Annotated in this window: 49 protein-coding genes and 2 pseudogenes (1 of these 51 running past the window's edge); 14 read left to right on the forward strand and 37 right to left on the reverse strand. The window is 60.7% G+C overall.

The window, feature by feature from the left end; translation table 11 throughout:
- Together AC3ZU9_RS22970 and AC3ZU9_RS22975 are read right to left on the reverse strand one after the other, a co-directional pair.
- Positions 1-570 (reverse strand): annotated as a pseudogene (locus tag AC3ZU9_RS22970) (RND family transporter); the annotation flags it as partial.
- A 16-nt stretch (positions 571-586) separates the two neighbouring features.
- Positions 587-1627: a WD40/YVTN/BNR-like repeat-containing protein gene (locus AC3ZU9_RS22975; protein ID WP_122810981.1), complete on the reverse strand. Its 1041-nt coding sequence runs from the start codon at positions 1625-1627 to the stop codon at positions 587-589.
- 306 nt (positions 1628-1933) lie between these two features.
- On the opposite strand from AC3ZU9_RS22975, the gene AC3ZU9_RS22980 reads away from it, so the two are divergent.
- Together AC3ZU9_RS22980 and AC3ZU9_RS22985 are read left to right on the forward strand one after the other, a co-directional pair.
- Complete coding sequence (locus AC3ZU9_RS22980) at positions 1934-3049, forward strand: Gfo/Idh/MocA family protein (RefSeq protein WP_122810982.1); 1116 nt, start codon at positions 1934-1936, stop codon at positions 3047-3049.
- Positions 3050-3270: 221 nt separating this feature from the next.
- Positions 3271-3456: pseudogene (locus AC3ZU9_RS22985) on the forward strand (gfo/Idh/MocA family oxidoreductase); the annotation flags it as partial.
- A 130-nt stretch (positions 3457-3586) separates the two neighbouring features.
- Here AC3ZU9_RS22985 and AC3ZU9_RS22990 read toward each other — a convergent pair.
- From AC3ZU9_RS22990 to AC3ZU9_RS23045, 12 genes are all read right to left on the reverse strand, one after another.
- Entirely contained in the window at positions 3587-5290 is a 1704-nt protein-coding gene (locus AC3ZU9_RS22990; RefSeq protein ID WP_046034772.1) for an AMP-binding protein, read from the reverse strand.
- 31 nt (positions 5291-5321) lie between these two features.
- The gene (locus AC3ZU9_RS22995; protein WP_093541792.1) at positions 5322-6620 is read right to left on the reverse strand and encodes an acetyl-CoA C-acetyltransferase; all 1299 of its coding nucleotides are present in this window, start codon (positions 6618-6620) and stop codon (positions 5322-5324) included.
- The gene (locus tag AC3ZU9_RS23000) at positions 6617-7507 is read right to left on the reverse strand and encodes a MaoC/PaaZ C-terminal domain-containing protein (RefSeq protein WP_490091393.1); all 891 of its coding nucleotides are present in this window, start codon (positions 7505-7507) and stop codon (positions 6617-6619) included. Before AC3ZU9_RS23000 ends, AC3ZU9_RS22995 begins: the two co-directional genes overlap by 4 nt.
- Before the next feature lie 3 nt (positions 7508-7510).
- The gene (locus AC3ZU9_RS23005; protein WP_490091394.1) at positions 7511-8854 is read right to left on the reverse strand and encodes a 3-oxoacyl-ACP reductase; all 1344 of its coding nucleotides are present in this window, start codon (positions 8852-8854) and stop codon (positions 7511-7513) included.
- Positions 8855-8963: 109 nt separating this feature from the next.
- Positions 8964-11489 (reverse strand): acyl-CoA dehydrogenase, encoded by a 2526-nt coding sequence (locus AC3ZU9_RS23010; RefSeq protein ID WP_102060690.1) that lies wholly within the window; start codon positions 11487-11489, stop codon positions 8964-8966.
- Between the two features lie 194 nt (positions 11490-11683).
- On the reverse strand, positions 11684-13138 hold the full coding sequence (locus tag AC3ZU9_RS23015; protein WP_490091395.1) for an outer membrane protein transport protein: 1455 nt from the start codon (positions 13136-13138) through the stop codon (positions 11684-11686).
- 122 nt (positions 13139-13260) lie between these two features.
- Positions 13261-13755 (reverse strand): alkane oxidation protein activator PraB, encoded by a 495-nt coding sequence (praB, locus tag AC3ZU9_RS23020; RefSeq protein ID WP_012724679.1) that lies wholly within the window; start codon positions 13753-13755, stop codon positions 13261-13263.
- Between the two features lie 411 nt (positions 13756-14166).
- The gene (locus AC3ZU9_RS23025) at positions 14167-15621 is read right to left on the reverse strand and encodes an outer membrane protein transport protein (protein ID WP_012724680.1); all 1455 of its coding nucleotides are present in this window, start codon (positions 15619-15621) and stop codon (positions 14167-14169) included.
- A 134-nt stretch (positions 15622-15755) separates the two neighbouring features.
- Positions 15756-16250 (reverse strand): alkane oxidation protein activator PraB, encoded by a 495-nt coding sequence (gene praB / locus AC3ZU9_RS23030; protein ID WP_012724681.1) that lies wholly within the window; start codon positions 16248-16250, stop codon positions 15756-15758.
- Between the two features lie 132 nt (positions 16251-16382).
- The gene (gene praA / locus AC3ZU9_RS23035) at positions 16383-16877 is read right to left on the reverse strand and encodes an alkane oxidation protein activator PraA (RefSeq protein WP_093541782.1); all 495 of its coding nucleotides are present in this window, start codon (positions 16875-16877) and stop codon (positions 16383-16385) included.
- A 132-nt stretch (positions 16878-17009) separates the two neighbouring features.
- Positions 17010-18290 carry an alkane 1-monooxygenase gene (locus AC3ZU9_RS23040; protein WP_490091396.1) on the reverse strand — a complete coding sequence of 427 codons (1281 nt, stop codon included), beginning with the start codon at positions 18288-18290 and terminating at the stop codon, positions 17010-17012.
- Between the two features lie 294 nt (positions 18291-18584).
- Positions 18585-19583, reverse strand: coding sequence for an alpha/beta fold hydrolase (locus AC3ZU9_RS23045; RefSeq protein WP_046036950.1), 999 nt, complete (start codon positions 19581-19583; stop codon positions 18585-18587).
- Between the two features lie 266 nt (positions 19584-19849).
- Here AC3ZU9_RS23045 and AC3ZU9_RS23050 point away from each other — a divergent pair, with 266 nt between their 5' ends.
- From AC3ZU9_RS23050 to AC3ZU9_RS23060, 3 genes are read left to right on the forward strand one after another with little or no spacing between them, the layout of a single operon-like run.
- Positions 19850-21388: a flavin-containing monooxygenase gene (locus AC3ZU9_RS23050; protein ID WP_093541776.1), complete on the forward strand. Its 1539-nt coding sequence runs from the start codon at positions 19850-19852 to the stop codon at positions 21386-21388.
- Positions 21385-22275, forward strand: coding sequence for an SDR family NAD(P)-dependent oxidoreductase (locus tag AC3ZU9_RS23055; RefSeq protein WP_046034770.1), 891 nt, complete (start codon positions 21385-21387; stop codon positions 22273-22275). The genes AC3ZU9_RS23050 and AC3ZU9_RS23055 overlap by 4 nt, the downstream gene beginning before the upstream one ends.
- 15 nt (positions 22276-22290) lie before the next feature.
- The gene (locus AC3ZU9_RS23060; RefSeq protein WP_046034769.1) at positions 22291-23124 is read left to right on the forward strand and encodes a metal-dependent hydrolase; all 834 of its coding nucleotides are present in this window, start codon (positions 22291-22293) and stop codon (positions 23122-23124) included.
- Here the strand turns inward: AC3ZU9_RS23060 and AC3ZU9_RS23065 are convergent.
- Positions 23121-25196 (reverse strand): PTS sugar transporter subunit IIC/EAL domain-containing protein, encoded by a 2076-nt coding sequence (locus AC3ZU9_RS23065; RefSeq protein ID WP_046034768.1) that lies wholly within the window; start codon positions 25194-25196, stop codon positions 23121-23123. The two genes, AC3ZU9_RS23060 and AC3ZU9_RS23065, sit on opposite strands and share 4 nt — an antisense overlap.
- A 253-nt stretch (positions 25197-25449) precedes the next feature.
- Between AC3ZU9_RS23065 and AC3ZU9_RS23070 the strand changes: the two genes are divergently transcribed.
- Positions 25450-25779 (forward strand): DUF6388 family protein, encoded by a 330-nt coding sequence (locus AC3ZU9_RS23070; RefSeq protein WP_012724689.1) that lies wholly within the window; start codon positions 25450-25452, stop codon positions 25777-25779.
- A 4-nt stretch (positions 25780-25783) separates the two neighbouring features.
- Here the strand turns inward: AC3ZU9_RS23070 and AC3ZU9_RS23075 are convergent, their stop codons facing one another.
- From AC3ZU9_RS23075 to tssA, 16 genes are read right to left on the reverse strand one after another with little or no spacing between them, the layout of a single operon-like run.
- The gene (locus AC3ZU9_RS23075) at positions 25784-26629 is read right to left on the reverse strand and encodes a serine/threonine-protein kinase (protein ID WP_102060696.1); all 846 of its coding nucleotides are present in this window, start codon (positions 26627-26629) and stop codon (positions 25784-25786) included.
- Positions 26626-27339: a PP2C family protein-serine/threonine phosphatase gene (locus AC3ZU9_RS23080; RefSeq protein WP_490091397.1), complete on the reverse strand. Its 714-nt coding sequence runs from the start codon at positions 27337-27339 to the stop codon at positions 26626-26628. Before AC3ZU9_RS23080 ends, AC3ZU9_RS23075 begins: the two co-directional genes overlap by 4 nt.
- Positions 27336-30710, reverse strand: a complete 3375-nt coding sequence (gene tssM / locus AC3ZU9_RS23085; protein WP_102060698.1) for a type VI secretion system membrane subunit TssM — start codon at positions 30708-30710, stop codon at positions 27336-27338. Before tssM ends, AC3ZU9_RS23080 begins: the two co-directional genes overlap by 4 nt.
- A 15-nt stretch (positions 30711-30725) precedes the next feature.
- Positions 30726-31589 carry a type IVB secretion system protein IcmH/DotU gene (gene icmH / locus AC3ZU9_RS23090; protein WP_102060699.1) on the reverse strand — a complete coding sequence of 288 codons (864 nt, stop codon included), beginning with the start codon at positions 31587-31589 and terminating at the stop codon, positions 30726-30728.
- Between the two features lie 5 nt (positions 31590-31594).
- Complete coding sequence (gene tssK, locus AC3ZU9_RS23095) at positions 31595-32923, reverse strand: type VI secretion system baseplate subunit TssK (RefSeq protein ID WP_102060700.1); 1329 nt, start codon at positions 32921-32923, stop codon at positions 31595-31597.
- Between the two features lies 1 nt (position 32924).
- Positions 32925-33410 carry a type VI secretion system lipoprotein TssJ gene (gene tssJ / locus AC3ZU9_RS23100; RefSeq protein WP_102060701.1) on the reverse strand — a complete coding sequence of 162 codons (486 nt, stop codon included), beginning with the start codon at positions 33408-33410 and terminating at the stop codon, positions 32925-32927.
- Positions 33411-33415: 5 nt separating this feature from the next.
- Entirely contained in the window at positions 33416-34588 is a 1173-nt protein-coding gene (gene tagH, locus AC3ZU9_RS23105; protein WP_102060702.1) for a type VI secretion system-associated FHA domain protein TagH, read from the reverse strand.
- A 16-nt stretch (positions 34589-34604) separates the two neighbouring features.
- Positions 34605-34736: a type VI secretion protein gene (locus AC3ZU9_RS23110; protein ID WP_080943345.1), complete on the reverse strand. Its 132-nt coding sequence runs from the start codon at positions 34734-34736 to the stop codon at positions 34605-34607.
- A gap of 42 nt (positions 34737-34778) precedes the next feature.
- Complete coding sequence (locus tag AC3ZU9_RS23115) at positions 34779-36311, reverse strand: sigma-54 interaction domain-containing protein (RefSeq protein WP_102060703.1); 1533 nt, start codon at positions 36309-36311, stop codon at positions 34779-34781.
- Positions 36308-38740 (reverse strand): AAA family ATPase, encoded by a 2433-nt coding sequence (locus AC3ZU9_RS23120; protein WP_490091398.1) that lies wholly within the window; start codon positions 38738-38740, stop codon positions 36308-36310. The genes AC3ZU9_RS23115 and AC3ZU9_RS23120 overlap by 4 nt, the downstream gene beginning before the upstream one ends.
- Positions 38741-38752: 12 nt before the next feature.
- Complete coding sequence (gene tssG, locus AC3ZU9_RS23125; RefSeq protein WP_046034759.1) at positions 38753-39760, reverse strand: type VI secretion system baseplate subunit TssG; 1008 nt, start codon at positions 39758-39760, stop codon at positions 38753-38755.
- On the reverse strand, positions 39724-41511 hold the full coding sequence (gene tssF / locus AC3ZU9_RS23130) for a type VI secretion system baseplate subunit TssF (RefSeq protein WP_320399230.1): 1788 nt from the start codon (positions 41509-41511) through the stop codon (positions 39724-39726). The genes tssG and tssF overlap by 37 nt, the downstream gene beginning before the upstream one ends.
- Entirely contained in the window at positions 41501-41902 is a 402-nt protein-coding gene (tssE, locus tag AC3ZU9_RS23135; protein ID WP_093541751.1) for a type VI secretion system baseplate subunit TssE, read from the reverse strand. The genes tssF and tssE overlap by 11 nt, the downstream gene beginning before the upstream one ends.
- Positions 41903-41916: 14 nt before the next feature.
- Entirely contained in the window at positions 41917-43392 is a 1476-nt protein-coding gene (gene tssC / locus AC3ZU9_RS23140; RefSeq protein WP_490091399.1) for a type VI secretion system contractile sheath large subunit, read from the reverse strand.
- 27 nt (positions 43393-43419) lie between these two features.
- The gene (gene tssB, locus AC3ZU9_RS23145; RefSeq protein WP_012724696.1) at positions 43420-43917 is read right to left on the reverse strand and encodes a type VI secretion system contractile sheath small subunit; all 498 of its coding nucleotides are present in this window, start codon (positions 43915-43917) and stop codon (positions 43420-43422) included.
- Positions 43918-43949: 32 nt separating this feature from the next.
- The gene (tssA, locus tag AC3ZU9_RS23150) at positions 43950-45503 is read right to left on the reverse strand and encodes a type VI secretion system protein TssA (RefSeq protein WP_490091400.1); all 1554 of its coding nucleotides are present in this window, start codon (positions 45501-45503) and stop codon (positions 43950-43952) included.
- A gap of 497 nt (positions 45504-46000) precedes the next feature.
- Here tssA and AC3ZU9_RS23155 point away from each other — a divergent pair, with 497 nt between their 5' ends.
- On the forward strand, positions 46001-46516 hold the full coding sequence (locus AC3ZU9_RS23155) for an Hcp family type VI secretion system effector (RefSeq protein WP_012724698.1): 516 nt from the start codon (positions 46001-46003) through the stop codon (positions 46514-46516).
- 52 nt (positions 46517-46568) lie between these two features.
- Here AC3ZU9_RS23155 and AC3ZU9_RS23160 read toward each other — a convergent pair whose 3' ends face one another.
- The gene (locus AC3ZU9_RS23160) at positions 46569-47390 is read right to left on the reverse strand and encodes an aldo/keto reductase (protein WP_046034753.1); all 822 of its coding nucleotides are present in this window, start codon (positions 47388-47390) and stop codon (positions 46569-46571) included.
- A gap of 106 nt (positions 47391-47496) precedes the next feature.
- Here AC3ZU9_RS23160 and AC3ZU9_RS23165 point away from each other — a divergent pair, with 106 nt between their 5' ends.
- Positions 47497-47991 carry a DUF1543 domain-containing protein gene (locus tag AC3ZU9_RS23165; protein WP_093541743.1) on the forward strand — a complete coding sequence of 165 codons (495 nt, stop codon included), beginning with the start codon at positions 47497-47499 and terminating at the stop codon, positions 47989-47991.
- 83 nt (positions 47992-48074) lie between these two features.
- Here the strand turns inward: AC3ZU9_RS23165 and AC3ZU9_RS23170 are convergent, their stop codons facing one another.
- Positions 48075-49268, reverse strand: a complete 1194-nt coding sequence (locus AC3ZU9_RS23170) for a TPM domain-containing protein (RefSeq protein WP_122810997.1) — start codon at positions 49266-49268, stop codon at positions 48075-48077.
- Between the two features lie 128 nt (positions 49269-49396).
- On the opposite strand from AC3ZU9_RS23170, the gene AC3ZU9_RS23175 reads away from it, so the two are divergent.
- Positions 49397-50212 carry an alpha/beta fold hydrolase gene (locus tag AC3ZU9_RS23175; protein ID WP_122810998.1) on the forward strand — a complete coding sequence of 272 codons (816 nt, stop codon included), beginning with the start codon at positions 49397-49399 and terminating at the stop codon, positions 50210-50212.
- A complete protein-coding gene (locus AC3ZU9_RS23180; RefSeq protein WP_490091401.1) occupies positions 50202-51344 on the forward strand; it encodes a PAS domain-containing sensor histidine kinase in 1143 nt (380 codons plus the stop codon). The genes AC3ZU9_RS23175 and AC3ZU9_RS23180 overlap by 11 nt, the downstream gene beginning before the upstream one ends.
- On the opposite strand, the gene dapF is transcribed toward AC3ZU9_RS23180, so the two are convergent.
- Positions 51332-52135, reverse strand: a complete 804-nt coding sequence (gene dapF, locus AC3ZU9_RS23185) for a diaminopimelate epimerase (protein WP_490091402.1) — start codon at positions 52133-52135, stop codon at positions 51332-51334. The genes AC3ZU9_RS23180 and dapF overlap by 13 nt on opposite strands.
- Before the next feature lie 74 nt (positions 52136-52209).
- Here dapF and AC3ZU9_RS23190 point away from each other — a divergent pair, with 74 nt between their 5' ends.
- The gene (locus tag AC3ZU9_RS23190; RefSeq protein WP_490091403.1) at positions 52210-52719 is read left to right on the forward strand and encodes a P-loop nucleotide/nucleoside kinase family protein; all 510 of its coding nucleotides are present in this window, start codon (positions 52210-52212) and stop codon (positions 52717-52719) included.
- On the opposite strand, the gene AC3ZU9_RS23195 is transcribed toward AC3ZU9_RS23190, so the two are convergent.
- Positions 52700-54283, reverse strand: coding sequence for a L,D-transpeptidase family protein (locus AC3ZU9_RS23195; protein WP_102060714.1), 1584 nt, complete (start codon positions 54281-54283; stop codon positions 52700-52702). The genes AC3ZU9_RS23190 and AC3ZU9_RS23195 overlap by 20 nt on opposite strands.
- 40 nt (positions 54284-54323) lie before the next feature.
- On the opposite strand from AC3ZU9_RS23195, the gene AC3ZU9_RS23200 reads away from it, so the two are divergent.
- Together AC3ZU9_RS23200 and AC3ZU9_RS23205 are read left to right on the forward strand one after the other, a co-directional pair.
- Positions 54324-55037 (forward strand): murein L,D-transpeptidase catalytic domain family protein, encoded by a 714-nt coding sequence (locus AC3ZU9_RS23200; RefSeq protein WP_490091404.1) that lies wholly within the window; start codon positions 54324-54326, stop codon positions 55035-55037.
- 32 nt (positions 55038-55069) lie between these two features.
- A complete protein-coding gene (locus AC3ZU9_RS23205; protein ID WP_490091405.1) occupies positions 55070-55816 on the forward strand; it encodes a creatininase family protein in 747 nt (248 codons plus the stop codon).
- Between the two features lie 658 nt (positions 55817-56474).
- Here the strand turns inward: AC3ZU9_RS23205 and AC3ZU9_RS23210 are convergent.
- Together AC3ZU9_RS23210 and AC3ZU9_RS23215 are read right to left on the reverse strand one after the other, a co-directional pair.
- Complete coding sequence (locus AC3ZU9_RS23210; protein WP_490091406.1) at positions 56475-56816, reverse strand: hypothetical protein; 342 nt, start codon at positions 56814-56816, stop codon at positions 56475-56477.
- 46 nt (positions 56817-56862) lie between these two features.
- The gene (locus tag AC3ZU9_RS23215; protein WP_012724710.1) at positions 56863-57507 is read right to left on the reverse strand and encodes a hypothetical protein; all 645 of its coding nucleotides are present in this window, start codon (positions 57505-57507) and stop codon (positions 56863-56865) included.
- Positions 57508-57639: 132 nt separating this feature from the next.
- Between AC3ZU9_RS23215 and AC3ZU9_RS23220 the strand changes: the two genes are divergently transcribed.
- Positions 57640-57671: the beginning of a hypothetical protein gene (locus AC3ZU9_RS23220; protein ID WP_012724711.1), read on the forward strand. It continues 241 nt past the right edge of the window; only the first 32 of its 273 coding nucleotides appear in the window; the start codon lies at positions 57640-57642; its stop codon lies off the right edge, out of view.

Below are 57671 nucleotides of genomic sequence, written 5' to 3' on the forward strand. Positions count from 1 at the left end.
CTTGCCCTGGTCCTGCGGGTCCGGGTAGGACTCCAGCAGCGGGATGTCGACGATGCTCGACTTGAAGTCGTTGGCCACCAGGCGCCCGACCTGGCCGGACTTGAGCACGTTGTTGCGCAGCTGGTCGAGGCTTTGTGGCGAGCCGTTGTAGCTCTGCGGGATCACTTCACCGCCGGCAAAGCCCTCTTCGGTGACTTCGGTCCAGCGCACGCTGGGGCTCCACAGCGACTTGAGGCCCGAGCGGTCGACGCCGGAGATGTAGAACACCTCATCGTTGATCTGGCGCAGGGTCTCCATGTACTCCTTCGTGAAAATGTCACCGTCCTTGGCTTCCACCGAGATCCGCACGGTGTTGCCCAGGTTCGCCAGGTCGTTGCGGTGCTCCATCATCTTTTCGATGAAGGGGTGCTTGAGGGGGATCATTTTTTCGAAGCTGGTGGACGGGCGAATCAACGTCGCCTGCCAGAACAGGAAGATACTCACCAGCAGGCAGATGACGATCACTGCCGGGCGGTTGTTGAAAATCAGGCGCTCAAGAAAGGTCGCTTTATCGTTGTGATGACTGCTCATTCTATCCCCGCCCTTCTTATTGTTTTGTCGGTTCAGCGCCGGTCGGCGTGGCAACACGCACACCGCCTTGCCCGGCCAGAATCAAGTTACCGTTGCCCGCCGCCGTCACGGACGACAGCGAGATACGGTCCGGGCGGTTGAACACGCTGAAGGTCACCCCATCGTCATGACTGACCACCACGCTGCCGCCGTTACCAACGACGACAAGGGAGCCATCCTCCAGCAAGGTCGCGCCCGACAAACCAAACTCGAGCGCTCCCCGCGCCGCGTTCAATTCGACGGGCTCCCAGGTGCTGCCGAAATCTGTGGAGCGGTACAGGTTGCCGCGCAAGCCATAAGCCAGCAGGGTTTGCGGCTGCGCCGTGCTGATCACACCAAACAGCGAGCCCTCGTAGGGGCCTTCGAGTTTTTCCCAGGTCTGGCCGTCGTCGCTGGAGCGGAACATGCTCCCTTGCTCGCCGACGATGAACAGGCCGGCGTCCTTGATGTGGGCGATGGCGTTGAGGTGGAACTGGTCTTCGTTGTCGAGGCGGTCGCTGACGTCTTGCCAGGTCTTGCCGCCGTCGGTGGTTTCGATCAGCGCACCGTAGGCGCCCACGGCCAGGCCGTGGTTGGCGTCGTTGAACCATACATCGAGTAAAGGGGCTTCGCGCTTGAGGTCCTGGTATTGCTGGGTCCAGGTGGCGCCGCCGTCGGAGCTGGCAAGGATTTGCGCATCGTGGCCGACCGCCCAGCCTTGCTGGTCATCGACGAAAAACACCGCCGTGAGCAGTTGCCGGGTGGGGACTTTGGCTTGGGTCCAGGTGCTGCCCTGGTCATCGGAATAGAGGATGTGCCCGCGGTCACCGACCGCCACCAGCCGCTTGCCCGCGTGGACGACGTCGATCATCAGGCCTTTGGCGGCCTTGGGGGATTCAATCGCAAACGCAGGCGTTGCGACGGTATCGCTGGCTGCCAGTGCCGGCGTGACTGACACGCCACCGACCAGCAACGAGAGCGCTGTGGCCAGCAACGCAACCCTGCGTGCGGCACGTGGGCGGCAAACAACCCAACCCATGACAGGCTCACTCATAGACCTTTCTCCCATTATTATTGTTATCGCCTGCCTTCCGGGGCCTTGAAACCTGCAATCTAGAGCGCCTGGAGGAAGCAGGGGCCATCCTATCGGGCTTTCGAATCGTCTGACAATCGGCGCTACGTTATCTTTTGTTAACTGAAGGCATTTGGCCGCATGGTGAATGTAGCTCTATTCGCCGAGGTGATCGTCGACGTATCAATGAATTTTTATTCTATCTATTGAAATTTGGGAATTTTTATTCCATTAATACGCCTTCTGAAAACAATAATGCAAAGGACCACGACGATGCGTGAACTCGGAATCGGCTTGATCGGCACAGGCTTCATGGGCCGCGCCCATGCGCTGGCCTTCAATAACGCCCGCGCAGTGTTCGAGTTGCCGGTACACCTGAAGCTGGCCGCCCTGGCCGATGCCGACACCGAGCGCGCGCAGCGCTGCGCCACGGCCTGGGGATTCGCCCAGGCTCATGGCGATTGGCAAGCATTGATCAATGATCCCAGCGTCGACGTGGTGGCCATCACCACCCCCAACCACCTGCACTACCCCATGGCGATGGCGGCGATTGCCGCGGGCAAGGCGGTGTACTGCGAAAAACCCCTGGCCGTGAGCCTGGAACAAGCCGACGCCATGCGCCGTGCCGCCAGTGCGGCCGGGGTGGTGACGCGGGTGGGCTACAACTACCAGCACAACCCGATGATCTCGCTGGCACGGCAGATGATTGTCGATGGAGACCTTGGCGACATCATCAGCTTCCAGGGTGAATTCAGCGAGGACTTCATGGCCGACCCGGCCTCGCCATGGTCGTGGCGTTGCGAAGTGGAACATGCCGGTGGCGCCTTGGCGGACCTGGGCAGTCATTTGTTGTCGATGGCGCGTTATCTGGTCGGTGATGTGGTGAGTGTGTGTGCCGATACGCAGACCGTTCACGCCCGGCGCCCGGCCGTCAAAGGCAGCGCCGAGCTGAAGTCGATTGCAGTGGATGATCAGGTGCACGCCCTGCTGCGTTTCGCCAACGGCGCACGCGGGACCGTGAGCAGTAGCTGGCTCAAGCAGGGCTACAAGAATCACCTGGGCTTTGAAATCAGCGGGACCAAAGGCACTCTGGCGTTCGATCAAGAGCGTTTGAACGAGTTGCGGGTGTGTCGCGAGGGTCAGGACGGCTTCCAGCGTTTACTCGCCGGCCCTGCCCTTGCGGGTTATGCGGCCTTCAGCCCGGCGGCCGGGCATCAGTTGGGGTACAACGAACTGAAGACGCTGGAGGTGCAGGAGCTGATCATGGCCGTGGCCGGTCAGGGTGCGGAGGGTACGGACTTTGAAGCGGCGTGGGAGGTGGAGCGGCTGGCGACGGCGATTCGCGTGGCGGCCCGTGAAGAGCGCTGGGTCACCGTGAACGCGGTCTAGAACACAGTAAAGATCCCCTGTGGGAGGGGGCTTGCTCCCGATGGCGGAGTGTCAGCCAGTGTATTTCTAGCGGATGCACAGCCATCGGGGGCAAGCCCCCTCCCACATTTGGATCATCGACACGTTCGCGCTAGCGCAAGGCCCGACGCAGCACTTTGCCCACCGTGGTCTTGGGCAACTCGGTGGTGCGGAGCTCCACATACTTCGGCATCTTGTAACCCGTCAGTCAGCACGGCTTACAGCGTTTACTCGCCGGCCCTGCCCTTGCGGGTTATGCGGCCTTCAGCCCGGCGGCCGGGCATCAGTTGGGGTACAACGAACTGAAGACGCTGGAGGTGGAACGGCTGGCGACGGCGATTCGCGTGGCGGCCCGTGAAGAGCGCTGGGTCACCGTGAACGCGGTCTGAAACACAGTAAAGATCCCCTGTGGGAGGGGGCTTGCTCCCGATGGCGGAGTGTCAGCCAGTGTATTTCTAGCTGATGCACAGCCATCGGGGGCAAGCCCCCTCCCACATTTGGATCATCGACACGTTCGCGCTAGCGCAAGGCCCGACGCAGCACTTTGCCCACCGTGGTCTTGGGCAACTCGGTGGTGCGGAACTCCACATACTTCGGCATCTTGTAACCCGTCAGGTACTCCCGGCAATGCGCCAGTAGCTGCTCCTGGGTCAGGTTCGGGTCCTTGCGCACCACGATGATCTTGACCTTCTCCCCGGTCACGCCATCTTCCACCCCAATCGCCGCCACTTCCCCCACCCCAGGGTGCAACGCCACTACATCTTCGATTTCATTGGGGTACACGTTGAAGCCGGAGACCAGGATCATGTCCTTCTTACGGTCCACCAGGCGGATGTAACCGCGCGCGTCCATCACGCCGATATCACCGGTCGACAGCCACCCCTCGGCATCCAGCACTTCGGCGGTGGCCTCCGGGCGTTTCCAGTAGCCCTGCATCACCTGCGGCCCGCGCACTTGCAGTTCGCCCGGCTCGCCGATCTCGGCCAGCGCGCCGTCTTCGCGCAGAAAGCGTACCCAGGTCGAGGGTAATGGCACTCCGATGCTGCCGGTGAACTCCATCTCGCGCATGCGCGCAATGTTGATCGGGCTGATGCTCACCACCGGCGAACACTCGGTCAGGCCGTAGCCCTCGATGATCGGCAGTCCGGTGACTTCCTTCCAGCGTTTGGCCACCGCCGTGTGGGTGGCCATGCCGCCCGCAATCACCATGCGCAGGTCGGAAAAGTCCCGCGCGCAAAACGCCTTGTTCTCCAGCAAACCGTTGAACAAGGTGTTGACCCCGGCAATGCCGTTGAAGCGCTCCTTGCGCAGGATCATCTGCACCCGCTTCACGTCCCTCGGGTTGGCGATGAGGATATTGCGCCCGCCCAGGCACATGAACATCAGGCAATTCACCGTCAGGGAAAAGATGTGGTACAGCGGCAGCAAGGTGACGTTGGTTTCCTGTTTGTCCTGGTCCAGTTGATCCCCCACCCAGGCCTTGGCTTGCAACAGGTTGGCGATGATATTGCGGTGGCTGAGCATCACGCCCTTGGCATCGCCGGTGGTGCCGCCGGTGTACTGCAGGAAGGCCAGGTCGTCGAGGTGCATCTCCACCGGGAAGTGGTTGAGCGCCCGCCCCTGTTTCAACACCTGGTTGAAGCGCACCGAGCCACGCAGGTTGAACGCCGGCACCTGCTTTTGCACGCTGCGCAGGATGAAGTTCATCGCCGCGCCCTTGAAGGTGCCGAGCAAATCACCGATGGCGGCGATCACCACGCGTTTCACGCTGCTGCCGGTAATGACTTTTTCCAGGGTATGCGCGAAGTTTTCGAAGATCACCACGGTTTCGGCGCCGCTGTCCTTGAGCAAATGCTTGAGCTCATGGGCGGTGTACAGCGGGTTGACGTTGACCACCACCGCGCCGGCCAGGATCGTGCCCAGCAGGCAGATCGGGTACTGCAAGCAATTGGGCATCATCAGCGCGACGCGGTCGCCTTTCTTGACGCCCTGCCCTTGTAGCCAGGCGGCAAAGGCAATGCCTTGCACCTGCCAGTCGGCGTAGGTCATTTCGGTGCCGATGCTGACGTAGGCCACTCGCTCGCGAAACTTCTCCAGGTGTTCCAGGAACACCTCGCGCAGCGACGGGTAGTCTTCGATACCGGCCTCGATATCCGCCGGGACGCCGGGCAGGTAAGCGTTCAACCAGATCCGTTCGGTGTGTTCCAGGCTTACAGCGTTCATGGCAGTCTCCTTGTTGTTGTTTTTGATAGAGCTACTTTTCGACGATGGCGGTAATGCCCAGCCCGCCCGCCGCGCAGATGGAAATCAGGCCGCGCCCGCCGCCGTTCTCATGGATGAGCTTGGCCAGCGCCGCCAATTGCCGGCCACCGGTGGCGGCGAACGGGTGACCACAGCCGAGGGAGCCGCCGTTGACGTTCATTTTGGCGCGGTCGATGGCACCCAGCGGCGCGTCCAAGCCTAGACGGTCGCGGCAATAGTCGGCGTCTTCCCAGGCCTTGAGCGTGCACAGCACTTGGGCGGCGAAGGCTTCGTGGATCTCGAAGAAATCAAAGTCGTTGAAGCTCAGGCCTTCGCGCTTGAGCATGCGCGGCACCGCGTACGCCGGGGCCATCAGCAGGCCTTCGGTGCCGTCGACGAAATTCACGGCGGCGGTTTCGCCGGTACGCAGGTAGGCCAGCACCGGCCAACCGTGCTCGGCCGCCCATTCCTCGCTGGCCAGCAACACCACCGAGGCGCCATCGGTCAGCGGCGTGGAATTGCCCGCGGTGAGCGTGCCGTTTTGCCGGTCGTAGGCCGGGGACAGGCCGGCGAGCTTCTCCAGGCTGGCGTCGGCGCGCAGGTTGTTGTCCTTCGCCAGGCCACGATGGGGGCTGATCAGGTCATCGAAGAAACCGCGTTTATAGGCTGCATCCAGGCGCTGGTGGCTGGTGAGGGTCAATTCATCCTGGGCCAGGCGCTTGATCTGCCAGCGCTTGGCCATTTCTTCGCAGTGTTCGCCCATGGACAAGCCGGTACGTGGCTCGCCATTGCGCGGCAGCAACGGCTTGAACAGCATCGACGGTCGGACCTTGAACAGCGCCTTCAGCTTGTCGCCCATGCCCTTGGCGCGGTTGGCCGCGAGCAAGGTGTGGCGCAGGGATTCGTTGATACCGATGGGCGCGTCGGAGGTGGTGTCGGCACCGCCGGCGATGCCGACCTCGATCTGGCCGAGGGCGATCTTGTTCGCCACCAACAAGGCCGCCTCCAGGCCGGTGCCGCAGGCTTGTTGCACGTCGTAGGCCGGCGTGTCCGGGGACAACGTGGTGGAGAGCAGCGACTCACGCGCCAGGTTGAAATCCCGCGAGTGCTTGATCACCGCCCCGGCGGCAAACTCACCCAGGCGTTGGCCGTGCAGGTTGTAGCGGTCGACCAGGCCCTGCAGGGCGGCGACCAGCAGGTCCTGGTTGCTGTCGTGGGCGTACACCGTGTTGGAACGGGCGAACGGGATACGGTTACCGCCGATGATCGCCACGCGGCGAACGGGGGCCGGGTTGAAGCTGTAGTCAGTCATTCCACGCTCTCTTTCCAGATGAACAGTCCACGCATATGGGGTTTGTCGCCGGCGAAATTGCGCACTTCGAATTCGCGTCGCGGGCCGGTCACAGGGTGACTCCACAGCGCAACCTGGCCCGGCAGGAAGATCGGCAGCTTGAAATCACAATGGGCCTCGGCCTGGTCCAACCCACCGGGCGGTTGTTGCGCGGCGAGCGCACGCCCCAGGGTCCACATGCCATGGGCGATGGCGCGGCGAAAGCCGAATATTTTTGCGCCGATCACCGACGTGTGAATCGGGTTGAAATCCCCCGACACCTTGGCAAAACGCCGGCCCAGGTCGGCGGGTAGCACCCAGCGCTGGGTGCGCAACAGCCCCTCTTCCTGCAACGGCAGCCCGTCCCCCCACGGCTCGCCAACCGGGTCCTTGACGTCCCGGCGCAGGTACAGGCTGTCGCTTTCCCATACCAGTGTGTCGGCGCCGTAGGCACGGGTGGCGATGCTCAGCGCCTGGCCTTTGGGATGGGCGACCCAGCGCTCGCAGTACACCTCAAGGCGTAAGGCCTGGCCTGCATGCAGGCGCTGATGCTGACGAATGCGATTGGCCAGGTGCACCATGCCGCTTGCCGGGTACGGGAAGCTCGGTCGCGTCAGCAACATCAGGTGCAACGGGAACGCCAGCACGTGCGGGTAGGACAGCGGCACGCCCTGCTCGCGACGAAAACCACAGGCGCGGCCATACGCCTCAATGCCAGCGGCGGACAACTGCGCTGCCGAGCGCACGAGACGTTCCTTGAGTAGCACCGGCGCACCGTCGAGCGTGGGTTTGCGCAGGGCACGCACGCCATCCAGCAGCAAGCGCGTACGGGATGGCGGCGGGTCGATGATCTGCGTTATGTAGTCCATGGCTCAGGCTCCCAGCAGGCTTTGGCCGCACACGCGTACGACCTGGCCGTTGACCCCGCCCGACGCGGGGTGCGCCAGCCAGGCGATGGTCTCGGCGACGTCGACGGGCTGCCCGCCCTGGGACATCGAGTTCATGCGCCGCCCCGCTTCGCGGATCATCAGCGGGATTTTCGCGGTCATCTGGGTCTCGATAAACCCGGGCGCCACCGCATTCACGGTGACGTGCTGCGTCGCCGCTTGCGGTGCCAGGCCCTGCACCAGGCCGATCACACCGGCTTTGGAGGTGGCGTAATTGCTTTGCCCAAGGTTACCGGCGATGCCGGAAATCGACGAGACACACACGATGCGCCCGCCAGGGTTCAAGCCCTGGCTGTCCAGCAACGCATGACTGAGCTGCAACGGCGCCTCTAAGTTCACGGCCAACACACTGCGCCAGGCGTCCTCGGTCATCTTCGCGATGGTTTTGTCCCGGGTGATCCCTGCGTTGTGCACCACCACATCGAAGGCGCCGTATTGGTTGACGTGGGCCTGCAACAGCGAGGCCGCGTCGGTGGCGGTAATGTCCAGCGGCAGCGCCGAACCGCCGACACTGTCCGCCGCCTGTTGCAGCGACGCCTGGGCCTGGGGCACGTCCACGCACACCACATGGGCGCCGTCCCGCGCCAACACCTGGGCAATCGCCAGGCCGATGCCACGGGAGGCGCCGGTGACCAGCGCGCGACGGCCGGCGAAGGGTTTGTCCCAATTGACGCTGACGTGGCCGTCCACCGGTTGTTCCAGGCGTATCACCTGCCCTGAGATATACGCCGAGCGACGCGACAGGAAGAACCGCAGGCTGCTGTCCAGCGCGTCTTCCGCGCCGGGTGCGACGTAGATCAACTGTACGGTGATCGCCCGACGCAGCTCCTTGGCCAGCGAACGCACCAAGCCTTCAAGGGCGCGCTGGGCGATAGCCTGGGGCAGGTCCTGGCACTGTTCCGGCGCGGTGCCGAGCACCACCACGCGGCCATGCTGGCCAATGCGCTTGGCGTTGGCGTGGAAGAACCCGTACAACGCGTCCAGCTGCTGCAGATCCGCCACGGCGCTGGCGTCAAACACCGCGCCCTGCACCTTGACCGTGGACGGCGCCTTGAGCGTGGCCGGGGTGGCGGTGACCGTGTCGGTGGCCGCGAACACCCGCTGCACTTCGGCGACCAGGCGCCCTGCCCCGGCGACGATCACCGGGTTGGCCAGGCCGTGCTGGCCGCTGCGATGGCGTTGCAGCGGCAACGGTTGCGGCAAGCCGATGGCCTGGGCCAGGCGACGGCCCCAGGGGGAATTGACGAAAGAAAGGTAACTGTCACTCATAGATAGATCCACTCACAACACATACTGGCCGTGTAAACCCGGTCTGTGTGGGAGGGGCTTGCCCCCGATAGCGGTGGTTCAGCCCCCTCCCACATCGATTGGGTTTTTCCTAGTTGACCGAGGCGTTTTCGCTTTGGCTGTTGCGGCGTTTGGGGGCCGGTTCCAACGCGTGCTTGCGTTGCTGCAAGGCCTCCAGCAACCCGAAGTCCTGCGGGAAGTCGTCCACCTGGATACCGTGATCGGCGTATTCCACATAGCGCCCCAGCAGGGTGTCTTCTTCGTCGCTGATCAGGTCCAGCGCCCGCGCCTTGACGCGCCAGACCGTGAAGGCCGTGGCGGAAATCGGCATCGGCTCGATCAGGCCTTGTTTGACGGCGGACTTGAGACGGGCCTCGATCAATTCGACTTGCGGCAACAAGCGGAAACCCAGTTCGCCGTAGGCCAGCTTGTCGATTTCCGGGCGTGGGACGTAGGAATTGGCCAGCAAACGGTCGCGGGTGTCGCCCGGTGTCTGCACCACGTCGGCCACTTGGGCCAGCAGGCGGTCCGAGGGTTTGCGCAGCGGTATGCCGAACGGGAACGTCAACGCCCTGATGACCATAGCGGCGGCTTTCGAGGGGTAGTTATCGAGCACTTCGGCCAGCGCTTCATGGGCGCGCAACAACGCGTCCTGGGCCGACCAGTGCACCAGCGGCAGATCCGCCTGAGGCCGGTCGTCATCCTCAAAGCGCTTGAGCACGCAGGACACGATGTACAGCTGCGACAGAATATCCCCCAGGCGCCCGGTGATACTTTCCTTACGCTTGAGGGCACCGCCGAGCACGCCCATGGAAATGTCCGAAATCAGCGCGAGCACGACCGACAGACGATTGACTTGGCGGTAGTAGGACGCCAGTGCCGGGTCAGTCTTGGCCGGCGCGGAAAGCAGCCGCCCGCCGGTCAGCGCATGCACCGCCGCGCGCACGGTGTTAGCCAGCACGAAACTCACATGGCCGAACATGGCCCGGTCGAAGTCTTCCAGGGCCTTGCGCCGGTCCGGGTTACGCGCCGCTTCCATCTCGCTGAACACATAGGGATGGCAGCGGATCAGCCCCTGGCCAAAGATGATCAGGCAGCGCGTCATGATGTTCGCGCCTTCCACCGTGATGGCGATGGGGCTTTGCTGGTAAGCGCGCGCGAGGAAGTTGTTCGGGCCCATGCAGATGCCCTTGCCGGCGACGATGTCCATGCCGTCATTGACGATCATCCGCGCGCGCTCGGTGACGTGGTACTTGGCGATGGCCGAGATCACCGAGGGTTTCTCACCGGCATCCAGGGACGCCACCGAGACTTTGCGCACCGCATCACACGCATACAGGTGCCCGGCCATGCGCGCCAGGGGCGCCTGCACGCCTTCGAACTTACCGATGGGCAAGCCGAACTGTTTGCGCATCGCCGCATAGGCCGTCGTGCCGCGCACCGCGACCTTGCCCAGGCCGACGTTGGAGGATGGCAGGGAAATCGCCCGGCCGGCCGCCAGGCATTCCATCAACATGCGCCAGCCGTTGCCGATTTGCTCACGGCCGCCGATCACCCACTCCAGCGGAATGAAGACATCCTTGCCGGTGGTAGGACCGTTCTGGAACACCGCATTCAACGGCCAATGCCGACGGCCGCTGTTGACGCCAGGGTGGGACGTCGGGATCAACGCACAGGTGATCCCCAGCGAGCCGGGCTGGCCGAGCAAACCGTCCGGGTCTTCGGCGCGGAACGCCAGGCCGAGCACCGTGGCAATCGGGCCCAGGGTGATGTAGCGCTTGTCCCAGGTCACACGGAAACCCAGCACTTCCTCGCCTTCATGCAGGCCTTTGCAGACGATGCCCAGGTCGGGGATCGCGCCGGCATCCGAGCCGGCATACGGGCTGGTCAGCGCAAAGCACGGGATGTCCTCACCCCGCGCCAGACGCGGCAAGTAGTAATTGCGCTGGGCATCGGTACCGTAATGCAAGAGCAATTCAGCCGGCCCCAGGGAATTGGGCACCATCACCGAAATCGCTGCCGCCGAGCAGCGCGTCGACAGCTTCATGATCACTTGCGAGTGCGCATAGTGAGAGAAACCTTTGCCGCCGTACTGCTTGGGAATGATCATGCCGAGGAACCCGGCATCCTTGGTGTACTGCCAGCCTTCGGGAGACATGTCCTGCCAGACCTGGGTGGTTTCCCAGTCGTTGGCGATGTCGCACAGGGTTTCCACTTCGTTGTCGAGGAAGGCTTGCTCCTCCGCGCTCAGGCTGGCGGGAGCCGCCTGCAGCAGACGCTGCCAATTGGGCTTGCCACTGAACAGCTCGGCGTCCCACCACACGGTGCCGGACTCAATGGCCGCGCGCTCGGTGTCAGACATGGCCGGCATGATCGTACGAAACAGGCCCAGGGCCCTGCTGGTCAGCACGCTGCGGCGCAGGGGTTTGATTGTCATCAGCAACGCGGGCAACACCACCAGGATCGCCGCAACGGCGGTGCCGACACCCGCCACCACGTTGAACAGGTAACCCGCCGCCAGCCAGAGAAGGCCCGCGCCCAACCAGAGGGTGGCGACAGCTTGTCGATACGCCAGGGCAATCGCGATTGCGACGCCCACCAATAACCAGATAACCATGGGGATACCTCTATTCGATTCAGGGTATGGCCTACGTGCAACAGGTCGGATGAACTGCGGCGTAACGCCACACTACAAAATTCGAAAACTATATTCAAATTTTGTTTTGAAATTATTATTTAATGCGCAGCCAAAAAAAACGACCGAACCGGTCGCTTGGTCAATCACGCCGAAAAGAGGTCCCCCCTGAAACCTCAGAACGCGTAGGTGGCCGAAAGGCTGACGACATCGCCGGACGAGGCAGCCTTGCCATCCAGGCTCGCAGCCCCCAGCCGATCGACGTTCTTGGTCTTCAACTTGACCTCTTGGACGAACTGGTGGGAATAGGCAGCATCCAGCGTCAACCCCTTGATGGCTTTGACCTCATACCCCGCTCCGAGCGACAAGAATGTGCGATCACCATCGGGGATCCGAGGGTCACGGGTCGAGTTGCGGGTCGGTGTCTGGTCAATCGCCACACCGGCACGCAAGGTCAGCTCATCGGTCGCACGCCAGTCTCCACCGACGGAGTACATCCAGGTGTTTTTGTAATGGTAGGGAATCGAGACAATCGTCATGTCGCCGGATTTGAGCGTCAGGTCTTCGAACGACGACCACTGCGTCCAGACCACACTCGCGCCCAGGGTGAATCGATCATTGAACCGGTGCGCCCAGTCAACGCCCGCCGTGGCAGGAATATCCAATTGAGTACTGGCGTGGGCACCGTCCGGAAACAGCTCAAGCCCCGGATACGCCGTACCCACCAGCGTGCCGCTACCGCCAAACGGGCTGGGTTGTGTCAGGAGGTTGTAGGAAAACTGGTCAGCACGGATGGAGTACTTGCCGGTCATCTTGTTCTTGATCCTGGCGTGGTAATTCAGGCCCAGCGTGTCTTTTTCCGTGGGTTTCCAGACGACGCCGGTAAACCAGCCGGCTGAGATATTGTCGACCTTGATGCGCATCAGGGCGCCACCGACGTCCGACGGGAACGGTGTACCACCCAGTTCGGAATCGGACACCGCTGCCGCTGACAACAGGTCGACGTTCTGGCTGACAAAACCTTTACTGTGCTGAATGATCACGCCGCCACCGAGGGCGAACTGATCGTTGAGCTTGAACGACAAGGACCCCGTCAACCCCACGGTTTCAATTTTGGTATCCACGGCAAAGCCGCGCAGTTTGGAGTCTTCATCCCAGGTGGAACGCATGCCTTGGGGGACGACCTGGCTCAAACCGAAGGCAAAGCGATCCCCCAGCGGCATCACCATAAACCCCGTGGGCAACCAGGCCGTGAATCCACCTTGTCCACCCTCATTGTTGTTGGCTGTGGTCGCCGAGCCGTCGGGAAAGCCGTCGCCGCCCAACGGCGTGCTGGAAATCGGATTGCCTGCATAATCAAAGGCGGCGCCTTTGTACTGGATCTTGACGCGTGCGTAGTCGACCGTGAATTGCGCAATGCTGCGGTCCACAAAGGCCATGGCCGCGGGGTTGTTGAACGCCGAACTCGGATCGTTCTTGAACAGCGAGCCGCCAGCGAACGCTCGCCCCCAACCGGGAGCCCCATACGTCGGCGTGGAAAAACCGCCAGCCTGCACAGGCACTGCGGTCGTCAGCCCGCCCATCAACGCCAGTCCCAGGAAAACCTGTAGCTGTCGTTTCTTATCATTCATACCCCACTCCTTACTGCTCTCTCACTCAACCGCCCGAGCCCTATCGTCGACGAGCGCCTCGTTGAGGCGCCCGTCTTTCAGCGGGCGATCAGCCCTTGGTTTCAGTCGCTATCCAGGAACAATCAGGGAACAACGGTGAATGCCGGAGTAGGCTTGACGCTCAGGCTCACCACCGTGCAGTTGCCTGCCAGGGACTGATTGGAAGCCGTCAACACGCCACCGCTGTAGTTGGCGGTGATGGTGGAAGCGCCACAATTGGAGACGGGGTAGAGAATCGAACCGGCGATGGTGTACCCGACATTCGACACTGAGCCGACTGCGGCACCATTAGCCGTCAATGTCCAAGGCAGGCCAGTGATCTTGGGCAGGTCGCAAAGACCACCGCCGGTGATGGCAACGCCGGTGATTTTCGCGACACCGGAGGCGTCGACGTTACCGGTGAAGGTAGCCCCACAGTTGACGGGGGCCTGGTAGGAGGACGGCGATTTCACCGAGATCGTGCCTGGCGCGGTGAAGTTGGTGTTGATGGGCGTGATGCTGTACGCATTGGCCATGGAAGCGGCACCCATGCAAACAACCAGGGCAGACAACGACACAAGAGATTTCAAGTTCATCATTGCTATTCCTTACATAGAAAGGCGAGTTATTCGCCAGGGGTAATGGCCATATTCAAAAAGCTCTGCGCAAACAACAGCCCTCTTGATACAGCCAAATCATCAAATCAGTGCTCGACCCATAGCGCTCTTCCCTGAAAACTAATGCTGTTCGGGTAGAGAAACTTTGTTGCAACTGAACATAAGCTGAAATAGGAATAATCTGAGCGATGAGTAGTACCAAACCGCGCAACTAAGTGCGCAGCTGATATGTTCTTAAATACGCAGGAGAGTTGCCCAACAGCAATTAATTTCGCAGACGGGCCAAGTAGGAGATATGAACGGGCTACGTAAGCATCCCGTTAAAGCGAAGCATTGAGGATAAAAGCGCCACGATGTGCTTGGCGCTTTTATCCTCAATGTGGGGGCACTGACTTAGAACGCGTAGGTAGCCGATACAGAGACAACATCACCTGAAGATTCGGCCTTGCCATTCAGGCTTGCCCCCCCCAGGCGATCAACGTTTTGGGTCTTGAGCTTGACCTCTTGCACAAACTGGTGGGAATAGGCCAAGTCAACACTCAACCCCTTGATTGCTTTCACGTCGTAGCCGGCCCCCAACGACAGGAATGTACGGTCGCCATCCGGGATTCGCGGGTCGCGAGTCGAATTGCGTGTAGGTGTCTGATCAAGGGCGACACCTGCACGCAGGGTCAGCTCATCGGTAACACGATAGTCACCCCCGAGGGAGTACATCCAGGTGTTCTTGTAGTTGTAGGGAATGGACACAATTGTGGTGCCGCCGGACTCAAGCGTCAGGTCCTTGAACGAGGACCACTCAGTCCAGGTTACGCTGGCTCCCAGGGTGAAACGATCGTTGAACTGGTGTACCCAGTCCAGACCCGCCGTGGCAGGAATGTCCAACTGGACTTTGGCATGAGCGCCGTCCGGCGCCAGCTCCAACCCTGGGTAAGCGGTATTCACCAATGTACCGCTACCGCCAAACGGGCTCGGTTGGGTCATCAGGTTGTAGGAAAACTGATCGGCGTAGATATTGTATTTGCCGGTCATCTTGTTCTTGATCTTGGCGTGGTAATTCAAGCCAAGCGTATCTCGTTCTGTGGGCTTCCAGACGACGCCGGTAAACCAGCCAGCCGAAACATTGTCAACTTTGACACGCATCAGCGCACTGCCGACATCCGATGGAAAATTGATGCCGCCCAGCACCGAATCGGACACTGCGGCGGCAGACAACAAGTCGATGTTCTGGCTGACGAATCCCTTGCTGTGCTGCACGATCACGCCACCACCGATGGAGAATTGATCATTCACTTTGAAAGACAGTGACCCGGTCAACCCCACGGTCTCGATTTTGGTGTCCACTGCAAAGTCGCGCAGTTTCGAGTCCTGATTCCAAGTGGAGCGCATGCCCTGGGGCACAACTTGGCTCAAGCCGAACGCGAAGCGATCTCCCAGGGGCATGACCATGAAACCGGTAGGCAACCAGGCCGTAAACCCGCCTTGTCCACCATCGTTGTTATTGACCGTGGTCGCCGCCACATCAGGAAAACCATTAGCATCCAATGGCGTATTGGAAATGGGGTTGCCCGCATAATCAGAGGCATCGCCCTTGTACTTGATCTTGATGCGCGCGTAGTCGACCGTAAATTGCGCGACGTTGTGTTCCACAAAGGCCATGGCCGCCGGGTTGTTGTACGCCGAGCTCGGGTCGTTCTTGAACAGTGACCCACCGGCGAATGCCCGCCCCCAGCCCGGCGCCCCGTAGGTCGGTGTTGAAAAACCGCCGGCCTGTACGGGCGCGGTCGCCAAAGCCCCGCCAATCAACGCCAGCCCCAGCAAAACCTGCACATGTTGTTTCTTATTATTCATGCGGCACTCCTTATTGTTATCTCTCTGAGCCAGCCCTGCCGGTTCGTCTTGCGGCCTGCAATTCATGAACTGGCGCCCAGTCAAGGCGCCAGTTTTTTTCAACGGGTGATCAGCCCTTCGTTCTTACGCTTTCCTCAAGGCACGATAGTCAGCGCAGGGCTTGGGGTAACGCTCAGGCTCACCACGGTGCAGCTGCCGCTTAGGGTCTGGTTGGCAGCGGTCAGCACACCACCGCTGTAGCCCACAGCGATGGTGGAAGGGCCGCAGTTGGAGGCTGGGTACAGAATCGAAGCGGCAATGGTGTACCCGACATTTGTAACCGACCCGACAGCAGGGCCGGTGGCAGTCAACGTCCAAGGCAAACCGGTAATCTTAGGCAGCGCACAAAGGCCGCCACCGGTGACCGCGACGCCCGTGATCTTGGCAACACCGGTCGCATCGACGTTTCCGGTAAAGGTGGCGCCACAGTTCACGGTGGCCTGGAAGGATGATGGCGACTTCACCGAGATAGTGCCCGGCGCGGTGAAGCTTGTGCTGACAGGACTGATGCTATAGGCATTCGCCATCGAAGCAGCACCCATGCAAACAGTCAAAGCAGTCAACGACACGAGGGTTTTCAAGCTTTTCATTGTTTTTCCTCACATGTTATGGCGAAGTCATTTCGCCAGGGGTAATGGCCATGAACGAGAGGTCACGGTGAAACTGCAGAACTTCCCTTTCCAGCCAAATTTCAATTCAATTACCGCAGTCGCATTCGACGCTTATTCAACAACCTTGAAGTTCGGCGGCATTTTGATCGACACCGTCTTGATCTTGCAGTCTTCGCCGATCGGGACATTCGCGGCTTCTAACTTGCCGGTGGCGTTGTCCCACGTGCCGTTGGCGGTAGAGGGCCCGCACTTGCCGCCCAGGCCAAACGCGTGCACGTCCACGCTGATCTTCGACATGGAGCCACTTTTGGTGTCTTTGGCGACTAATACCCAGGGCAAGTTGATCGCTTCGACCCGGCTGCACTTGAGGCCGCCCTCGAATTCGACGGTGTCGACATTCACCGAAGTACCATCCGCCGCGACGTTGCCCGCCACCTTGATGGTGCAATCGGCGCTGATCAGCGCGCCTTTGGAAAAACTGATAGGGCCTTGGGCCGTAAAGGCGCTGCCGGCGGGTTCGATGCGCGCAGCCTGGGCCTGGTGATAGGCGATCAGGCCCAGCGCGGCCAATACGATATGGGTGGTGAACTTGGCAGGTGCTTGCATGGTGTACGTCCTTCCCTTTAATTATTTTTGTTCGGGTCAAACAACTTTCTTGCCACTGACCTGGAAAACCTCGGGCGACAGAAACCTGCACGGAATACAAGCCCGAGTACGCAAACAACGTGTTACTTAAACTTAGAACGGTGTGGCGCTGTTGCTGTACTTCTCCAAATACTTCAACCGCTGTGACGGCTGAAGATTCGCCAGGGTGATATCCCCGCCGTAATGATTCAGCACTCGATGGTCCATGCGACGGCGCCACAAGTAAGGCACGTACGCCCAGACAATCATACTTGCGTAACCGTAAGGAAGTTGCGGAGACTCATCAAAATGGCGCAACGACTGATAACTACGGGTCGGGTTAGCATGGTGATCAGAGTGACGCTGTAACTGGAACAGGAAGATATTGGTAACAATGCGATTACTGTTCCACGAATGCCGTGGCGAACACCGCTCATAACGACCATTGGGTAACTTCTGGCGTTTAAGCCCGTAATGTTCGACATAGTTGACGACCTCCAACAGCGAGAAACCGTAGATGCCCTGGATAATCAGGAACGGAATCACGGCCACCCCCAGCCAGGCGATCATCGCCCCCCACAGCACCACGCTGTACATCCACGCGCTGAGCACGCCGTTCTGCCAGTGCCACGCCGGCAGGCCGAGTTTACGCAGGCGTTCACGCTCCAGGTTCCACGCCGAACGGGCACTGAACCATACCGAACGTGGCAGGAAGGCCCAGAAGCTCTCCCCGAGGCGCGAGCTGGCCGGGTCTTCCGGCGTGGCGACGCGCACGTGATGGCCACGATTGTGTTCGGTGTAGAAGTGCCCGTAGAAGGTCGGGGCCAGCGTGACCTTGGCGAGAAACACTTCCAGCGCATTGGGTTTGTGACCCAGTTCGTGGGCGGTGTTGATCGCGATGCCGGTGGCGGCACCGGTCGACATCGCCATGCCCAGGTAGGTGAACCAGCTCGGTTCGCCATGCAGCTGCGTGCGGGCGGTGATGTAACTGGCGACGTGGGACAGCCAGCTGGACGGTTCCAGGTTAGCGGTAGCCTGCAACAGGCCACCCTGGATGATCCAGTCGATACCGCCGGCGGCGAGCCAGCCGGTGATCACCACAGAGGAGATGACGAACAGCACGCCGGTGTAGACGATCCAACGGTAGTAGCGTTGGGACTCAAGGTGGCCGACGGCGGATTCGGGCGGGTTGCTCACGTCTTCACCGAGCAGGCCGTCGATCAGCGGGATCAAGCCGAAGATCACCAGCACACCGACCCACCAGAGGGATTGGATACCGGTGGTGATGGCCAGGGCACCCGAGAGCAATGGAGTGGCCAGGGGCATGATGCCCAGCCACCACAAATGACGCTTGCCGTCGGTCCATATGCTTGGGGCTGCCAGTGTCTGATTCATGGCAGCCTCCGTGGCAGGGCAGCGGAAAGCAGGTTCAGGGAGCACTGAATGCTCCGGGGAATCAACCATGCGATAAAAGACGTTTTTTTCATTTTTATTCGCTCTTAGGCATTTCAAAAATCATTTCAAAACAAACATTGAAATATTTTTTTAAATAAATAGCGCGGAATCGATAGGTCGTCAACTATTTTTTCGAGGCCTTTCCTACGTGACCATGCAGTCTCTTTTTCAGCCGTTTGGTCAGGTCTCTAGCGCAAGCATTTCGGACCGTACAACCCGCAATGAAGGCCACGATTATTTGTTTGCCAAGGCAAACGGCGGATGCAGGATCTCGGCTGTTTCCAGCGGCCGCGCACGCTTGGCCAACTGGTGCACCGCCTCCACCACCCTCTCGGTGGCGGTAATCGGCAGCATATGCCCGCGCCCTTCCACGACCTGCAGCTTCAGGCCCGGGACCTTGTCGGCCAGGGCCTGGCCGTGTTTACGAAAGTCCAGGACCTTATCGCGTGCGCCATAGATCAGGCTGATGGGCAGCGTCAGTTGCGGGTAGCGCTTGACCATGTCCGGCAGCTCGTCGTTGACCAGCGCTATCTCGCTGGACGCGGCATAGAAGTTCTCGGGACGCATGCCCAGCAGCCCGCCGCCGCGGGTGGCGAAGTCCTCAGGGGCACTGTCCGGTGCGAACACCCCCTTGACCACCGCACGGCGCGTCAACAGCCCCATGGGCACAGTCAGCGTGTAGGACACCCACCGCCGCAGCCAGGCCGGTCGCACGGCCAACGACCAGAACACCAAGGGTAAGGTGGGTTGCGGATGGGTCAATGGCGCCACCAGCACCAGCCCGGATACCGTGTGAGGATGGTCAAGGGCCAGCGCCAGGGAAATCGCGCCACCGAGGGAATGCCCCAGCACCAGCGGTTTATCCAGGCCCAGGGTGTGAATAAAGGCTGCCACTTGCCGCGCCTGGGCCGGCAGGTCGGCGGCGGTGCCTGTATGGCGCGTGGAATAGCCCGACCCCGGTCGGTCGAGGGTGATCACGCGAAAGTGCTCACGCAATTGCCCGGACAAGGCATAGGTCAGGTTGCGACTGCTGCCCATCAGCCCATGAATCATCACCAACGGACGGCCTTTGCCTTCCTCGTAATAATGAAAGCGCTCGCCGTCGACCTCCACAAAACGCCCATTGTTCGGAACGGCGGCTTCAATGCGCCGCGTCATCCAGACGCTGAACCCCCATAAAACGGCGCTCGCGCCTATCAACACAGCCGCCGCGATAACCCATTCAACAGCCATAGCTCGGTCCTCTGCATCCCCGCTGCTGGCGACCCGACCGGTATTGATCAAGGCCTCAGCCATCGTCCACACCCTGGACCCGAACGTCGTGCCTGTCCGTCGGACAAGTCGCACATGAGGAACCTGGGACTAGCGTAGGCGATATTTTCAGGTAGATTATTTAAAATCTTTTTTAAAATAAGTAATTCAATTTTTCTTTGCAATGGTGTTCTATCTAAAAGACACAACAAGAAAAGGAGCACCCCGATGCCCACGAAGGAATGCTTATGAATGCCCAGAGTGATTCAATCGACATCGCCATCATCGGCTCAGGCTTTGCCGGGCTCTGCATGGCGATCAAGCTCAAGGAAGCCGGGTTCACCGACTTCTTTATTGCCGAGCAGGCCGACACCCTCGGCGGCACGTGGCGGGACAACCACTACCCCGGCTGCGCCTGCGACGTGCAGTCCCATGTGTATTCGTTTTCGTTTGCGCCCAACCCGGACTGGACACGGCAGTTCGCGCCGCAAGCGGAAATCCGTGCTTACCTGGAGCAATGCGCCACGCGCTTCGGGTTGGCGCCCTACCTGCGTTTTGGCATGGGCCTCGAGCGCGCGGTGTTCGATGAGCCCCAGCAACGCTGGCAACTGAGCTTCAGCGATGGCCGCCAGGTCAGTGCGCGGGTGCTGGTGTCGGGCATGGGCGGTCTGTCGCGCCCGGCGTTGCCGGACATTCCAGGTCTCGACAGCTTCAAGGGCAAGCGCTTTCATTCCCAACAGTGGGACCATGACTATGCCTTGAAGGGCAAACGCGTCGCGGTGATCGGCACCGGTGCCAGTGCCATTCAGTTCGTGCCGAAGATCGCGCCGCACGTGGCCCATCTGGACCTGTTCCAACGCACCCCACCGTGGATCATGCCCAAACCCGACCGGGCGATCTCACCTTTTGAACGCTGGCTGTTCAAGCACCTGCCCTTTACCCAACGCCTGGTACGCGGCGCTTTTTACTGGGCACTGGAAGGCCGTGTCGTCGGCTTTGCCTTACACCCACGGCTGATGAAAATGGTGCAGAAAATCGCCCTGCGCCACCTGCACAAACAAGTGGCTCGCCCGTCCCTGCGCAAGACCCTGACCCCGGACTACACCATCGGCTGCAAGCGCGTGCTGATTTCCAATGACTACTACCCCGCGCTGTCGCGCAGCAATGTCGAGGTGGTCACCGAGCGCGTGCTGCGCATCGAGGCCGACGGCGTAATCACCGCCGACGGTATCAAGCATCCGGCGGACTGCCTGATCTTCGGCACCGGCTTCCAGGCCACCGATCCCCTGCCCCGCGACTGCATCATCGGGCGCGGCGGCGTGGACTTGATGGACACCTGGCAAGACGGCGCGCACGCCTACAAAGGCACGACGGTGCCCGGCTATCCCAACCTGTTCCTGATCATCGGGCCCAACACCGGCCTGGGGCATAACTCGATGATCCTGATGATCGAAGCCCAGGTGACCTACATCCTCGACGCCCTCCAGCGCATGCAACGGCACGGCATCGCCACAGTGGACGTCAAAGCCGGCGTGGAGAGCGCCTACAACCAGCAGTTGCAAGCCAAGCTCAAACGCACCATCTGGAGCACCGGCGGTTGCCAAAGCTGGTACCTCGACCCGCGCACCGGCAAGAACACCACCCTATGGCCCGGCTCGACCTGGCGTTTCAAGCAGGTCACCCGGCAGTTTGCGCTCAAGGATTATGTCGCCAACCGGCAACCGGGCGACGCGCCCAACCGCCCCCTGGCGACGCCCCACTCCACGCCTGAAGGGAGCCTGTCATGAAATCATTCAACGACCGCGTAGCCGCGATTACCGGTGCGGCATCCGGCATGGGCCGAGCGCTGGCATTGGCCCTGGCGCGGGAAGGTTGCCACCTGGCGCTGGCCGACAAAAACAGCCAGGGGCTGGAGCAGACCTTGGCGCTGATCAAGACCTCAACCCTGGCGCCCGTATTGATCACTACCCAGGTGCTCGATGTGTCCGACCGCCAGGCCATGGAGGATTGGGCCGCGCGCTGCATGGCCGACCACGGCAAGGTCAACCTGGTGTTCAACAATGCCGGGGTTGCCCTGTCGAGCACTGTCGAGGGCGTGGACTACGCCGACCTGGAATGGATCGTCGGCATCAACTTCTGGGGCGTGGTGCACGGCACCAAGGCATTCCTGCCGTATTTGAAAGCCGGCGGCGAGGGCCACGTGATCAACACCTCCAGCGTGTTCGGCCTGTTCGCCCAGCCTGGCATGAGCGGCTACAACGCGACCAAGTTCGCCGTGCGCGGCTTCACCGAATCCCTGCGCCAGGAGTTGGACATGCAACGCTGCGGTGTCTCGGCCACCTGCGTGCACCCCGGCGGCATTCGCACCGATATCTGCCGCAGCAGCCGTATCGACGCGAACATGACCGGCTTCCTGATCCACAGCGAACAGCAGGCCCGCGCCGACTTCGAAAAGCTCTTCATTACCGACGCCGACCAGGCCGCCAAGGTGATCCTGCACGGCGTACGTAAAAACAAACGTCGCGTGCTGATCGGCCGCGACGCCTATTTCCTCGACCTGCTCGCCCGTTGCCTGCCGGCGGCCTATCAAGCCTTGGTGGTGTTCGCCAGCAGGCGCATGGCCCCGAAGCCCCGCACGCGGGTGTTTGAAACCAACGACGAGTCCCGTCTCTGAACAGGAGCACGCAGCATGTTGCCGATCCGCCGTGACATCCATTTCGCCCTGCCTGCCGAACGCATCAAGGACTGGCACGAGCAAGGCCCGTTCATCACGCATTTCTTCAATGCCCTGTCGCTGCTGTTTCCGCAGGGCGAGCTGTTTTTCATGGACAGCGTGCGCCACTACCGCCAGCGCATCGACGACCCTGAGCTGAAGAAAGAGATCCAGGGTTTTATCGGCCAGGAAGCCATGCACAGCCGCGAGCACGTGGCCTACAACGACCTGCTGCAAGCCGCGGGGCTGCCCGCGCACGCCCTCGACCGGCGCCTGAAGTTCATCCTCGACCTGCAGAAAAAACACTTGCCGGCGTCCTTCAACCTCGCGGTGACCATTGCCCTTGAACACTACACGGCGATGCTTGCCGAAATCCTGTTGAGCGACCCGTCGCGCTTCGGCGACTCACTCAAGGGCTACCAACAGATGTGGTACTGGCACGCCTTGGAGGAAACCGAACACAAGGCGGTGGCGTTCGACGTCTGGAACAGCGTGATCAAGCCCGGCCCCAAGCGCTACTTGCTGCGCACCGGGACCATGCTGTTCACCACGTTGTTATTCTGGCTGGTGGTGTTCGACTTCCACGTGCGCCTGCTGATTGCCGACCGCAAGTCGGGCGGGCACCTGAAAGGCTTCTGGCGCATGCTGAAGTTTCTGTATGGGCCCAAGGGAGTCTTCCCACGCATGCTGGTGCCGTGGCTGCACTACTTCAAACCCGGCTTCCACCCCTGGGACCACGACAACCGTGCGCGCCTGGCCGGTATCGACGCGCTGGTCGAGGACATCGAGCAGGTCCGGCGCGGTTACTAGCCCTGCGCCAGGGCCTCGCGCTCACGCACAAAGCCTTGCAACTGATCGTCCGGCAGCGCCTTGCTGAAATACCAGCCTTGAATAATCAAATCGGCACCCGTATTCAGGAAGGCCAGCTGCTCGGCCGTCTCCACCCCTTCCACCACCACGCCCAGATTCAACGCCTCACAGAAGCGCAGCATGCCGGTCATGACCTGGGCGCCCTTGGGGTCATGCTGCGCCACCACAAAGCTACGGTCGATCTTGATGAAGTCCACGGGAAATTGGTGCAGGTAACTCAGGGCCGAGAACCCGGTGCCGAAATCATCGATATAGACCTTGGCACCGATGGCTTGCAGCTTCTGAATGGTCTGGCGTGTGACCTGGATATCACTCACCAGCGCATCTTCGGTGATTTCTACTGAGACCTGCCCGCGGGCCTGGGCGAGAATGTCCACCAGGCGTTCGCCATAGGCGGCGTCGGTCAGGGTCGCACTGGAAATATTGATGGTCATCGGTAAGCTGAAACCGAGTTTCTGCCACTTCTGGTACTGGCGAACCGCCTGGGATGCCACCCATACATCCACATCCGGCATCAAATGCGCCTGGGCCAGCCACTGCAGGAACTCCCACGGCGAATGCACTTTTCCGTCGGCATCACGGGCACGCATCAGTGCTTCACAGCCGGTGCACAAGCCAGTGCGGGTCGAGACCTGTGGCTGGAATTCAAGATAGAACTCGTAGTCGCTGATCTGCTGGATGCGGCTCAGTTCATTGGCCTGGCGCGCCAGGGTCTTGTGGGACGCGAGCACCGGGTCCAGCTCGCGCAGACGGCCCTTTTCCTCAAGGCCACGGAAGGTCATGTCCAGGGACTTGAGGTACACCGTGCCCCCTTCGGTGGCCTGGCGGTGGATCGCGCGCACATACGGCGCATACACCAGCGTGCCCAGCCCCAGCAACGCCACCTGCAGGGCCACCGCCACCCAATCACCGTGGGTGCTCAGATAGGCATTGAGCAGCACCGGCGCCGTAAACGGCACGCTGACCACCGCCGGCGACACCCACCCCATCTGCACCACCGTCAACGCCAGCATGGCGTTCAACGCGGGTACGATCAGAAAAGGTATGAACAAACGCGGATTAAGGATGATCGGCAAACCAAACAACAGTACTTCACTGACATTGAACAGTGAGAGCGGCAAACTCGCCACCGCCAACAGGCGCATGGACTGGCTCTTGGAGAACAGCAGGATCGCCAGCAACAGGCACAATGCGCCGCCCGAGCCACCGATAAACGCAAAGCTGCCCAACAGACCGCCGTTCAACACATACTTGATCGGCTCACCCGCCGCCAGTGCAGCGCTGTTCAGCACCACCGCCTGATCCAGCACATTGAACAGCGGCTGCATGGCGTACACGCCGTGGATTCCGAAAAACCACAGAAGTGAATTCATCAAGGTCACAAACAAACCGCTGCCGTACGGCGACTCCAGGGCATCGAGTACCTGGGGCCCTTGGAGCTGTGCCACATAAGGGATTTGCAGCAGCAAGGACAGCACGCTCACCAACGCCAAGGCGGTGATGACGCCCGGCACGACCATATTGATGGTGCCCCGCAGGTTGTGCCCTACCAGCTCTTCGTTGACCAGCCGAGTCCAGCGATAACGGTGCAGCCAGGCAATGGCCGGCACATTCAGCAGCGGCGAGGCAATCGCAATGAACAGCACGAAGGTGGCTGAGGCCCGGGGGTAGTCACGCAGGATAAACGTCGCAACCACCACATGGGCCAGGCACAGGAACGCGACGGGCAGCTGTGGGAGTCGATGCTGGATCGCCAGCATATAACCAATCGAAGCGGCTACCAGCAGCGGGATCACGGAACTGATCTGGTTGTGCAGCCCGGCCAGGAACGTCACCCAATGCGGGTCGAAGCCCAGCACGCGGGCAGATTCAGACAAGATCAGAAAGCCCGCCGACACCAGCAGGCACGGCAGGATCCACAACAGCCCTTCGCGAATCGCCCGCAGCGACTCGGTGCCGGCCAGGGCGGCCAGGCGCTGGGTGAAGAAAAGTTTGAACAGCGTTTGCGCCATGACCCATCCCTCTGCCCATCGCCCACTGTCCTTGGAAGGCAGGGCCGGAAACACCGGGCTAACGCTACACGTCCAGGCACGATGAGCGAAAGCCTTTTGCCACGCATCTAAGTGATTTTTCCGTATTGGATGACAGGCAATTCCGTGTTTTTTCCAAATAATTGAATGTTCCGACCTGGGCCAATGTCCGAATCTGCTTCAATGGGCATTATCCGAGTGTCACCCTACCGTTGCCTTTGTTTGGAGTAAGCCCTTGTCACAACCCGGTGATAACCATCAGCTCGCGCTGGACAGATTCCTCGACGAACATCCCGATGTCGCCACTGAACTTAACACCCTGAACCCGCTGGCCGCCCAGGCCAAGGGCGAAACCCTGGCGCAATACCGTGCCGAACGGCTGCATGAAGCCTTCGAAGCGGAAGCCGAGCGCCAGGGCCTGTTTGCCTGGGAGTTAACCCTCAAACTGACCGCCGAATCCGGCGAAGCCTTTGAAGCCCAGCGCCTTGAGGTGCATAAGGAAGTGGCGCAGATGGCCGGCCTGAGTTGGGTCGAATACTGCCAACTGCATGACCTGGCCGATTGACGCGTTACCCCAGGAACCAGCGACGTCGCCTGCCGCCCAGGACTTCGCGCAACTCGGCGACACATACCCTTCGCTGCTCCGGGTCCATCGCCAGTGCGGCGCACAACGTTGGCCAGCAATGCCTGGGCAGTTGCCGAGGTCTCGGCAACCGCTGATTGCGTTGGCGCTCGCCGGGACGCCGTCCCTCGGCCAGCTCATACAACACACACGCAACCCCATACAGGTCCGCGCTGGCTGACGGCAACCCTCCGGCCATCAGCTCCGGTGCCGCATACGCAGGCGTCCAGGCATTCAAGCGACTGCGGCTCAAACCCGGTAAACCAACCCCTGCCTGCGCCTCGGCATGGCCCAGGCCAAAATCAAACAAGCGCACCCCCTGCTCCCCCACCATGATATTCGCCGGTTTCACATCGCCATGCAGGACGCCTTGCCGATGCGTGTAAGCCAGCGCATCCAGCAATTGCACGGCCATCGGTTGCAGCTCCTGCCACGGCAGGCCTTGCGGGCGTTCCGGGAGCATGCGGTCGAGGGTCAGGCCGGGCATCACTTCCATGGTGAAGAATGCCACTTGGTGGGCCGTGTCTACCTCGAAAGAAAATGCGCGCACCACGTGGTCATGGCGCAGGCTGCGGGTCAGGGCGAACTCGCTGTACAACAATAAATGCGCATCGGTGCACGCGGAGAGTGTCTCGCCCAACAGCTTCAGCGCCACACGGCAGTCCGGCTCGCCGAACGCTTCATGCAGCAGGTCCCGGGCGCGATACACCACGCCCATCCCACCTGAACCGAGGATCCGTTCAAGCTGATAGCGGCCCGCAAGCAGGCTCGGCGGGCCCGCTGCTGCGTTCATGGCTGGACCACCACGGCGGTCAGGTCATCTTTCGCCGCCGCCCGCAACGCGTCGCTGAACAAGCGCTCCACCACCTTGCGCGGCGTACCCGCACTCATGGCGCTCCCCAGCTCACTGTGGCTGAGCCCCTGATACAGGCCATCACTGCAGAGTAAAAACACATCCCCTGGATGGGCACAGAACTCCAGTATCTCGAGGCTCAGTGGCTGTCGGGCACCAATGGCGCGTGTGAGGGCCCTGGCGTCCGGATGAGCCCGAGCGCGTTCCAGGCTCAGTTGCTGCTTATCCATCAGTTGCTGCTGCAAAGAGTGGTCGCGCGACAGTTGATACAGGCACTGACTGCGCCAGAGGTAGCATCGACTGTCACCTGCCCAGATACAGGCTGCACGGTCGTGTTCAAGTAACAGTACAACCACCGTACTGCCCATGATGCCCGCCAGGCCATCGGCGGCTTGCAATTGGCTGTCGAGTTCGCGCAAGCAGCGTCGCACCGCGTCGATCCGTTGCTCGAAGCCCCCATGGGCTGGCAGTGCGGCAAGACTGCTGACCACCCGTTGACTGGCCACATTCCCGGCACGATGGCCGCCCATGCCATCGGCGACCGCCCAACACCCGCGTTGCGGGCAATCAAGCCATGCATCCTCGTTGCGCGCACGGCCCTTGCCTTGCGCCGTGCGCCCTGCACTTCGCCAACGCAGCGCCCGGTTCACAATTGCTCCGGCAGGCGGAAGGTGCGCCATGTCGCGATCTGGAAAGGGCTGGGGTTACCCTGGCTGGTGAGCAGGTAATTAGCACGGAGGCCAGCCAGGTCGGCCTTGAGTATCTGCGCGTCCCTGCCGCTGGCAGGCTCGCTTTGCATCAGCTCGAAGAACCGGAACAACGACCAGGTGCCACTGTCTTTTTCGATGCCCAATGGCCGCTCGGCGCCGCGTTCCAGCACTAGGCTGGTGCGCCCATTTCCGGACGCGTTCGGCCAATGGAACACCATCGGCACGATCGGGCCATGCCGGTACTCCAACTGCTGACTGCCCACCTGCAACGTTGCCCGGCTGACGGCTTGATCCAGGCTATAGGGCGCCAGCGTAAACCTGACGGCCCAATCACCCCGCTCCTCGTTGAAAAAACCTTGGCGAATGGTCTGGGCCCTGGTCAGTTGGTCCAGCAACGAACGTGACATCGGCAAGCTGCGCCCCTCCAGGGCGCGCAAGCGATAGCGGGTGCCCTCGACACTGACAAACGGCCGCAGATAACCGTCATAAAAACGCTCCATGGCCCCCTTCGGTTTGAAGAACGCCTGGAAATCGTCCAGGGCGACATCGCTGCCAGCATGGGCGTTGAACGGGTAGCGGTGTTGGATCGCCTTCGTATAAAAGCCGTACACCTCGCTTTGATAACGCTGATTCACGTACCCATAGGCGTTATCAAGCAGGTGGCGCCAGCTTTGCTCGGCAATACCTTCGAACCACCCACTGAGTGGTTGCGGCAAGCGCGCTGCCGCATCACGCAGGTTGCCCAATAGCGGCTGCTGCCCATCCATCCGCTGCCTGGCCAGCTTGAACGCGGCCTGCTCCGGTGAACTGTCCCGGCTCAGTGTCGACAATTGCAGGTACAGCTCATCGAGCAGGCGCAATGCCTGCGTCAACTCGACCCCGGGGTTCTGCTCTTCATCGAGCAACTGATGCAGAGGCTCGAAGCGGCGTTGCAACGCGCGCCGGGCATTATCGGGCAACGCTTGGCGCGGTAACGCCTTGGCCAGCGCGCCGGATACCTTCTCGCTTGACTCTGCGACCTGTTGGCTCACCGTACCCAGTTGTTCGTGAAGCGGCATCAGTCGTGTGTTTTCACGCACCTGCTGCAACAGCTGCACCAACGCCGACTGAGCGGATGTAAGGCTCGCAAGCTGCTCCGTGCCGCGTCTCAGACTGTCACTTTCCAACAGCCTGATTCGCCCCAGGGCATCACTCCAGGCATCGGCGTATTCGCTGAAATAGCGCTGTTCCAGCTCCAGCATGAGTTTGCGTAAGTCCATGACACTCAGGTCGGTAGCTTCCCCCAGCACCCAGTTGTCCTGGGCAATGGCATTGACCCACTGAGGGCCCTGCGTTTCGAAAAACTGCAGGTATTTTTTTGTGTAGAAACCCGGGATGGGTCGCTCAACCCTGGAAAATGCGGGGCCTTCGGCCAGGCGGTAAGGCTCCAGGTTCCGGGCTTGCTCCCGCAGTGCACGGTAGACCACCTCTGCCAGTGACTCACCCCGTAACGCCAGGCGAGCCTGGGCGACCAGTTCATCGTTCAACGGCGCCTGGAACCCTTGCTCAAGAAGCCGAGCAAAGTGTCCGGCCAGGCGTTTATGCGCCGCAACTTCCCCCGCGTACCCGGTAGCCCACTGCCCAGCCACCTGCTCCGCCAGCCAACTGGCATCACGTCGTTCGGGCAGGTTGAGCATCAGGTAGGCGCGCAGGCTGTCCAGCAGCCGTTCACGGTCTCCCAGGCTCGCTCGCACCTGTTCTCCAAGTAATGTGGTCACGTAGGGCAGCAATTGTTGATGCAAAGCGTGTTCATAGGCACTAGTCAATGGTGGACGACTGACATCCCCTTGATACAAGCCCGCCCGATCAACCCACCGCACCTGCGCCGGCAGCGGAAATACGGCTGTCGCCGCCAAGCGACTGTCCAGCAGCGCCAGCAACGTCTGGCTCGGGTCCGAACCGGGGCGAATGGCGGACTCGGGTTGGGTCAACGCCTGAAGCTGCACCAGTCGCTGATGGTTGAACGAGTAACTGTGCAGCCACAGCGCCCCCGCCGCGGCGATCACGACAGATGCGGCCAGCGCCAATAACCCATGGCGTCGACGTAGGCGCCGACGCTCCGGCGTATGCAACCCGGCAAGATCGGCCTGCGCGAAAACCACGCGATTGAACAGGCCCTGGACAAAATGGGGACGTACATCGCCGCTCTTCGCACCGGTCAGGTAGAACCCTCGCAAACCGTTGATACGCTGATGGCGATGGGCGGAAAACGCAGCCTCGATAAACACGCACAGACAGTCGCCGAGGCGTGCAACCTGCCGAGGAAAATCCAGCATCCGGCCACGGCGCTCAAGGTTTCGCTCCTGGTGCAAGCGCGGGATCAACTCGGCTCCCAGGCGTTGCAGCAGGGCTTCGAATGCTTCGCGTACCTGTTCAATATCAGTGCCGGCCGGGCCTGCAACCAGACGCTCACCCAGCACATCTTCGGTGCTGTCGCCCTGCAGCGCATCAAAGAACTCGGCAAACCCAGCCAGCCGATCAGCCTGGGTCAATACCAGGTAAACCGGCACATCCACATTCAGTGTCTGCTGGATATCCTGCAAGCGGGTACGCACGTGACGCGCGTGAAGCTCCAGGTCGTGTTCACTGCTGCGCAAAAGCGTGTCGACGCACAGCGTCACCACCACGCCATTGAGCGGCCGTGTTCTGCGCCACGCCTTGAGCAGGCCCAGCAATGTCGACCATCCCGCCCCATCTACCGCGGGGTCAGGCTGGTCCAGGTAGCGGCCGGCCATCTCGACCATCACGGCTTCGTCGGCAAAATACCAGTCACAGTAAGCCGCAGTACTTGGGAACGCCGCTTCGGTCCGATCGAGCGGAGCCTGCAGGCCACTGGCGGCCAACAACGAGGTCTTGCCGCTGCTCCGCTCGCCAATCAACAGGTACCAGGGCAGTTCATTGCGCCAGCCCTGACGGTGCTCACCGTAGCGACGAGAGGTCTTCAACGTCAGCAGGGCCTCCTTGAAACGCCCCCGTACGTGGCTTATTTCGTTGTTGACCAACGCCTGCCGCTGATGACGGTCGAGGTGTTCAGGCTGATCGGCCCGAGCGGAGCGGCGTGCGCCCACCACGACCATCGCCAGCCCCCACAGCAGCAACAACCCGCAGATGGTCAGCAAACGGGAGGTCGGGCTTTGCCAGAAACGGTAGTCATCCACCGCCAGCAAAGGCCCCAAAAACCACACCAACAGCGTACTCGAGAGCACCAGTAACAGGCTCCAGACCCAACTCTTGCGCAGCACCGCGCCCGCGCCCTTGAAGAATGCGTTCATACCTAGCTCCCAGCGTTACAAGGGCGTCCGAGACGGGACTGACACCGAAGATTGAAAAGGTTGCAGCGCCGTCATGCGCTCCTGGCCCAACATCCAGGCGAACCCTGAATACATCGCGAGCAAACAGGCCACTACACAGATGACGACCCAGGTGGTGGAGACAAGGCGAATCCGCGCCTGAGAGGCCCTACCGGTTTCCGGCGAAATGCATACCGGCAGCCGATCACCGCGCACATGCCTGATCTGGCGGTACACCGCATCGTGCAGGGTTTCAAGCTGCACCCGCCCCCGCTCCATGACGCGATATTTACCTTCGAAACCCAACGACAGGCACACGTACATAAGCTCCAGCATGGCCACATGCTTGACGGGGTCGCGGGACAATCGCTCCAGCAGTTGGAAAAATTTTTCACCGCCGAAAGTTTCGTTATGGAAGCGGCTCAGCAGACTGGTCTTCGACCAGTCGCTACGACTGCCCCAAGACGTCGTGACCACAGCCTCATCAATGACACTGCACAGCACATAACGCGCCGACATCACCTGACTGTTCTCTACGCCCTGGTGCAAGGCACGCGCCTCAAACGCGTTGACGCCCGATGACAGCTGGTCATTGAGTGCCTGCAGGCTTTCCCGACCAGGACCGGCCTTGAGCTGAACAACCTGCAACAAGAGCTCCCAGGCGGCTGCCAACACAATATTCGACCCCATCTTGAATGGCGGTGCGCCCTGCAGGTGGGCGGTATAGATCATGCGGTCTTCCAACTGCTCGAAGCGAGGCGGCGACGGGTAGTCCGTGACGGCGCCCCGCACCGGGCCCAGCCCTTCACGGTCAAGCAGCACGGTTTTTTCATCCTGCGGGTATTCACTGTCCATAGTCATGGTGTTCAGTTCCTGATAGCCCAGAAGTTGAGTTCCAGCTCGGCGAACTCGCCGCTGGCGTGGAAGGCGAAACCACCGGATTGCTCCAGCTGCGTGATGTCCCGTGGACTGAGCTCGAGCATGAAATAGGTCTTGCCGGCGTGGAACGGGATCTGACGCGGCGCTACCGGCAGCGGCTTGACCTTGATGCCTGCGAGGTGCAGGTTCACCAGTTCACGGATGCGTTCCACGGGGCCGATCTTGAGATGGGCCGGCAGGCGATGGCGCAGCTCCTCCGAATCGCACTGGGCGGTGGCCGCCAAAATAAACGTGGCCGCGCCGAGTAATTTGAGATCGCTGACTGGGCAGACCAGCACTCCGTACTGGCGCTGCTGCAGCGTCAGCTCAATGGCATGCTGTTCCAGGACCAGCGACAGCACCGTGCGAAGGCCTTCCATCAGCCCGCGAAAGCTCGCCCCTTGATCACCATGCCGGTAGTGCGTCGCCAATTGCGCACGTTTGTTGTCATTGGCGAACGTCGACAGCTCACCAAGAATCGCCAGCAACTCCCGATATAACGCTTCCGGACGGACCTGGGCCTGGCCCAGGTAATGACGCAATATCAATTCCGCACGATTGATCAATTGCAGCATCAGAAAGTCGCCGACCTGCGCCCCCGCCGACGCGCCGGAACCCTGGATGCGTGCGGCTATCGCATCGCCACGGGTGGCCAGCAGGCTGATCACTTCCTTGATGCATGACGACACATACCCCGAGCCCTGGAGATAGATGAACGTCGGCACAAAATCCACGTCCAGCGTCACGCCGCCTTCATGGGTCGAATCCAGGACCTGGGCGACCTGGAGTTTCACGTAGTAAGGATCACTCGGTTGCTCCCCCAGCATCAGGCGTAAATCCGGACGTGCACAGTTGATCTGGCAACGGGAATCCACGCCGGCATTGGAGTCTCCGATCTCCGTTTCACAGGCGACATAACGTGCCAGCACATCGCCTTGCTCCTGTCTGCGCACTTCAACCTGATTGCCCGTCGCCAGGGGCAGCGCGAGGTACACGGCTTGCCTGCCGGCGTTGGCAGGTACCTGCAACACCAGGGGTTCCATGGCGCCGCTCAGTTCGAACAGACTGCCATCCGGCAATACGCCACTGGCCTGGTTGACCACGACCTTGCCCAGGTTGAGGTATTGCACATCGACGTCCAAGGTCAGGAAGCCCCAGGCATCACTGCTCAACAGGCGACTGCGGTTGAGTTGCCGATGGTAGTAGCGATCATTGTGCTGCAAGTGCTGGGGCCTCAGCAGCATGCCTTCCTGCCAGATAACGTTATGGATCTGCATCTCAATGCTCCGCCGTGTCGGTTTGAGGCGCCGCCATCCGGATACCCGCCTGGTCCAGCACAAGGTCGGCACGGGTCAGTTGGCTCGGGGCCACAGGCACTACCAGCCGCCATTGCACATGGGGCAAATCGCGATAGGCCGCCAGCACCCCGACATAACGGCCACGGGGTTCGACACTGAGTTTGAGCGCCAGCTGTTCGCCGGGACGCAGCTCCCATTCCTCGCTGCTGAGCCAATCCTTGGACAGTGTCTGCTCGGCCCGGTCGTAGAGGCTGAAGAAGTCGGCGTTTTCAAAAGCCACCGGGTGCCGTAGCTCAAGCAGGCGCACCACGACAGGCGAGGGACGGCCGTGAAGATCGGGGTTGACCTCCTCGCTGGCCGTCAACGTCAGGTCCAGCTTGGTCAGGGTCGAGAACGGTGAAAGCGTGCTGCAACCCGCCAGCAGGCCCAGCGCTAACAACGTGGATGTAACAGCGACTCTATACATGAGCATCATCCTGGGTACCCGGCGTGCAGGGTGGAGACCAGGCGCACCTGCTCCTCGTAGGCTTTGGAAAAATCATTGCGTAACAACTGCTCGCCCAAGGGATCGTCGTCCATCAGCCGTCGATAGTGGCGTTGATACGCCCGCCAATGGGCGCCATCGGTAAACAACTTGGCTGGCCTGCCCTCGCGCTCGAAGCAACACAGCAGGTGACCAGGCGCAAAGGCCGCCAATGCGGCACGTACGGTGGCTCGGCAGGCCACGACCAAGGCCAGTTGATGAACTTGCAGGTCCCGACAGGTCTGGGCAACCGCGTGCTCGGCAGCGCGTTGGTCCGGCGCGCAAGCATCCAGCAGCGACGTCAGGGCTGACTGGGTGTCGGCAGCATCGTTCAACGGGTTACGGGTATTGAGGACCGGGACAACCAGCGTCCCGTTGATCTCGCTGTTGAGCTCGTGGCAAGTTCTCAGGTTTTGCTGCAACCCTTCGACGGTTTGCCTGAGCAAGCCCGCCACCTTGATCGCCAGGCCTTCACGACCCGGTGTATCAAGCGTGTCCATAGGCATGCCCAATGCTTGCGCGAACTGCGCCCAGAATGCTTGCGAAGCACCCGATGCAGCGGTAACGGGTTCGGGAGATAGGACGTCCTTGACCGGTTCAGCCCATGTCGGTACGACCAAATGATCGCGGTCCACGCGCCCCTGACAAAGCGCTTGGATCAGCGCCGGCGCTGATGTGTCCAAGGCGTCCAGTTCTGCTGATGAATCGCCACGCCGTTGCTCGCGATCCAATGCGTGGACAGGGTCAAGCCCCAGGAACGCATCGTCTGGAATCATGTCATCCCGCGCAAACGTCTGCCGGGCATCCATCACCAGGCGGGCACGGATATCCAGCACCCCCAGTTGGTACACATCACCGTTACTGATGAGCCGTGCCTGGCCCTTGCACAGACGCTCCATGCTGCCTGACACGCCGATGCCGTTGCTGCTGATGTCCGTCAGAAAGTAACGGCCTTCCCGGTAACTGACCAAGCCGTGGTGACTGGAAATCAAGCGATTGGCATCAGGGATGATCCAGTCACACCCCGACCCACGGCCGATCACGCCGCCAATACGATCAAACGTTTTACCGACAGGCAGCACACCGCTTGCGGTACTGCAGACTTCAAACACTAATTGCATGGCAGCGCTCCCCTGCTCACTGCCCACGACGGGTCGCCTGGGGGTCACCCAATGGACGGTAGTCGGCATCATCAAAGACATAATTGGCGTTACAGCCGCTCAACAAACACAACGCAAGCACCACGGCTCGCCACGGATGAAAAGACATCAGGTATCTCCCATGAAAGTAAGGTGCCCACACGTCGCCCGTTCAACACTCCTCACGGGCATCACCGACGGGAATCTTCAGACGCGCCAGGCGGTAGAGCAGCGTGCGGCGTGCGACGCCCAACTCACGTGCGGTACGGGTGCGATTGCCACGATTCTTGTGCAGGCAATCGATCAGGACTACGCGCTCGACGCGCTCCAGGCGTTGGCGCAACGTCGCGTCGACTGACTCACTGGTCGCGGGTGCAGACAACGACAGGTGGGCCGGCAGGATCACGCCGTCATCACACAGCAGTACCGCACGCTCCACCAGGCATTTGAGTTCACGGACATTGCCGGGAAAGGCGTGACTGGAGAGTTGATCCAGAGCTGCACTGGACCACCCCACCGGCGCACGCCCAAGCGCAGTAGACGCCTTGTGTGCAAATTCGCGCGCCAACAGCAACACATCGCCGTCGCGCTCACGCAACGGCGGCAGCTCGATAGGAAATTGCGCAAGCCTGTAGTAAAGGTCCTCGCGAAAACTGCCTTGGGCCACCATTGCGGCGAGGTCACGGTGGGTCGCGGCGATGATGCGCACATCGACCTTGTGGGCTTCACTGGCCCCCAGTGGGCGTACTTCTCCTTCCTGCAAAACCCGCAGCAACTTGGCCTGCAGCGACAGTGGCATATCGCCGATTTCGTCCAGGAGCAGCGTGCCACCATGCGCAGTGTCAAATAGCCCCGTGTGGTTGCGCTCCGCCCCCGTGAATGCACCTTTGCGGTAGCCAAACAACTCACTTTCCAATAGCCCTTCGGGAAATGCCGCGCAGTTCTGCACCACGAACGCTTTGCGCTTGCGCGGCCCCGCAGAATGGATCTCTCGTGCGACCACCTCCTTGCCTGTACCCGTCTCGCCCCGCAGCAATACGGTATAGGGCGTATTCAGCACCTTACCGATCAAGCGATACGTCTCATCCATAGCCTTGCTGCTGCCAATCAACCCAAACGCAGCACCGGGGGATGGTGTGCCGTCATGGGTTGGAGCGACACCCTCTGCGGAACGCTTACACCGCAGCAACGCCAGTTGCATCAAGGTAAAACTGCCCAGTTGGCTCAAGGAGGCGGTGTGGTCCGGCCAGTTTTTCCGGCGCTGGCTGGCACACACCAACACGCCGTTGATGGCTTTGCCTCGATTGAACAACGGCACGCATGACAACGCTTGCCAAGGTGTCGCCATCGCCGGCAGGAACCCGTATTCGTAAACGCTGCCCGTTAGATCTTCCAGGCTAAGGGCGCTTTGATGGCTGAGCACGTACTGCAACACTTGCTCATGCTGAAAGTCCCGGGTGCAGGCCGGGTCACTGGGGCATAACACGCCGGGCAAATGCTGGGCGATCAGTTCGAGCCGACCGGTGGACTCATTGCGCCAGTACAATTGGCTGAGTTCGCACTGGCTCAGTTGCGCCACCGCAGCGACACAGAGACTGGGCAAAGTGGCTTCGTCGCCCTCGATGCCCAGGCGGATAAACCAGCCGAGCAGCACATCGGCGCAGGCCAAAGGATGAGGGATCTGAGTGAGCCGGCTATCCCTCATTGGCTGAACTCACAGATGGGATGGCCATTACCCTGGACGCGGGCATGCACCTGTGACAGGGGTTCACCTTGAGCCATGGCCTCCAGCAGCCTATCCACCACTTGCGGCAACAAATGGAGTTCGATCCATTGATCGATGTAACGAGCACCGCTGTCACCGTGGGTACACCGCTCGGCCATGTGTGCAACCAGCTCCGGCGTATAGCTGAAGGCCAGTTTGCGCAGATGCAAGCGCTGGCCCAGACGCTCCAGCTTGAGCCTGGCCAAGTCATGCAGAATCTCACCCGTGACCGGGTAATACGGCACCACACGCATCCGCGCCAACAACGCAGGCTTGAAGTGACCGCGCAACAACGGGTGGATCGCCTCTTGCAGCACGTGCACATCAGGTCGCTGGTCGCCAGCGCATAAACGGCCGATGCACTCGCTGCCCAGGTTGGACGTCATCAGGATCAGCGTGTTGCGAAAGTCGATTTCCCGGCCCTCCCCATCATTGGCCAGGCCCTTGTCGAAAATCTGGTAGAACAGGTTCAACACTTCCGGGTCGGCCTTCTCGACTTCATCGAGCAGTACCACCGAATACGGACGTTGGCGCACGGCTTCTGTCAGCACGCCGCCCTCGCCAAAACCGACATAACCGGGCGGTGCGCCAATCAATCGAGACAGCGAGTGCTTTTCCTGGAACTCCGACATATTGAGGGTGGTGACAAACCGCTCACCGCCATACAACAGGTCGCCAAGCGCCAATGCAGTTTCAGTCTTGCCCACACCACTTGGGCCGACCAGCAGGAACACACCGACCGGGGCCTCGGCCTTGTTGAGCCCAGCTGCGACGGCGCGCAGGCAACGGTCCAGGGCTTGTACCGCCTGCTCCTGGCCGAGAATGCGCGAGCGCAGCGCATCGGCAAAGCCCAAGACCCGTTCACTGTGCTCGAGCGCCAGTTGTTCAACCGGGATACCTGTCCAGGCACTGATGACCTGGGCCACCAGGCGCGGACACACCTGCTGCGCCGTCTTTTGCTGTTCAAGCCAGCGTTGCTCCAGATGCTCGCATTCGCAGCCCACCGCCTCCATGCGCTGGTTCAGCGCGTGCAGGACCTGCTCATCCACAGAATGCCCCGAGTCGCGATCCCGACTCAGTGCCTGAAGCTGCCGCGCGCTTTCAACCTGTTCCGCGTACAGACGCTGCAATGCTTCCGGCGCCATCTCTTGACGGGTACGCAAGCGAGCGCAGGCGGTGTCGAGCACATCCACCGCTTTGTCAGGTAACTGCCGCCCGGCCAGGTAACGGGCACTCATCTGCGCCGCCGCGACGACCGCATCGTCCCGCACGTAGACGCCATGGCTTTGCTCATACACCGAAACCAACCCGCGCAGTATCGAAACCGCTTGCTCGACACTCGGTTCACCGACCAGCACAGGCTGGAAGCGCCGGGCCAAGGCCGGATCTTTTTCGAAGTATTTCTTGTATTCCGTCCAGGTGGTGGCAGCGATGGTGCGCAGCTCACCACGGGCCAGGGCGGGCTTGAGCAGGTTGGCGGCATCCGACGTGCCCGCCTGGGCGCCCGCCCCTACCAGCGTATGCGCTTCGTCGATAAACAGGATCACCGGTTTTGCCGAGGCATTCACCTCATCGATCACACCCTTGAGGCGTCGTTCGAACTCACCCTTGATGCTGGCACCCGCCTGGAGCAGGCCCATGTCCAAGGTCAGCACCCGGACATCCTTGAGAGCGCCCGGCACCTGTGCGCTGGCAACACGCAGCGCGAAGCCTTCGACAACCGCGGTCTTGCCGACTCCAGCTTCACCGACCAGTATTGGATTGTTCTTGCGCCGGCGCATGAGGATGTCGATCAACTGGCTGATCTCAGCGTCACGACACAACACCGGGTCGATACGACCTTCATGGGCCTGGCGTGTCAGGTCATGGGTGAAGCGCCCCAGCAGCGATTCGCCCTCAGGCGCAGGATCGGTCGCCGCCACCTGACTCAACACGAAACCGTGCACACGCTCGACATCCAACCGGTTCAAAAACGCCTGATAGGCACTGCCTGCATGCTCCAGCGGATGACGTAACAACGCCAGCAACAGGGCGCCGTGATCGATTTCAGTCTGTCGCAGCTCCAAATGAGCAACCATCAAGGCCTGTTGCAGCCAACGCACCAGTGCCTGGGCAAAAACCGGATTGCGCGAAGCACTCGACTCCCCCTTGGGTTGCAGGGTGGCTTGTAGCTCTCCGGCGTCGAGGCCCGCATCCGCCAGTGCCCTTGCCAGAAGGCCATCGTGATGTTCCAGCAGGGTCAACAGCAGGTCTTCCACCAGCACTTCCCTGCCGCCGCGCGTCACGCAGCGTTCGGCCGAACGCTCCAAGTCTCGACGGGCCCGGGGGGTCAATGTCTGGATCAGTTGTTGCAGGTCCACATTCATCATAACGATTCATCCCTAATGAGCATTGCTCGGCACAATGACCACACCGTCGGCGCATTCATGTGCCAGCCAACTGGTCCAGCCCAGCCGGCAGACGTTGTGTTCGCCAATGTGCAGCGGCCTTATCTCGTCCTTGGCCAGCACCAGCCGCAGGTCATATTCCAAAGGATCACGCGCCGTCAGCCGCACCAATGAACACAGCTGCGGGTAGTCCTTGCCAGTGGGTAGAAACCCATGGAATGCGTGCCAGCCCAACGCCTGCAGATGCACCCTGAACTTGCCGCTGCGATCGTCGACCTGGCCCCCCAGTACGTGGTCATGGCCAAGCACGCTGTTCGCGGCACCCAGCCGATTTCGCTGTGAGTCAGCGATAACAACCCGGCGCTGGACCCATTGCTCGATGAACAAGCGGTTGTGCTTGAAGTAGTAGCGCAGCACCGTCTCGATCAGGGCTGCCGAATGCGCCCGCAGGCTGAGCAACCCCAGGTAAGGCAAGAGCCGCTTGCAGTTCAATTGCGCAGCACTGCGAATCTGCTCTCCTCTTAACCCGATCAACGCAAACATCTGTTCGGAAAAGGCGTCACGTGCGCCTGCCTGGAAACACGCCCGGTAACGATATTTTCGCCAGATCGGCAGCATCAGCCGTTGCAGGCGGTGGTGAAACACATCGAGAAAATCGCGGGTAGCGTTGCCGCCTGCCCCGTCAGCACACGCCTGCTCGCCATAAAACGCGGGCAACGGCGACCCTGCACCACACAGGCCCAGCACGTTAAGGCGCAGACGCGCACGCAACTGGCCGTGCTCGACAAAAAAAGCCACCCGGTCAATATCGTGGCCGGGAAACCCCAGGCCTGGGTTGGCTTGAAACTCCAACAGGTCATACAGCGCGTCGTCGTCCAGCAGCGGATGAGCATCACGCAGACGCTTGACGACCTGCAGTACCGCCTGGAACAGCGAGTATTCGCGAATAACCCGAGACAGTTGCGTTAAAGCAGGGGCTGCTGCCCCATCCGTGGTGGCCATAGGTACACGTCTCCTTGTGTGCTGATGACTCTTAGTTCGTGATAGGCATTGAGGCTGGCGTAGAGCGCGAAGAATTCGTTGAGTACCGAGGCAAATACAAATACTTCGCCCTGGCCCAGAAAGCCCTGGGGATCGACGGTCAGGTCAATTCGTACCCCCCGAAACGGCAAGCCACGGTGCAATCGGTCGACGGCTGAGTGACTGACCGAGCGCATCGCGCCCAACCTTCTCTCGCTGACCTTCTGTGCCTGTCGGTCGTGGTAGCGCGCTAAGTCATAGGTTTGGAGGATCACTTTCAAGGCATTTATGTCGCTCAATGACAGGTAGTTGAGCGACATATTGCTGATAAGCCGCCAGAGAAAATCCTGGTCCAGCGGCGGAGAAAAACTGGCGGTGGGTGCGCAGATATTCTGGAACGACACCCCCTGCGGCGTCTGCTCGCAAGGCTGGTTGATGTCACCGACCTGCAGCCTTCGTGGCAGGTTGTGATTGGTGCACGTCAGTTCGATCGAGAGTGTTTGCGGCTCCAGTTTCAGGCCGTTACCAAACCCAAGCCAGGTATCGAGGCCGGCATGCTGTGACGATGGCCGTTGGCGAATGCTGTAGCTCGGGGGGCCCTCCGATCCCTCGGTGTCGCCATCATGTTCAAAGGATTCGAAAGGGACGTAGGTCTGATAGCCAAGCCCTCCAGGCTGCCACCCCGTGACACTGTCGACGGAAAATACACTGGCGCTCTCTCGTGAATAGTCGCCGGGAATCAGCAGGTACTCATCCTGCTTGCCGTCCAGGCGGATGGGCACCGCGTCATGCTTGAACAGGTTGACGATGGGCGTGCAGTACAGCTTCACGTTATCCAGAGTGGGCAGTTGGGATTCACGCCAGGGATTGCGCAATTCGAAGCGCAACACCATGCCGCACACTTGTTTCAGCAACTCGCCGGGCAGCCTGTGCAATGCGCTCAGCCCGCCCACGTCAACAAACAGATACTTGTCAGGAAAGGCAAAGTACTCCTGCAGATGGCGATACCCGCGAAAGGTATTCAACGGATACGGAATCAACGCCTGTTCCTCGCTGAATCCCACCGGCTGTACCTGGTCAGCCCCCAGCCGCAGGGATATAGCCTGCCCATCGGCCCCTGTCACTGGCAGGCCATCGTTGCCCAAAGGCTGCAACTCGATACCTTCAAGATGACGCAATAAGCTCAGGTACAGCGCCTGGCTGATGTAGCGGTCTCCCGCCAGGTGCAGGCGCAGCTGATCGAAGGTCAACTCACCGAAATTACCTTCGGCGCTCATGCCCAGACGCAGGCTCAACACCCCTCGCTCTGCGTGGGCGCTGTACTCCAGCGCACTCAGTTGCAGCGGCAGAATCTGCGTGGCGTAACAGGTGCGAAAGCGGCAGCGTTCGTCATTGACGGCGGCACTTTCAACCGGTGTATCACGCGCCACCCACACGCCGGGGCCTGAATGCTTCAACGGATCAAACTGCAGGATGCTGAACGCGGGCATCGGTCGCATGTAATTGGGCCAGAGCAAATGCATCAACGAATGCGTCAGCTCCGGAAGCTCGTCATCCAACTTCTGGCGCAAGCGGCCAGTGAGAAACGCAAAGCCTTCCAGCAACCGCTCTACATCCGGATCCTGGCCGGACTCCGCAAGAAAAGGCGCGAGCGCCGGGTTGCGCTGGGAGAACCGCCGCCCGAGTTGGCGTAACGCACTGAGCTCGCTTTGGTAGTAACGGTTAAAGGACATCCGGCAAGACCTCTACCCGACCGGCATCACATAACCGCGCGGTAAACACCACGGGTTGCTCGGCCCCCTTGATCACCAGTGTGGCTTCGATAGCGAACGCCAGGGCCAACGGATCATGATCCCGTGGCAATGTCTTGACCCGCACCTGCTTCAAGCGCGGCTCGTAGGCGCGGATAAATCGCTCGATCAACACGCGCGACTGACTCAATGATTCGTGCAGGCTCTGATTCATATCATTAAGGTCGGGCAAGCCGTAGTCGGGCAGTGTCTGCACACTGCCCGCACGGATGCTGAGCATTTTCCCCAGATGGAGTGCGACCGATGTCACGCCACATGCCTGGGTCGTCGCCGGACGCTCGAGTCGCTCGAAAAGGCTTTGGTAGTGGGGCATTGCCTGGCCTCGGCTCATTCTTTATCGAGCTTGCCAACCAGGGACAGCGTGAAATCCGCCCCCATGTACTTGAAGTGCGGTCGCACACTCAGGTTGACGCGGTACCAGCCAGGCTCGCCCTCGACATCACTGACAACGATGCGTGCTGCGCGCAAGGGGCGCCGCCCGCGCACTTCGGCACTGGGGTTTTCCTGGTCGGCAACGTACTGGCGAATCCATTTATTGAGCTCCAGCTCCAGGTCGGTGCGCTCCTTCCATGAACCCAGTTGTTCGCGCTGAAGGACCTTGAGGTAATGGGCCAGGCGATTGACCACCATCATGTAGGGCAACTGTGTTCCCAAGCGGTAATTCAGCTCGGCTTCCTTGCCCTCGGGGCTGAGGCCGAAGTGTTTCGGCTTTTGTACCGAGCTGGCAGAGAAGAACGCGGCGTTGTCACTGCCCTTGCGCATCGTCAAGGCAATGAAGCCCTCTTGCGCCAGTTCGTATTCACGACGGTCGGAAACCAGCACTTCGGTCGGGATCTTGGTTTCAATCTCCCCCATGCTGTGGAAGTGATGCAACGGCAAGTCTTCTACCGCGCCACCGCTTTGCGGGCCGATGATGTTCGGGCACCAGCGAAAGCGCGCGAAGCTGTCGGTCAGGCGCGTGGCAAAGGCGTAGGCTGTATTGCCCCATAAGTAATGTTCGTGGCTGTTGACCACGTTTTCCTGGTAGGCAAAGGTCTTGACCGGGCATTCAAGGGGGTCATAAGGCGTACGGAGCAAGAAACGCGGCACGGTCAACCCGATGTAACGCGCGTCCTCGCTCTGGCGAAAGCTTTGCCATTTGGCAAATTGCGGGCCTTCGAAATGGTCCTTCAGATCTTTGAGATCCGGTAAGCCGGTGAAGCTCTCCAACCCGAAGAACGCTGGCCCGGCTGCGGCGATAAAAGGCGCATGCGCCATGCAGGCCACATTGGAAGCGTATTGCATCAGCTTTACATCAGGCGCGCTGGGCGACAGAAAATAGTTGGCAATGATCGCGCCCACAGGCTGACCGCCAAACTGGCCGTATTCTGCACTGTAGATATGTTTGTACAAGCCCGACTGGGTCACTTCCGGTGAGTCTTCGAAGTCTTCCTGCAGGTCTTGCCGGGAAACGTTCAAGAGTTCGATCTTGATGTTTTCGCGAAAGTCGGTGCGATCGACCAACAACTGCAGCCCTTTCCAGGACGCTTCCAGGGCCTGAAAGTCCGGGTGGTGCAATATCTCGTCCATTTGCAGACTGAGCTTGGTGTCGATCTCGGCAATCATCCGGTCGACCAAGCGTTTTTTTACCGGCTCGCCACGGTTCTGCGGCTTGATCAACTCTTCGATAAACGCCGAGACACCCCGTTTGGCAATGCCATACGCTTCGTCATCGGCACTCAGTAGCGTCTGGGCAACGATGTTGTCGAGGATGCTGTATTCATCAGCGGTTTGTGCCGGTAGCGCGTGTTGTGGTGTGGTCATGCGGTCAGTGTCCTTTTACTGAAAATGTCAGGCGTCCGGGCTGCCCAGGCCCAGCTCGGCCAGTACCCGCGCGCGGGACTCGTCATCGGCCAGGGCCTGTTCGATGGCCTTGCGAAAGCTCGGGGTGTTGCCCAGTGGGCCCTTGAGAGCCATCAGTGCCTCGCGCAACGCCATCAGCTTGTGCAACTCCGGAACCTGCTCAACCAGGTTCGCGGGATTGAAATCCTTCATGGCGTTAATGCGTACCTGAATGGCCAGTTCCTCAACGTGCGCATCCTCCTGCAGACGATTGGGCACATTCAGCGTCAGGCTCAACGCCTGTTTGGCCAGCACGTCATCAAGGGTGTTTTTGTCGATCGCGATGGGTTTGCGATCTTCAAGCTTGCGCGCGTCCTCACGCTGGGTGAAATCTCCAAGCACCAATAGTTTCAACGGCAGTTCGACTTCTTCCTGCGCCCCGCCGATGGCGGGTTTGAACGTGATATTGATACGTTCCTTGGGGGCTACCGAACCTTCTTTGGCCATGGTGTCTCTCCTTTTTCAAGTGGCTCGAAAGCCTATTCAAGTACCGCTTCCAGATCGAAGAGGCACAGCCTGCGATGGGTGTCTTCCTTGCGCTCGCGCACGGCGTGGTTTTGTGGCAACAGGTCGCAGCAGCGGTAGAGAAGCTGTGTCACTTGAAGGGCCAGCTCCGGCTCCCAGCGCTCCAGGCCTGTGTGTTGCAGTTCGTGGTCCAGCTGTTCGAGCTGGATCTTCGCCAGCTCATGCTTGCCCGCCAGTACACACAGGCGCGCTTGGGCCAACCGCCAATAAAAACGTGCGCGATCACTGCGAGCGGCATACATGCCTTGTTTGAGTTCATGGATGGCGGCCTTGAGCCCGTCCTTGCGTAAGCGGGTTGCGACCGCCTGCAAGGCGATCTCCCACGGCTCGGCGTCGGCATCAACTATCAATGCAGGCGATTCGGGTATTTGCAGGTGACGGGTAACTTGCAGCGCTATCCAGTCACGGGTCGCGGGGCCGGCAAAAGGAGCCCCGTCGTGAAAGCGAAACTCCGCCAGGTTTGGCAAACGTTGCAGCAACAGAGCGAAGGTCACCTCCAGCTCAGTCATGGCCTGCTCGGCCTGCATGGCCTCCAGGCATTCCCAGAGCATGTGCAGCCCATCGAACCAGAACATCGCACCGGCGAGACTGGCTTCAAGTTCGAGCACCAGATCGGCGTGATGACCTTGGGCAAAACGCTCCTGATAACGCTTGAGCTTGTCGGGAGCGGGCCCACGCAGGGCGGTGAGCCGTTCGTTGTCGGCATCCGGATAATTGGCCAGCGCCAGCCAGGTCAATGTTCGGTTCAGGCGAAAAGCGCGCAGGTCGGTGGCGTTCTGACGCAACCACCATACGCACAGCGTGCGCGCCTGTTCCTGCAAGGTGCGCAACAACCTGTGGGCGTCTTTTTCGTTGTCCACCCGCGCTTCGGGCTTGAGCAATTGGGTGGTCGCCTGCTTGACGTGCGCAATGACACCACTCAGCCCTGCGACCGGGGCGTCGTCCTGCGCAGCGCGCTCCAATCGCTGAGCCAATTGCCTGCGAATCGGCAACAACATTGGCGCGGCATCCCCCAAGTGCTCGGCCCACAGCTCATCGAGGCGTATCAGGTGTTCAAGCACCGCTTGGAACAAAGGCTGCTGGTTCTGGAGCGGCAGGCTTTGCGTGAACAAGGGCTCAAGGCGCAACACCAACCATCCGAATGCCGCGCCACGGGTGCGTGGTTTTCCGGGGTGGACCTCAGACCAATGATGCTCGCAAAAATAGCGCAACAACCCGAGCCCGGCCAACAATCCCGGGTAGGATTCCCTCTGGTGCAGCGCCCAGGTCAGCCAAACGGCGACCCGCAGGTCCTTGGATTGCTGGCGCAACAGGATTTCGCCGGCTTCCAGGACCTTATGCCAATCGGGTTGACCACTGCCATGAATTGATCGTGCCTTGGCAAGCTCGAACTCCAGGACCTCATATTCACTCGAAAAGCGCATATCACTGCCCGCAAAACTTGTTGGCATGCAGGGCGACCGTGCAAGTTCAAGGTAATAATCATACAGCTTGTCCGAATAAGCCATTTGGCACCGCACGCAACTAAACAAGAAAAAACAAGACAATAAGTCCAAAGAATACCAACTAAGCGCATTTAATGTGCGCCTCAGAAAGTCATCTTCGCATCGCTGGAATTCCTGCGAAGCTCACGAACCTTAGCCATGCCTAAAACATTCAGCAAGCGACGGAACCACACTTAATCCTTTTCCTACAAACACCTAAAAGCTTGGAATGCGCAGCATTTTGCGCACTCACCCCCCACATAAACACCCGATATCCCCACCCACCTCAACAGTTACAAAACAACTTAACTGAGCAATTAAATGCGCACCGTTGCGCAATCAAATACTTAACCAACCCCACAAATCCTGCCTCATCACAATGAAAATCCGAACTTATAGAATGCAACACCCTTGTTTTATTGCGCCCAACACTTTCAGGCACGTTTCTTGTTATAGGCACTTGCCCAGCCGATGCAATTGTCGGTTGGAACTACCTCATCAATCAGGCAAGGAAACCCGTCATGCCAACACCCGCGTATCTTTCCATCACCGGTGTCAAACAAGGTTTGATTACGGCAGGCACGTTTACCCAGGACTCGGTAGGTAATATTTACCAGGAGGGCCATGAGGATCAGATTCTGGTCCAGGCTTTTGCTCATCAAGTGATCATCCCGCGCGACCCACAATCCGGCCAGCCAACAGGCCAAAGGGTCCATAAACCGTTGATGATCAGCAAAGTGTTCGATAAGTCCTCGCCCTTGCTGTTCAGCGCGTTGACCAGCGGCGAAGAGGTCAAGTGCCGGCTCGAATGGTTACGCACCTCGTCGGCCGGCACCCAGGAGCACTACTTCACGATTGAACTGGAGGGGGCAACCATCGTCGACATCCAGTCGCGCATGCCCAACTGCCAGGATCCGGACAACGCCCATTTCACCCACTTGGAAGATGTGTACTTCACCTATCGCAAGATCGTATGGACCCACGAAGTGTCCGGCACTTCCGGGTCGGATGACTGGCGCAGCCCGGTAGCGGGCTAAACCGCTTTAACGCAGGTACGGCGCCAGGGAAGGCGCCGTACCTGCCATCCCGCTACACCATCGCCAACGGGTGCTTGCGCTTGGGTGCGCCAAACACGCGATCGATAGCATCCAGGTCGTGTTCATCCAGCACGAGTTTGGCTGCGGCTGCGTTGAGTCGCACGTGTTCCGGGGTGACCGCCTTGGGGATCGCGATCACACCGTCCTGGCGCAATACCCAGGCCAGGGAAACCTGGGCCGGTGTCACCTCGTGGCGATGGGCGATCTGCTTCAGGGTCGGGCTGGCCAACAGCTCGCCACCCTGAGCGATCGGGCAGTACGCCATCAAGGGCAAGTGATGCTGTTGCCACCAGGGCAGCAGGTCGAATTCGATGCCGCGCTCTTCGATGTTGTAGAGCACCTGGTTGGTGGCGCACGCCGGAGAGGCGAGTTCCTGCAGGTCGGCCACATCGAAATTGGAGACGCCCCAGCGGCCGATCTTGCCGGCTTCGCGCAGGCGCTCGAAGGCCTCGACGGTTTCTTCAAGGGGATATTGGCCGCGCCAGTGCAACAGATACAGATCGATATAGTCGGTACCCAGGCGCTGGAGGCTCGCTTCACAGGCACGAGGCACGCCCTTGTGGCTGGCGTTGTGCGGGTAGACCTTGCTCACCAGGAAGACTTGGTCGCGCCTGCCACGGATGGCTTCGCCCACAACCGTTTCGGCGCCGCCCTCACCGTACATTTCGGCGGTATCGATCAGGGTCATGCCCTCATCGATACCCAGTTGCAGCGCCGCGACTTCGGCGCGCTGCTGGTCGGGGTTCTCGCCCATGCGCCAGGTCCCCTGGCCGATGACAGGAACGGGGACGCCCGCCAGATCAATGGTACGCATGACAATCTCCTGATGAGTTCGCGGATTAACAGTGTGGCATTGGCCGGACAAAAGGGTTCAATCGAAGTATGGTTACCCTCTGCCAAGATGCCAGGAAGGACCTGCAATGCTGTTTGTCGTTATGCTCGGGGGCAAGCACCCACGGGCGAAAATCGAAGTCCACGATGTGGTGTTTGCTGTGGCGGACACGCTGGAGGCTACCTACCCGCAATTGCGTGACGGCTGGTTCGGCAGCCCCAAGGGTGTGCATATCGATGCGTGGATGGGGGTGGATGGCGTTGACGGCTGGAAAGTCGAGTTCAGCCCGCTGGCGCCTGCCGCCGGCGCGCATCACCTGTACTTCCTCAACCTCGGCGGTTATGAAGCCAACAGCTTTGGCGAAGCCCACCACTACCTGTTGGTGGTGGCGCGCAATAAACAGGAGGCCACCCGCCAGGGCAAGCAACAGATGCTGCGCCATTGGTCCCAGGCCCACACCGATGGGGTATTGGACCTCGACGACTGCCTGCCCATCGACCTGGTGGACGGTCGATATGTCCACCTGGTGCAGGGCCCGCACCGGCCAATCCTGCAGCAGAACGACTACATCGTCCTGGCCTGAACAACCGGCGTTGAAGGAATCGAGCCGTTTTACATACGTTTGAGCTTCAAGAGAGGGTTTGGCTAAACGCCGCGCTCACGGTTTTACCAGCTCCCGGACGCCCCGCCGCCGCCACTGGAACCGCCTCCTCCCGATGAACTGCTACTGGAACTGGAGCCGCTGGAGCTTGAACCGGAACCGCCACCCGAGCCCGAGCCCCCATTGGAGATGCTCTGGACAAACACGATAAACGCCACGATTGACGCGGCCGGTATCGCCAGTAACCAACCTTGATAACCATGCCCGAGCAAAACACCCACCCCCGCGTAAATCGCCAACACCGCCAGAACACGCACGATGAAGAAGCGCGGGCTTTTTCTTAAGGACTCGCGGATAACGAAAAACAGCCCTACGTACAGCCCCAACACCAAGGCACCACCAAACGGCCATGCCAGCCAATGGACCAAGTTGACTTCAACGAAGTGGTTCACTACCAGCACCGCGACGACATACGCCAGCAGTCCTAACACGCAGTAAAACACCCCACGCGCCAGCCACAATGCGCCGAATGTTGCGCCGCCGATCAGCAGCGTCAGGGGCAGCACCAGCAGAAACACCAGCCAGTCACGGCCGCCGCCAAAAATAGCCAGCAGCACCGTGACTGCCACGGTGGCAATCAAGGCACGGCGCCACTGCAACTTGCCGGCGGCGATCAGGACACCGCCAATCGCCCCGACGATGAACGCCAGCAATACGGTAATCGTCTGGGGATTGAACGCAGGGCCCGCAACCGGGGGCAATTCACCGCCGTCCACCAGCACGACCAGGTCATTGACGCCTTGGACCACACCACCCGCATAGTCACCCTGGCGAAACGCCGGGGTGATGTGTTCTTCGATGATGCGGTGAGCCAGCAAATCGGTGACGGTGCCTTCCAGGCCGTAACCCACTTCGATGCGCACCTTGCGGTCGTGCTTGGCAACAACCAGCAGGATGCCGTCGTTGACGTCCTTGCGCCCTAGCTTCCACGCGCGAAACAGTTGGTTGGCATAGTCCTCAATGCTCGCGCCACCGGTGCTGGGTACCAGCAGTACGGCGACTTGTGCGCCTTTGCGCTGTTCAACGTCGGCAAGCTGGTTTTTCAGACGGGTGGTGGTGCCTGCATCCAGCGTGTTGGTGAGGTCAATCACCCGTTGGTCGAGGGCTACACCGATAGGTGACGTATCCGCGTGGACGGTGGCAAGCAGGCTGATCAACACCAGCAGACTCAAGACGGATTGCCGCACACGCTGCATCATGTTTTGTTACCTGAGGTTTCTTCCTGAAGGCGCCGACTTTACCTTATCGGCGCTATAACGCGTGACCCAAAGCGTTTGACTATCTAAACTGCCCGCACGCATAGCAATACGCCATAACCGGGAAGCCCATGGACCTACTCCATCGTAACAATGTCAGCGTGATGGGCTCCGGGACCTCGACCCTGGTGTTTTCCCACGGGTTCGGTTGCAACCAGGCCATGTGGAACTACCTGGCGCCGCACTTCCTGGAACGCTTTCGCGTCGTGATGTATGACCTGGTAGGCGCGGGCCTGTCTGACCTGAGTGCCTTCGACAAGGCCAAGTACAGCACGCTGGACGGTTATGCCCGGGACCTCAATGACATTATCGATGCCTATGCCGTCGGCCCCGTGATCCTGGTGGGGCATTCGGTGAGCGCGATGATCGGTGCCCTCGCCGACCGCCTGGCTCCGGGCCGAGTCGCGGCCCATGTCATGATCGGGCCGTCGCCGCGCTATATCGATGACGACGGGTACATCGGTGGTTTCAAGCACAGCGATATCGACGACTTACTCGATACCCTCGACAGTAACTACCTCGGCTGGTCAAGCGCCATGGCCCCGGTGATTATGGGCGCGCAAGGTCAATCGGCGCTGGGTGTAGAGTTGACCGAGAGTTTCTGCCGCACTGAACCCGAGATCGCCAAGCAATTCGCGCGGGTCACGTTTATGTCGGATAACCGCCAGGACGTGATCGGCCTGGCGACCCCGGTGCTGATCCTGCAATCGACCGATGACCTAATCGCCCCAGTGGCCGTAGGCGAATACCTGCACCGCGTGCTGCCCAACAGCAGCTATTGCCTGGTGGACAACATCGGCCATTGCCCGCACATGAGCGCGCCACAGGCCTGCGCTACGGCCATGGACAGTTTCCTGGCCCCTTGGGCGGCTGCACGTGCAAGCTGACCTGTTCGACAGCGCGGCCTGCGCCCTGGCCGTCACCTCGGAAGACGGCATGATCCTGCAAGCCAATGCGCGCTTCAGCGAGTGGCTGGGGTTCAGCACTACCGCGCTGTGCGGCAAGCGTTTCCAGGATTTGCTGACCATGGGCGGGCGCATTTTCCACCAGACGCACCTGGCGCCCATGTTGCGCATGCATGGCAGCGTCACCGAAGTGAAGCTCGATATGCTGCACCATGACGGGCATAAGGTCACCGTGCTGCTCAACGGCATCAAGCGTGAACACGCCGACGCCGTGGTGTACGACCTGGCCCTGTTCGGCACCACCGACCGCGACAAGTACGAACGCGAGCTGCTCAACGCGCGCAACCTGGCCGAAGCGTTGTTGCAGGAAAAAACCGCCGCCGAACTCGCCTTGAAGCAAGCCCAGGCCGAACTGAGCGAGGCCTATACCATTTCCCAACGCCGCGCGTTGTTCGCCGAGCAGATGGTGGCGATTGTCAGTCATGACCTGAAAAACCCACTCACGGCCATTCGTATGGCGTCCGACTTCCTCAGTCGCGGTGAGCGCACGCCCAAGGAGCAGCAGTTGCTCGGGCATATTGGCCAGTCGTCCGAGCGTGCCCAGCGCATGATCGCCGATCTGCTGGACTTCACCCAGGCGCGGGTCGGCCAGGGCATCGTCATCAAGGCCACCTCCATGGATTTGCATAGCGTGATTCATCGCACCGTGGATGAACTGCGCGTGGCGTTCCCCAAGGCGACGTTGGAGCACCACGCGATTGGCAGCGGCAACGCCCATTTGGACGCAGACCGCGTGCAACAGATCATCGGCAACCTGGTGGCCAACAGCGTGGCTTATGGCGATTTGCAACGGCCGATCAGTATTACCTCGCGCCTGGGCGAAGGCCGCTGCGAAGTGTCAGTGCACAACCACGGCGCAGCCATACCGGAGGCCTTATTGGCCGGGCTGTTCGAGCCCATGACCCGCGGCACCGACCAGGGCAGCGATGTGCGCAGCGTGGGCCTGGGCCTGTATATCGTGCGCGAGTTGGCCAAGGTACACGGTGGGGATGTGGCGGTGACTTCCTGTGCAACCGGCGGCACCACCTTTACCGTGATATTTCAAGGCACGTAGGCGCTGCCCTGCATCACCGGCTCCACACTGCCGGTCAATACCACACCGCCCTCGCCCGTCCAATGCACGGTCACCGTGCCGCCGTCGCACTGCACCTGCACCGTGGTATCCAGCAGCCCGCGCCGGATCCCGTTGACCACCGCCCCACAGCAGCACGACCCCGACCCCAACGCCACACCGCCACCGCGCTCCCAGATGCGCAGGCGGATATGGCTACGGTCGAGCACTTGCACGAAATGCACATTGGTCCTGGCCGGGAACAGCGGGTGAACTTCCAGCGCCGGGCCCAGGCCTGCTACGTCGACAGCCGCGATGTCATCGACGAAAAATGTACAGTGGGGGTTGCCCATGCTGCACGCCGCCGGGCTGCCTTCGACAGGCAATGTCAGGGTGTCCATCGCGGTGGACAGAGGCACGGCCGCCCACTCCAGCGAGGGCTCGCCCATGTCCACCGACACTTGCCGCCCCGGCGCACGCACGCAGGTCAGCAGGCCGCGGTCGGTACGCAGCACGATCGAACCCGTGCCGGTTTCATGCATCAACCGATCGGCCACGCCACGGGTGGCGCTGCCGCAAGTGGCCAGCGGCGTGCCGTTGGCGTTCCAGAAGCTGATACGTGCGGCCGCCTCTTCACAATCGTACACAACGGCCAATTGGTTGAAGCCGATACCGGTGTGACGGTTACCCAACTGACGGGCAATGGCCGCGGTGATCGGATCGTCCAAGCCACGGCGATCAATGATGATGAAGTCGTCGCCGTGGGCGTGCATCTTTACGAACGGCAAAAGCATGGGCTGTCCTGTGGTCGACTCGTGGGGGAACTGAAGGATACTCTGAACGCGCACGCCTTTATCGAGAGCCCCCCATGCTAATTGTCTTCAGCGGACTGCCCGGCACCGGCAAGACCACAATAGCCCGTGAACTGGCACACCGGACCGGTGCGGTTTACCTGCGTATCGATGTGATTGAACAGGCGATACGCGATGCCGCCGTGCTGGCCGGCGATGTCGGGGCCAGCGGCTACAGCGTGGCAAACGCACTGGCGTTGAGCAATCTGCGACTGGGCCACTGCGTGGTGGCCGACTGTGTGAACCCGGTCAAGGAAAGCCGGGATGCGTGGAAGGCTGTGGCGGCAATGGCAGCGGTCGAGTTGACGGATATTCTGGTGATTTGCTCTGACCGCCAGGAACATCAACGGCGGGTGGCAACCCGAAAAGCAGATATTCCCGGCCTGACGCCTCCCACTTGGCAGTCCGTCCTGGCGCATGAGTTCGAGGCGTGGGACGAGGTGCCGCTGACGGTCGACACCGCCCTCATGACCCTAGATGAGGCTGTCGCAATGACGCTGGCGAACCTCAGAGCAAACTCCCCATAGCCTTCATCAACACCAGATCGCGCGCGTAAATATCCGGGGCGTACACCAAGCCGCCCTGGCGGTCGACCTCAACCGTCCAGTAGCCCAACAGCACCGGCACCGGCGTGGCCAGCCTGAACTCATGGGTCACTCCGGTGGCCAGCAACTCATCGGTGCGCGCGCGTTCGGCCGGGCTCACCAGTAAATCGCGCAGCAGCAGCGGTTGCTCGACCCTCACACACCCCGAGCTGAACGCCCGCGGCCCTTTGGTAAACAGGGGCTGGCTCGGCGTGTCGTGCAGGTACACCGAGTACGGGTTGGGGAAGCGCATGACGATCTTGCCCAGCGGGTTACGCGGACCGGCTTCCTGGCGCAGCAGGATATTGCCGGGACGCGCCCAGTCGATTTGTTCGGGGGCCAGCGGGTGGCCTTCGGCATCAAGCACTTGCAGGTTTTGTTGGCGCAGGTATTCGGGGTTGAGGCGGATGGCCGGGAGTTTGTCCTCGCGCATGATGGTAGGCGGGATGGTCCACGTCGGGTTGAGGGTCAGCCGGGTGATGCGCGATTTGAGCAGCGGCGTCTGGCGTTCGGCGCGGCCGACTTGCAGGCGGGTCTGCCACACGGGGATGCCGCTCTGGTACACGCTCAGTTGCGCGGCGGCTACGTTGACCAATACGCCTTCGGGCTCCAGGTCCTGGGCCAGCCAGCGGAAGCGCTCAAGGTTGATGCGCAGCTGTTCTCGGCGCATCGCCGGGCTGATATTCAGTTCGGCCACAGTGCCCGCGCCGATCACGCCATCGGCTTGCAAGGAGTGGCTGAGCTGGAAGGCCTTTACCGCCTTGACCAACTCATCGTGGTATTGCTTGCCGCTCGACGCCGTGGCCAGGTAGCCGCCGCTGATCAAGCGCCGTGCCAGCTCCGGTACACGCGGGTCTTCCATGCCGGGGCGCAACAGCGGGCCACTGCCGACCGGGTCCCAATGCGGCAACGGCTGCTGGCGCACAGTGGCATAGGCGTTGCGCAGGCTGCGGTATAAGTCGGCGCTGGGACGTGCCTGGTCGAATGCCTGGGCCATGTCTTGCAGGCCCGCGGCGGCAAAGGCCAGCACTTCAGTGTTGGGGTCACGGGTGGGCGGCTGCGAATGCCACAACGGTTCGAAACGCGATTGCTGAAGACGTCCGTAGTGCAGGTCCCAGAGCGCTTGCAGGTAATGCTGGCTGGTAGCGATATCGCTGCACAGCACGTTGGTCGTGGCATCCAGCGCAGGCAGGCTATAGTGGGTGGGGTCCAGGCCGTCATCGGCGAGCATCAGCAACTGTGTTTCCAGGGCTTGCCGGCGTTCGTCGGCAGACCACAGCGGCTCATCACCCTGCTGCTGATAAAAGGCTTGCAGACGCGCTTGGGCGGCGCCGTCGATCTGCGGCGCGAGGCTGGGGCAGACGCTGGGCAGTTGGGCCAACGCCTGTTGCACGGGGGCGGTATTGACCAGGGCCGGGGGTGCGACGGGCAAAGGCTCATCGGCTGTCGCGACCAGTGGTGCAACGAGCAGGCAAATGCTCAAGTAACATGCGTGTTTTTTGAACAATTGGCTTAGCTCCAATCCACAGCGGGGGGATGTACTGTAGATGCTGACTTTATTGTATCGCTTAGGCCTGATCGCCTTGTCCCTGGTTACGTTGAGCAATTCTGCGCTCGCGGCCAATGGGATTCCTCCTAACTTATATAGCAGCCTGGCGCGCTCGGCTCCAGAACTCAATCCCACTGTACTGAAAAGCGCCCTGAGCGCCATGCAGTGTGCCGTCAGTAATGGCGAGGAACGTTCCGAGCGCCTAGCGGTTATTGACTATTCACAGCCCTCGACCGCCCGTCGGCTGTGGATCTTCGATTTGCGCAAGAAGACCCTGGTGCTGCGCGACCTGGTCGCCCACGGTGCCAACTCCGGGGAAAACTTCGCCACCCAGTTCTCCAATCGCGAAGGCAGCCACCAATCAAGCCTGGGCCTGTTCCGCACCCAGGAGAGTTACCTGGGCACCCACGGCTACTCGTTGCGCATGGATGGCCTCGAGCCAGGCTTCAACGACCAGGCACGCGACCGCGCCCTGGTCATCCACGCCGCCGACTACGTCAGCCCGCTGTGGAGCAAGCGCGAAGGCCGTATCGGCCGCAGCCAGGGCTGCCCCGCCGTGCGCCCGCAGGTGGCGCGCCAGGTGGTGGATAAGCTCAAGGATGGGCAGTTCATGTTTTCGTGGTACCCCGACCAGCGCTGGTTGAAGTCCTCGACGTACCTCAATTGCAAACCCCAACAGGTGGCGAGTAGTCGTACAATCCGTGGCGGATAGCCTGTTCCCATCGATAAAAAAGAGAGCCACGCATGCTTCTACATCAATCCACCTGGATCGAGATCGGCCAGTTTCTGGAACGCAGCCGCACGGTGGTAATCCCCATCGGTTCCAACGAGCAGCATGGCCCCACCGGCCTGCTCGGCACCGACTGGATGTGCCCGGAAATCATCGCCCATGAAGCACAGCAGCACGCGGACATCCTGATCGGCCCGACCTTCAATATCGGCATGGCCCAGCACCACCTGGGCTTTCCCGGCACCATTTCCCTGCGCCCTTCCACCTTCATCGCCGCAATCGGCGACTGGGTGCGCTCGCTGGCCGGGCATGGTTTCGAGAAGATTCTGTTTCTGAACGGCCATGGCGGCAATATCGCCACCATTGAAGCGGCGTTTTCCGAGCTATACGCCGAAGCCAGTTTCGCCCGCCGGCCGGCCGGGTTCGCGCTGAAGCTGGTGAACTGGTGGGACCTGGAAGGCGTGACCGACCTGGCCCAACGCCAATTCCCGGTGGGCCACGGCAGCCATGCCACGCCATCGGAGATTGCGGTTACGCAATGGGCGTACCCGGAGTCGATCAAGACCGCCGACTACTCGCCGCAAATCGCCAACACCGGGCCGATCCGTGAAGCACTGGACTTCCGCGCACGCTTCCCCGACGGGCGCATGGGCTCGGACCCGGCGCTGGCAACGGTGGAGAAAGGTGGGGAGTTGGTGGCGTTGGCGGCGCAAGGGTTGGTCACGACAGTCAACAGTTTCAGTAACGAAGCCAAACCCTGATCCCTATCTGAATCAAACTGTGGGAGGAGACTTGCTCCCGATAGCAGTGTTTCAGCTACTGCACCTATGACTGCCCCACCGCCATCGGGGGCAAGCCCCCTCCCACACTCAACCGAGATCGACAGTAAAAAACCGGCCAGCTCCAAGCCCGCCACTCTAGGCCGAGAGATCAATCAGCCCTGCTTTTGATCTACACCACTCAGGTCGGCTACCAGGCCGCCGTGCTCTTGCTTTTGATCTTGATCTGAGGCGCCCCGTCAAACACGCTGGCCGAACGCAGGCTTGAATCCGTGGGTAACCCGGCAGGACGCCGGGTTAGCCGCCCCGCGCCATGGATGGCGCGTGGCGGCGGCCCACGGATTCAAGCCGGAGTGAGGGCACACCGAGCCTAGGCGAGGTGCCGAGTGTTGGGGCGAAGCGTTTTTGGTTACTTTTGGCGCTCTTCCAAAAGTGACCCGCCGTAAGGGCGGAACCCATAGCAGCCGTGACCTAAATAACGGATATGTACTCGTGCTGATCCAACATCCTGGTCAGCTGTCAGGCCGCCGACGGGAGCAAGCTCCCTCGCCACAGGGCCAGCGTCGTACCCAGCATGAGTCGACTGACACACCGCCATCAGGAGCCCCCCTGTCCCACATTGGCTATGTATTGCCTGGAATCACATGCATTCCTGCGCCGCCTGCTCCAACCGCGACGGCTTGATCGCCGACGCCAGCGGCTTGCGCTCATACAGAAACACCTTGCCGCCATCCTGGGACTTATAGACTTCCAGCACATCATCGGCCGCAATCTTGCTGGTCAACACCACCTTGGCGTGGCGCGAGTTCTGCGTCACGGTCGAGGTGATCCCATGTTTTTCCAGCTTGGGCAGCACGCACTGCACATAGGCTTCAGGCCCCTTGCTGGTTTGCAGGGTCAGGGTCGGGGCGTTGGGGGCGGACACACAACCGGCCAGCCACAAGGAAGCAAAGGCCAAGGCCGGGGCGAAAAAAGAGCGCATGAAAAATTCCTGACAATAAAAATAAAGGTTCACATCAAGCCGCCCACTATCCAGCGCGAAGCAGCGCCTTGAGCGACACATCGAACTGCTTCAAGGCATCGAGCTGCACATCCCGCTGCTGCTCGATCTGTGCGGCAATTTCCGGTGCAGCCTTGTCATGTACCCACACCGACGGCACCTGCTTATGCACCGAGCCTTCGGCCTTGGCGATGTATTGCAGGTTCGCGTCGTAGAACCGCGCAATAAACCGCGCCTCGACCTGGTCGTTACGCTGGGTCAGCAGTTGGTTATGGGTGTCGAGCATCACCACCACATCGGGGTGAGCCTGCACCAAGGCATCCAGGCTGTCGTAGACCGTCACCGACAAAAAAGTGCCTTGCAGCGAACTCATCAACCAGTCGATGGCCAGTTCCGGGTCGGAGCTGTTGACGAACGCCTGGCGGATGCGTCCGTCGAGGGCATCCTTGGCGCCATTCAAGGCCATGTCGTGGTAGCGTTCAAGGTAGCTGAGGTTGTCGCGGGTGTTATCGCTTAACAACACACCCACCGACTGCGCGTGCTGCAGGGATTCTACGCTAGCGCCGAGAGGGAGCAAATGGCCCGAACGCAGATCATCGGCACTTGCCGCGTTGTTGATCGCGACCGTGCCAAGCATCAACATCATTAAGACAAGCTGAATAAACGTCCTCATCGCGCATTTCCTTGAACAGCGTTTCGATGGGGTGATTTTTCCGCTTTTCCTGCAAAAACAGAACTTGCGATCCGTGATGGTGACTATTATCTGAACCGATAGTGCACCCATAAAACCTATAAGGACCACGCTATGAAGCCTCACCAGAAAACCTTCGACCGCAT

The sequence above is a fragment of the Pseudomonas sp. A39 genome (genome assembly GCF_058145955.1).

Excerpts from the sequence above, each read along its gene's own strand:
- AC3ZU9_RS22975 (WP_122810981.1), bottom strand. The coding sequence starts at position 1,627 with ATGGGTTGGGTTGTTTGCCGCCCACGTGCCGCACGCAGGGTTGCGTTG.
- AC3ZU9_RS22980 (WP_122810982.1), top strand. The coding sequence starts at position 1,934 with ATGCGTGAACTCGGAATCGGCTTGATCGGCACAGGCTTCATGGGCCGC.
- AC3ZU9_RS22990 (WP_046034772.1), bottom strand. The coding sequence starts at position 5,290 with ATGAACGCTGTAAGCCTGGAACACACCGAACGGATCTGGTTGAACGCT.
- AC3ZU9_RS22995 (WP_093541792.1), bottom strand. The coding sequence starts at position 6,620 with ATGACTGACTACAGCTTCAACCCGGCCCCCGTTCGCCGCGTGGCGATC.
- AC3ZU9_RS23000 (WP_490091393.1), bottom strand. The coding sequence starts at position 7,507 with ATGGACTACATAACGCAGATCATCGACCCGCCGCCATCCCGTACGCGC.
- AC3ZU9_RS23005 (WP_490091394.1), bottom strand. The coding sequence starts at position 8,854 with ATGAGTGACAGTTACCTTTCTTTCGTCAATTCCCCCTGGGGCCGTCGC.
- AC3ZU9_RS23010 (WP_102060690.1), bottom strand. The coding sequence starts at position 11,489 with ATGGTTATCTGGTTATTGGTGGGCGTCGCAATCGCGATTGCCCTGGCG.
- AC3ZU9_RS23015 (WP_490091395.1), bottom strand. The coding sequence starts at position 13,138 with ATGAATGATAAGAAACGACAGCTACAGGTTTTCCTGGGACTGGCGTTG.
- praB (WP_012724679.1), bottom strand. The coding sequence starts at position 13,755 with ATGATGAACTTGAAATCTCTTGTGTCGTTGTCTGCCCTGGTTGTTTGC.
- AC3ZU9_RS23025 (WP_012724680.1), bottom strand. The coding sequence starts at position 15,621 with ATGAATAATAAGAAACAACATGTGCAGGTTTTGCTGGGGCTGGCGTTG.
- praB (WP_012724681.1), bottom strand. The coding sequence starts at position 16,250 with ATGAAAAGCTTGAAAACCCTCGTGTCGTTGACTGCTTTGACTGTTTGC.
- praA (WP_093541782.1), bottom strand. The coding sequence starts at position 16,877 with ATGCAAGCACCTGCCAAGTTCACCACCCATATCGTATTGGCCGCGCTG.
- AC3ZU9_RS23040 (WP_490091396.1), bottom strand. The coding sequence starts at position 18,290 with ATGAATCAGACACTGGCAGCCCCAAGCATATGGACCGACGGCAAGCGT.
- AC3ZU9_RS23045 (WP_046036950.1), bottom strand. The coding sequence starts at position 19,583 with ATGGCTGTTGAATGGGTTATCGCGGCGGCTGTGTTGATAGGCGCGAGC.
- AC3ZU9_RS23050 (WP_093541776.1), top strand. The coding sequence starts at position 19,850 with ATGAATGCCCAGAGTGATTCAATCGACATCGCCATCATCGGCTCAGGC.
- AC3ZU9_RS23055 (WP_046034770.1), top strand. The coding sequence starts at position 21,385 with ATGAAATCATTCAACGACCGCGTAGCCGCGATTACCGGTGCGGCATCC.
- AC3ZU9_RS23060 (WP_046034769.1), top strand. The coding sequence starts at position 22,291 with ATGTTGCCGATCCGCCGTGACATCCATTTCGCCCTGCCTGCCGAACGC.
- AC3ZU9_RS23065 (WP_046034768.1), bottom strand. The coding sequence starts at position 25,196 with ATGGCGCAAACGCTGTTCAAACTTTTCTTCACCCAGCGCCTGGCCGCC.
- AC3ZU9_RS23075 (WP_102060696.1), bottom strand. The coding sequence starts at position 26,629 with ATGAACGCAGCAGCGGGCCCGCCGAGCCTGCTTGCGGGCCGCTATCAG.
- tssM (WP_102060698.1), bottom strand. The coding sequence starts at position 30,710 with ATGAACGCATTCTTCAAGGGCGCGGGCGCGGTGCTGCGCAAGAGTTGG.
- icmH (WP_102060699.1), bottom strand. The coding sequence starts at position 31,589 with ATGACTATGGACAGTGAATACCCGCAGGATGAAAAAACCGTGCTGCTT.
- tssK (WP_102060700.1), bottom strand. The coding sequence starts at position 32,923 with ATGCAGATCCATAACGTTATCTGGCAGGAAGGCATGCTGCTGAGGCCC.
- tssJ (WP_102060701.1), bottom strand. The coding sequence starts at position 33,410 with ATGTATAGAGTCGCTGTTACATCCACGTTGTTAGCGCTGGGCCTGCTG.
- tagH (WP_102060702.1), bottom strand. The coding sequence starts at position 34,588 with ATGCAATTAGTGTTTGAAGTCTGCAGTACCGCAAGCGGTGTGCTGCCT.
- AC3ZU9_RS23110 (WP_080943345.1), bottom strand. The coding sequence starts at position 34,736 with ATGTCTTTTCATCCGTGGCGAGCCGTGGTGCTTGCGTTGTGTTTGTTG.
- AC3ZU9_RS23115 (WP_102060703.1), bottom strand. The coding sequence starts at position 36,311 with ATGAGGGATAGCCGGCTCACTCAGATCCCTCATCCTTTGGCCTGCGCC.
- AC3ZU9_RS23120 (WP_490091398.1), bottom strand. The coding sequence starts at position 38,740 with ATGATGAATGTGGACCTGCAACAACTGATCCAGACATTGACCCCCCGG.
- tssG (WP_046034759.1), bottom strand. The coding sequence starts at position 39,760 with ATGGCCACCACGGATGGGGCAGCAGCCCCTGCTTTAACGCAACTGTCT.
- tssF (WP_320399230.1), bottom strand. The coding sequence starts at position 41,511 with ATGTCCTTTAACCGTTACTACCAAAGCGAGCTCAGTGCGTTACGCCAA.
- tssE (WP_093541751.1), bottom strand. The coding sequence starts at position 41,902 with ATGCCCCACTACCAAAGCCTTTTCGAGCGACTCGAGCGTCCGGCGACG.
- tssC (WP_490091399.1), bottom strand. The coding sequence starts at position 43,392 with ATGACCACACCACAACACGCGCTACCGGCACAAACCGCTGATGAATAC.
- tssB (WP_012724696.1), bottom strand. The coding sequence starts at position 43,917 with ATGGCCAAAGAAGGTTCGGTAGCCCCCAAGGAACGTATCAATATCACG.
- tssA (WP_490091400.1), bottom strand. The coding sequence starts at position 45,503 with ATGGCTTATTCGGACAAGCTGTATGATTATTACCTTGAACTTGCACGG.
- AC3ZU9_RS23155 (WP_012724698.1), top strand. The coding sequence starts at position 46,001 with ATGCCAACACCCGCGTATCTTTCCATCACCGGTGTCAAACAAGGTTTG.
- AC3ZU9_RS23160 (WP_046034753.1), bottom strand. The coding sequence starts at position 47,390 with ATGCGTACCATTGATCTGGCGGGCGTCCCCGTTCCTGTCATCGGCCAG.
- AC3ZU9_RS23165 (WP_093541743.1), top strand. The coding sequence starts at position 47,497 with ATGCTGTTTGTCGTTATGCTCGGGGGCAAGCACCCACGGGCGAAAATC.
- AC3ZU9_RS23170 (WP_122810997.1), bottom strand. The coding sequence starts at position 49,268 with ATGATGCAGCGTGTGCGGCAATCCGTCTTGAGTCTGCTGGTGTTGATC.
- AC3ZU9_RS23175 (WP_122810998.1), top strand. The coding sequence starts at position 49,397 with ATGGACCTACTCCATCGTAACAATGTCAGCGTGATGGGCTCCGGGACC.
- dapF (WP_490091402.1), bottom strand. The coding sequence starts at position 52,135 with ATGCTTTTGCCGTTCGTAAAGATGCACGCCCACGGCGACGACTTCATC.
- AC3ZU9_RS23190 (WP_490091403.1), top strand. The coding sequence starts at position 52,210 with ATGCTAATTGTCTTCAGCGGACTGCCCGGCACCGGCAAGACCACAATA.
- AC3ZU9_RS23200 (WP_490091404.1), top strand. The coding sequence starts at position 54,324 with ATGCTGACTTTATTGTATCGCTTAGGCCTGATCGCCTTGTCCCTGGTT.
- AC3ZU9_RS23205 (WP_490091405.1), top strand. The coding sequence starts at position 55,070 with ATGCTTCTACATCAATCCACCTGGATCGAGATCGGCCAGTTTCTGGAA.
- AC3ZU9_RS23210 (WP_490091406.1), bottom strand. The coding sequence starts at position 56,816 with ATGCGCTCTTTTTTCGCCCCGGCCTTGGCCTTTGCTTCCTTGTGGCTG.
- AC3ZU9_RS23215 (WP_012724710.1), bottom strand. The coding sequence starts at position 57,507 with ATGAGGACGTTTATTCAGCTTGTCTTAATGATGTTGATGCTTGGCACG.